The sequence below is a fragment of the Pseudomonas viciae genome (assembly GCF_004786035.1).
GTDB lineage: Bacteria > Pseudomonadota > Gammaproteobacteria > Pseudomonadales > Pseudomonadaceae > Aquipseudomonas > Aquipseudomonas viciae.
On record NZ_CP035088.1, the window covers coordinates 6,063,507 to 6,121,177 of the forward strand.

Annotated in this window: 46 protein-coding genes and 1 tRNA gene (2 of these 47 cut by a window edge); 32 read left to right on the plus strand and 15 right to left on the minus strand. The window is 60.4% G+C overall.

Annotated features, from left to right (window positions below):
• From EPZ47_RS27040 to EPZ47_RS27065, 6 genes are all read right to left on the minus strand, one after another.
• Positions 1–778, minus strand: partial view of an ABC transporter permease gene (locus tag EPZ47_RS27040; RefSeq protein WP_135847453.1) — the 5' portion only. 47 nt of this gene lie to the left of the window's left edge; the window shows 778 of its 825 coding nt (coding positions 1–778); its start codon is at positions 776–778; its stop codon lies off the left edge, out of view.
• Between the two features lie 12 nt (positions 779–790).
• Complete coding sequence (locus EPZ47_RS27045; RefSeq protein ID WP_135847454.1) at positions 791–2,038, minus strand: ABC transporter permease; 1,248 nt, start codon at positions 2,036–2,038, stop codon at positions 791–793.
• A 203-nt stretch (positions 2,039–2,241) separates the two neighbouring features.
• Complete coding sequence (locus EPZ47_RS27050; protein WP_014340502.1) at positions 2,242–3,285, minus strand: ABC transporter substrate-binding protein; 1,044 nt, start codon at positions 3,283–3,285, stop codon at positions 2,242–2,244.
• Between the two features lie 48 nt (positions 3,286–3,333).
• Positions 3,334–4,458 (minus strand): ABC transporter ATP-binding protein, encoded by a 1,125-nt coding sequence (locus EPZ47_RS27055; RefSeq protein WP_135847455.1) that lies wholly within the window; start codon positions 4,456–4,458, stop codon positions 3,334–3,336.
• A gap of 335 nt (positions 4,459–4,793) precedes the next feature.
• Positions 4,794–5,423 carry a response regulator gene (locus EPZ47_RS27060; RefSeq protein ID WP_003177702.1) on the minus strand — a complete coding sequence of 210 codons (630 nt, stop codon included), beginning with the start codon at positions 5,421–5,423 and terminating at the stop codon, positions 4,794–4,796.
• Positions 5,424–5,545: 122 nt separating this feature from the next.
• On the minus strand, positions 5,546–7,942 hold the full coding sequence (locus EPZ47_RS27065) for a PAS domain-containing sensor histidine kinase (RefSeq protein WP_135847456.1): 2,397 nt from the start codon (positions 7,940–7,942) through the stop codon (positions 5,546–5,548).
• A 74-nt stretch (positions 7,943–8,016) separates the two neighbouring features.
• On the opposite strand from EPZ47_RS27065, the gene EPZ47_RS27070 reads away from it, so the two are divergent.
• On the plus strand, positions 8,017–9,012 hold the full coding sequence (locus tag EPZ47_RS27070) for an alpha/beta hydrolase family protein (RefSeq protein WP_135847457.1): 996 nt from the start codon (positions 8,017–8,019) through the stop codon (positions 9,010–9,012).
• Positions 9,013–9,087: 75 nt separating this feature from the next.
• Here the strand turns inward: EPZ47_RS27070 and EPZ47_RS27075 are convergent, their stop codons facing one another.
• Genes EPZ47_RS27075 through EPZ47_RS27085 form a run of 3 tightly spaced genes read right to left on the minus strand, consistent with a single transcriptional unit; the run spans position 9,088 to position 11,550 of the window.
• Positions 9,088–9,855: a TerB family tellurite resistance protein gene (locus EPZ47_RS27075; RefSeq protein ID WP_135847458.1), complete on the minus strand. Its 768-nt coding sequence runs from the start codon at positions 9,853–9,855 to the stop codon at positions 9,088–9,090.
• Between the two features lies 1 nt (position 9,856).
• A complete protein-coding gene (gene murU / locus EPZ47_RS27080; RefSeq protein WP_135847459.1) occupies positions 9,857–10,528 on the minus strand; it encodes an N-acetylmuramate alpha-1-phosphate uridylyltransferase MurU in 672 nt (223 codons plus the stop codon).
• Entirely contained in the window at positions 10,525–11,550 is a 1,026-nt protein-coding gene (locus EPZ47_RS27085; protein WP_135847460.1) for an aminoglycoside phosphotransferase family protein, read from the minus strand. The genes murU and EPZ47_RS27085 overlap by 4 nt, the downstream gene beginning before the upstream one ends.
• Positions 11,551–11,680: 130 nt before the next feature.
• On the opposite strand from EPZ47_RS27085, the gene EPZ47_RS27090 reads away from it, so the two are divergent.
• From EPZ47_RS27090 to EPZ47_RS27140, 11 genes are all read left to right on the plus strand, one after another.
• Positions 11,681–14,482 carry an LPS-assembly protein LptD gene (locus EPZ47_RS27090; protein ID WP_135847461.1) on the plus strand — a complete coding sequence of 934 codons (2,802 nt, stop codon included), beginning with the start codon at positions 11,681–11,683 and terminating at the stop codon, positions 14,480–14,482.
• Positions 14,463–15,779 carry a peptidylprolyl isomerase SurA gene (gene surA, locus EPZ47_RS27095; RefSeq protein WP_135847462.1) on the plus strand — a complete coding sequence of 439 codons (1,317 nt, stop codon included), beginning with the start codon at positions 14,463–14,465 and terminating at the stop codon, positions 15,777–15,779. Before EPZ47_RS27090 ends, surA begins: the two co-directional genes overlap by 20 nt.
• Positions 15,776–16,765, plus strand: a complete 990-nt coding sequence (pdxA, locus tag EPZ47_RS27100) for a 4-hydroxythreonine-4-phosphate dehydrogenase PdxA (protein ID WP_135847463.1) — start codon at positions 15,776–15,778, stop codon at positions 16,763–16,765. Before surA ends, pdxA begins: the two co-directional genes overlap by 4 nt.
• Positions 16,762–17,580, plus strand: coding sequence for a 16S rRNA (adenine(1518)-N(6)/adenine(1519)-N(6))-dimethyltransferase RsmA (rsmA, locus tag EPZ47_RS27105; protein WP_135847464.1), 819 nt, complete (start codon positions 16,762–16,764; stop codon positions 17,578–17,580). Before pdxA ends, rsmA begins: the two co-directional genes overlap by 4 nt.
• Positions 17,581–17,694: 114 nt before the next feature.
• Positions 17,695–18,075 (plus strand): Co2+/Mg2+ efflux protein ApaG, encoded by a 381-nt coding sequence (apaG, locus tag EPZ47_RS27110; protein ID WP_135847465.1) that lies wholly within the window; start codon positions 17,695–17,697, stop codon positions 18,073–18,075.
• On the plus strand, positions 18,075–18,950 hold the full coding sequence (locus EPZ47_RS27115) for a symmetrical bis(5'-nucleosyl)-tetraphosphatase (protein WP_135847466.1): 876 nt from the start codon (positions 18,075–18,077) through the stop codon (positions 18,948–18,950). The genes apaG and EPZ47_RS27115 overlap by 1 nt, the downstream gene beginning before the upstream one ends.
• Positions 18,951–18,983: 33 nt before the next feature.
• Positions 18,984–19,313 carry a thiosulfate sulfurtransferase GlpE gene (glpE, locus tag EPZ47_RS27120; protein WP_135847467.1) on the plus strand — a complete coding sequence of 110 codons (330 nt, stop codon included), beginning with the start codon at positions 18,984–18,986 and terminating at the stop codon, positions 19,311–19,313.
• A 299-nt stretch (positions 19,314–19,612) separates the two neighbouring features.
• Positions 19,613–21,535, plus strand: coding sequence for a PrkA family serine protein kinase (locus tag EPZ47_RS27125; protein WP_135847468.1), 1,923 nt, complete (start codon positions 19,613–19,615; stop codon positions 21,533–21,535).
• A gap of 112 nt (positions 21,536–21,647) precedes the next feature.
• Positions 21,648–22,919: a YeaH/YhbH family protein gene (locus EPZ47_RS27130; RefSeq protein WP_025215799.1), complete on the plus strand. Its 1,272-nt coding sequence runs from the start codon at positions 21,648–21,650 to the stop codon at positions 22,917–22,919.
• Positions 22,916–24,481, plus strand: a complete 1,566-nt coding sequence (locus tag EPZ47_RS27135) for a SpoVR family protein (protein ID WP_135847469.1) — start codon at positions 22,916–22,918, stop codon at positions 24,479–24,481. Before EPZ47_RS27130 ends, EPZ47_RS27135 begins: the two co-directional genes overlap by 4 nt.
• Before the next feature lie 63 nt (positions 24,482–24,544).
• Positions 24,545–25,771: a multifunctional CCA addition/repair protein gene (locus tag EPZ47_RS27140; protein WP_135847470.1), complete on the plus strand. Its 1,227-nt coding sequence runs from the start codon at positions 24,545–24,547 to the stop codon at positions 25,769–25,771.
• 151 nt (positions 25,772–25,922) lie between these two features.
• On the opposite strand, the gene folK is transcribed toward EPZ47_RS27140, so the two are convergent.
• Both folK and folB read right to left on the minus strand, forming a co-directional pair.
• Entirely contained in the window at positions 25,923–26,438 is a 516-nt protein-coding gene (gene folK, locus EPZ47_RS27145; RefSeq protein WP_135847471.1) for a 2-amino-4-hydroxy-6-hydroxymethyldihydropteridine diphosphokinase, read from the minus strand.
• Positions 26,429–26,782, minus strand: a complete 354-nt coding sequence (gene folB / locus EPZ47_RS27150) for a dihydroneopterin aldolase (protein WP_039590767.1) — start codon at positions 26,780–26,782, stop codon at positions 26,429–26,431. Before folB ends, folK begins: the two co-directional genes overlap by 10 nt.
• 74 nt (positions 26,783–26,856) lie before the next feature.
• Between folB and plsY the strand changes: the two genes are divergently transcribed.
• The gene (plsY, locus tag EPZ47_RS27155) at positions 26,857–27,426 is read left to right on the plus strand and encodes a glycerol-3-phosphate 1-O-acyltransferase PlsY (RefSeq protein ID WP_135847472.1); all 570 of its coding nucleotides are present in this window, start codon (positions 26,857–26,859) and stop codon (positions 27,424–27,426) included.
• An 8-nt stretch (positions 27,427–27,434) separates the two neighbouring features.
• Here plsY and tsaD read toward each other — a convergent pair whose 3' ends face one another.
• Positions 27,435–28,460 (minus strand): tRNA (adenosine(37)-N6)-threonylcarbamoyltransferase complex transferase subunit TsaD, encoded by a 1,026-nt coding sequence (gene tsaD, locus EPZ47_RS27160; protein ID WP_135847473.1) that lies wholly within the window; start codon positions 28,458–28,460, stop codon positions 27,435–27,437.
• A 199-nt stretch (positions 28,461–28,659) separates the two neighbouring features.
• Between tsaD and rpsU the strand changes: the two genes are divergently transcribed.
• From rpsU to EPZ47_RS27255, 19 genes are all read left to right on the plus strand, one after another.
• Positions 28,660–28,875 carry a 30S ribosomal protein S21 gene (rpsU, locus tag EPZ47_RS27165; protein WP_002551877.1) on the plus strand — a complete coding sequence of 72 codons (216 nt, stop codon included), beginning with the start codon at positions 28,660–28,662 and terminating at the stop codon, positions 28,873–28,875.
• Positions 28,876–29,367: 492 nt separating this feature from the next.
• Positions 29,368–31,326, plus strand: coding sequence for a DNA primase (dnaG, locus tag EPZ47_RS27170; RefSeq protein WP_135847474.1), 1,959 nt, complete (start codon positions 29,368–29,370; stop codon positions 31,324–31,326).
• A gap of 67 nt (positions 31,327–31,393) precedes the next feature.
• Positions 31,394–33,241, plus strand: a complete 1,848-nt coding sequence (gene rpoD / locus EPZ47_RS27175) for an RNA polymerase sigma factor RpoD (RefSeq protein ID WP_135847475.1) — start codon at positions 31,394–31,396, stop codon at positions 33,239–33,241.
• Between the two features lie 123 nt (positions 33,242–33,364).
• Positions 33,365–37,108 (plus strand): bifunctional diguanylate cyclase/phosphodiesterase, encoded by a 3,744-nt coding sequence (locus EPZ47_RS27180; RefSeq protein ID WP_135847476.1) that lies wholly within the window; start codon positions 33,365–33,367, stop codon positions 37,106–37,108.
• Positions 37,109–37,123: 15 nt separating this feature from the next.
• A tRNA-Ile gene (locus EPZ47_RS27185) sits at positions 37,124–37,200 on the plus strand.
• Positions 37,201–37,380: 180 nt separating this feature from the next.
• Positions 37,381–38,310: a pca operon transcription factor PcaQ gene (pcaQ, locus tag EPZ47_RS27190; RefSeq protein WP_135847477.1), complete on the plus strand. Its 930-nt coding sequence runs from the start codon at positions 37,381–37,383 to the stop codon at positions 38,308–38,310.
• A 127-nt stretch (positions 38,311–38,437) separates the two neighbouring features.
• The gene (gene pcaH, locus EPZ47_RS27195; protein WP_135847478.1) at positions 38,438–39,157 is read left to right on the plus strand and encodes a protocatechuate 3,4-dioxygenase subunit beta; all 720 of its coding nucleotides are present in this window, start codon (positions 38,438–38,440) and stop codon (positions 39,155–39,157) included.
• Between the two features lie 12 nt (positions 39,158–39,169).
• On the plus strand, positions 39,170–39,772 hold the full coding sequence (pcaG, locus tag EPZ47_RS27200) for a protocatechuate 3,4-dioxygenase subunit alpha (RefSeq protein ID WP_135847479.1): 603 nt from the start codon (positions 39,170–39,172) through the stop codon (positions 39,770–39,772).
• A gap of 315 nt (positions 39,773–40,087) precedes the next feature.
• Positions 40,088–42,445, plus strand: coding sequence for a hypothetical protein (locus EPZ47_RS27205; RefSeq protein ID WP_272949213.1), 2,358 nt, complete (start codon positions 40,088–40,090; stop codon positions 42,443–42,445).
• 36 nt (positions 42,446–42,481) lie between these two features.
• Entirely contained in the window at positions 42,482–42,943 is a 462-nt protein-coding gene (locus tag EPZ47_RS27210) for an Lrp/AsnC family transcriptional regulator (RefSeq protein WP_018607342.1), read from the plus strand.
• Between the two features lie 191 nt (positions 42,944–43,134).
• Positions 43,135–44,817 carry a flavin monoamine oxidase family protein gene (locus EPZ47_RS27215; RefSeq protein ID WP_135847480.1) on the plus strand — a complete coding sequence of 561 codons (1,683 nt, stop codon included), beginning with the start codon at positions 43,135–43,137 and terminating at the stop codon, positions 44,815–44,817.
• A gap of 12 nt (positions 44,818–44,829) precedes the next feature.
• Positions 44,830–45,624, plus strand: coding sequence for a carbon-nitrogen hydrolase family protein (locus EPZ47_RS27220; RefSeq protein WP_135847481.1), 795 nt, complete (start codon positions 44,830–44,832; stop codon positions 45,622–45,624).
• Between the two features lie 48 nt (positions 45,625–45,672).
• Positions 45,673–48,105 (plus strand): pyrroloquinoline quinone biosynthesis protein PqqF, encoded by a 2,433-nt coding sequence (gene pqqF / locus EPZ47_RS27225; RefSeq protein ID WP_135847482.1) that lies wholly within the window; start codon positions 45,673–45,675, stop codon positions 48,103–48,105.
• A 157-nt stretch (positions 48,106–48,262) separates the two neighbouring features.
• The gene (pqqA, locus tag EPZ47_RS27230; RefSeq protein WP_003177660.1) at positions 48,263–48,337 is read left to right on the plus strand and encodes a pyrroloquinoline quinone precursor peptide PqqA; all 75 of its coding nucleotides are present in this window, start codon (positions 48,263–48,265) and stop codon (positions 48,335–48,337) included.
• Positions 48,338–48,418: 81 nt separating this feature from the next.
• Complete coding sequence (pqqB, locus tag EPZ47_RS27235; RefSeq protein ID WP_135847483.1) at positions 48,419–49,330, plus strand: pyrroloquinoline quinone biosynthesis protein PqqB; 912 nt, start codon at positions 48,419–48,421, stop codon at positions 49,328–49,330.
• A gap of 208 nt (positions 49,331–49,538) precedes the next feature.
• On the plus strand, positions 49,539–50,291 hold the full coding sequence (gene pqqC / locus EPZ47_RS27240; RefSeq protein WP_135847484.1) for a pyrroloquinoline-quinone synthase PqqC: 753 nt from the start codon (positions 49,539–49,541) through the stop codon (positions 50,289–50,291).
• Positions 50,288–50,563 (plus strand): pyrroloquinoline quinone biosynthesis peptide chaperone PqqD, encoded by a 276-nt coding sequence (gene pqqD, locus EPZ47_RS27245; RefSeq protein WP_135847485.1) that lies wholly within the window; start codon positions 50,288–50,290, stop codon positions 50,561–50,563. The genes pqqC and pqqD overlap by 4 nt, the downstream gene beginning before the upstream one ends.
• Complete coding sequence (pqqE, locus tag EPZ47_RS27250) at positions 50,535–51,704, plus strand: pyrroloquinoline quinone biosynthesis protein PqqE (protein ID WP_135847486.1); 1,170 nt, start codon at positions 50,535–50,537, stop codon at positions 51,702–51,704. The genes pqqD and pqqE overlap by 29 nt, the downstream gene beginning before the upstream one ends.
• Positions 51,670–53,499, plus strand: a complete 1,830-nt coding sequence (locus EPZ47_RS27255; RefSeq protein ID WP_135847487.1) for an alpha/beta hydrolase family protein — start codon at positions 51,670–51,672, stop codon at positions 53,497–53,499. Before pqqE ends, EPZ47_RS27255 begins: the two co-directional genes overlap by 35 nt.
• Positions 53,500–53,576: 77 nt before the next feature.
• Here EPZ47_RS27255 and EPZ47_RS27260 read toward each other — a convergent pair whose 3' ends face one another.
• The 3 genes from EPZ47_RS27260 to EPZ47_RS27270 all read right to left on the minus strand — a co-directional run.
• Entirely contained in the window at positions 53,577–53,735 is a 159-nt protein-coding gene (locus tag EPZ47_RS27260; RefSeq protein WP_038436734.1) for a YqaE/Pmp3 family membrane protein, read from the minus strand.
• Between the two features lie 345 nt (positions 53,736–54,080).
• Entirely contained in the window at positions 54,081–55,859 is a 1,779-nt protein-coding gene (locus EPZ47_RS27265) for an acyl-CoA dehydrogenase C-terminal domain-containing protein (RefSeq protein ID WP_135847488.1), read from the minus strand.
• 218 nt (positions 55,860–56,077) lie between these two features.
• Positions 56,078–57,671, minus strand: the 3' portion of a protein-coding gene (locus EPZ47_RS27270) for an acyl-CoA dehydrogenase C-terminal domain-containing protein (RefSeq protein ID WP_135847489.1). It continues 203 nt past the right edge of the window; the window shows 1,594 of its 1,797 coding nt (coding positions 204–1,797); the start codon falls outside the window, past its right edge; it ends in the stop codon at positions 56,078–56,080.

Consider the following 57,671-nt stretch of genomic DNA (forward strand, 5'->3'; position numbering starts at 1 on the left):
CCAGGGTCAGCAGCAGGATCACCGAGAAGGCAATCAACAGCGTCGCCGCGGCGGCGATGGTCGGGCTGAGGTTTTCGCGGATACCGCTGAACATCTGCCGTGGCAGGGTCGCCTGCTCGGGACCTGCCAGAAACAAAGTCACCACCACTTCATCGAACGATGTCGCGAAGGCGAACAACGCGCCGGAGATCACACCGGGGGCGATCAACGGCAGGGTCACCCGACGAAACGCGGTCAATGGCGAAGCCCCAAGACTGGCGGCGGCCCGAACCAGGTTGTGGTTGAACCCCTGCAAGGTCGCCGACACCGTGATGATCACGAACGGCACGCCCAGCACGGCGTGGACCACAATCAGCGAGAGGAAGCTGTTGCCCATCCCCAGCGGCGCGAAGAACAGGTAGCTGGCCACACCGATGATCACCACCGGCACCACCATGGGCGAAATCACCAGGGCCATCACCAGCGCCTTGCCCGGGAAGTCACCCCGGGTCAGGCCGATGGCCGCCAGCGTGCCGAAAATCATCGCCAGCAAGGTCGCTGCCGGGGCCACGATAATGCTGTTTTTCAGCGCCCGCATCCATTCGGCCGAGGCGAAGAAATCGTGGTACCACTGCAGAGAGAAACCTTGCAGCGGGTACACCAGGAAGCTGCCGGAGTTGAACGACAGCGGAATGATCACCAGTACCGGCAGGATCAGGAACAACAGGATCAGCCCGCAGAGTATGCGCAAGCTGTAGAACCACACCCGTTCAACGGGGGACATGTAAGGACTCAGCATTTCGATCTCCCCTTAGCTCAGGCGCAGGCGACTGGCGCCCACCAGCCAGCTGTAAATCAGATAAAGCACGATGGTCGCCAGCAACAGCAGCCCGCCGAGCGCCGTGGCCATGCCCCAGTTGATACTGGTGTTGGTGTAGAACGCGACGAAGTAGCTGACCATCTGATCGTTCGGGCTGCCCAGCAGCGCCGGGGTGATGTAGTAGCCGATGGCAAGGATGAACACCAACAGGCAGCCAGCGCCGACACCGGCATAGGTCTGCGGGAAATACACCCGCCAGAAACTGGCGAACGGATGGCAGCCCAGGGAAATCGCCGCACGCATGTAGGTTGGCGAGATGCCCTTCATCACGCTGTAGATCGGCAGGATCATGAACGGCAGCAGGATATGGACCATGGAGATGTAGACACCGGTGCGGTTGAACACCAGCTCCAGGGGTTTATCGATGATGCCCATGGCCATCAGGCCGCTGTTGATCAGGCCGCCCGACTGCAGCAGCACGATCCATGCGGCAACCCGCACCAGGATCGAAGTCCAGAATGGCAGCAGCACCAGGATCATCAGCAGGTTGCTCTGGCGCGATGGCAGGTTCGCCAGCAGGTAGGCCAACGGATAAGCGAGCACCAGGCAAATCGCGGTGATCACCAGGCCCATCCAGAACGTGCGAGTGAAAATGTCGAGGTAGATCGCCTGGTCGGGAGTGGCTGGGGCCAGTTCGCCGAGGTCGTCGATTCGATGATCGACGGCCGCCAGCAAGTAATACGGGGTGACGTCGCTGGTGTTGCGACGGATCACCTGCCAGTACGCGGGATCGCCCCAGCGCTCGTCGAGGTTTTCCAACGCTTCTTTATAGGAGGCCGGCTCGGTGGCAAACGGCAGCGCTCGAGCGGTCTTGGTCAGCAGGCTACGATAGCCGGCCAGTTCCATGTTCAGGCGCTTGGACAGATCGCCCAGGGTCTGATTCTTGCGGGCTTCGGCCAGGTCTTCACTGGCTGCCTTGTACACCGGCTCACCCGGCAACCCACGCCCGTCCCACGTAGCGACCGCCGCCACGGTGCGCGGCATGGCGCTGACGACTTCCGGGTTGCTGACGCTTTTGAACAGCAGCGCCACGATCGGCACCAGGAACACCAGCAACAGAAACAGTACCAGCGGCGCGATCAAGGCCTGGGCCTTCCAGCGGTTGACCCGCTCGGCGCGCTTGAGCCGCTGCTTCAGGGTGGGGCTGGTGCCCGCGTTCAGTGGAACGGCGATGGCCATGGCGAACTCCGCAAATCTTTTTGATCGTTACAGGGGCGGCGTGCCGCCTCTGTTCTTTTGAAACACCCGAGTTGATGCAGGAACCTGTGGGAGCGAGCTTGCTCGCGATGGCTGCGGCACATTCAATACTGAGGTGCCTGACAGACCGCTATCGCGAGCAAGCTCGCTCCCACATGGATCTCATCCGGTTTCAGACCGTCGGGTTACTTGGCCGCCCAGGAATTGAAGCGCTGCTCCAGTTGCTCACCGTTGTCAGCCCAGAAGCTGACGTCGATCTGCACCTGGTTGGCGATGTTTTCCGGGGTGGTCGGCATGTTGGTCAGGACATCCTTGGCCAGCAACGGGACTGCCTGGGTGTTGGCCGGGCCGTACGCGATGTTTTCCGAGTAGGTCTTCTGCTGCTGCGGTGCTACGGAGAAGGCGATGAATTTCTTCGCCGCTTCTGCGCGGGTCTTGTCCAGGCCGCGCGGAATGGCCCAAGCGTCGAAGTCGTAGATGCCGCCGTTCCACACCACTTTCAGGTTGCTTTCTTTCTGGACCGCAGCGATCCGGCCGTTGTAGGCCGAGCTCATGACCACGTCACCGGAGGCCAGGTACTGCGGCGGCTGGGCGCCGGCCTCCCACCACTGGATGTTCGGCTTGAGTTCGTCGAGTTTCTTGAAGGCACGATCCTGACCGTCTTTGCCGGCCAGCACTTTGTAGACGTCTTTCGGCGCCACGCCGTCGGCCATCAAGGCGAATTCCAGGGTGTACTTGGCGCCCTTGCGCAGACCGCGCTTGCCCGGAAATTGCTTGGTGTCCCAGAAGTCCGCCCAACTGGTCGGCGCGGTTTTCAGTTTGTCGGCGTTGTAGGCCAGCACGGTCGACCACACGAAGAAACCGACACCGCACGGCTGGATGGCGCCCTTGACGTAGTCTTCGGCCTTGCCGAACAGCGCTGGGTCCAGTTGCTCGAACATGTCTTCATCACAACCACGGGACAATTCCGGGGACTCGACTTCCACCAGGTCCCACGAAACGCTCTTGGTGTCGACCATGGCCTTGACCTTGGCCATTTCGCCGTTGTACTCGCCAGCCACGATCTTGCCGTTGCCGGCCGCTTCCCACGGTGCGTAGAAGGCTTTGACCTGCGCCGCCTTGTTCGCCCCGCCGAAAGACACCACGGTCAGGTCCGGGCCCGCCGCCATTGCGCTTGCCGCACCCATCATGCCCAGAGTCAGGGCGGTGAACTTAAGGGATCTCAACATTTATTGTTCTCTCCACGTGCAGGGTTGGTGTTGGTACAGCTGGGGCGATCAATTCGCCTCTAGAAGGGGATCGAGCGCACGCACATGCTCGACTTGCCAGCCAAGCGGAACCACGTCCCCAACGGCGAGCCCGGGATCGAGCTCGGCAATCGGTTGTTTCACGAAGAAGTCATTCTTGCCGCAGACTTCCAGGCGAACCCGGACGTGGTCGCCCAGATAGATAAATTCCGCCACCCTCCCTGAGAAGCGGTTGACACATTGTTCGCTTGCGCCGTTGAGGCTCACCCGCTCCGGGCGAATCGACAGCGTCACCGGCTCGCCGGGCTTGCCAACATTCACCGCCAGCGCCTCGACCTTCTCGCCGCGCCCCAGCTCCACCAGGCAACGGTCACCGGTGTGGCTGTGCAGACGGCCGTTGAGACGATTGTTCTCGCCGATGAAGTTGGCGACGAAGGTGTTTTTCGGCTCTTCATAGAGCGTGCGCGGCGGGGCGATCTGCTGGATCTCACCCTGGTGGAACACCGCCACGCGGTCGGACATGGTCAAGGCTTCGCCCTGGTCGTGGGTCACGTAGACCACGGTCACGCCCAGACGCTGGTGCAGGTGTTTGATTTCCATCTGCATGTGTTCACGCAATTGCTTGTCCAGCGCGCCGAGGGGTTCGTCCATCAGCACCAATTGCGGCTCGAACACCAGCGCACGCGCCAAAGCCACGCGCTGTTGTTGGCCGCCGGACAATTGCGCCGGGTAGCGTTGGGCGAAAGTGTCCAGCTGGACCATGCTCAAGACGCGCTTGACCCGGTCGCCCACGTCGCTCTTGTTCAGGCCGCGCACGGTCAGCGGGAACGCCAGGTTCTCGGCGACGGTCATGTGCGGGAACAAGGCATAGTTCTGGAACACCATGCCGATGTCGCGCTTGTGAGGTGGCACGTTGTTGATGGCGCGCCCGGCCAGTTGGATCTCACCGGCGGTAGGGGTTTCAAACCCGGCGAGCATCATCAGGCTGGTGGTCTTGCCGGAACCTGACGGCCCGAGCAGGGTCAGGAATTCGCCTTTGCGAATATCCAGGTTGAGGTCTTTGACGATCAGGTTCTCGCCGTCGTAGCTCTTTTGCACACCACGAAAGCTGACCAGCACATCACTGGCCCCCGCGCTTGAATCGACCTGGCTCATACCCGCACCTTTTTGTATTGATGACTGCTTGTGAATCAAGCCTAGTGGACCCTGGGGCCTGCGCAAATCGGGGCGCAGGAGAGAATCGCCTCAGCCGGATGGAAGAGTCGGGGTAGGGATTGCCCTACAGCGATGGCGGGATTGGATAAGGGCAGCGGCGAGTTTGAAGCGGCGAACTGCAAGTGTTGGGTAAAAGCGGTGTTGGGGCGTGTCGCAAATAGGTATGTCGACACTATCCCCTGTGGGAGCGAGCTTGCTCGCGATAGCGGTGTGTCAGCCAACATCGATGCTGAATGGTCCGACGCCATCGCGAGCAAGCTCGCTCCCACAAGGGCTTAGAGCAGCTTGTGCTCCATCGCGTACTTCACCAGTTCCGCCAATGAGGTGATGTTGAGCTTCTGCATCAGCCGCGCCTTGTGGGTGCTGATGGTCTTGCTGCTCAGGGCCAGTTGCTGGGCGATGTCGTTGACGTTGGCGCCTTGGGCCAGGCGCTCGAAGACCGAGAACTCGCGCTCGGACAGCAGCGAGTGCAGCGGACGGGTGTCGGTCAGGCCGACTTCGAAGACCATGCGGTCGGCCAGGTCAGGGTCGATGTAACGCCCGCCGGCCGCGACCTTGCGAATCGCCATGAGCAGCAAGGCCGGGTCGCTGTCCTTGGTCGCATAGCCAGCGGCGCCGACCTTCAGGGCACGGGCGGCCATTTGCGCCTCGTCGTGCATCGACAACACCAGAATGGCGGGTGGATTGTTCAATGCACGGATCCGCGGGATCGCCTCCAGGCCATTGACCCCCGGCATGGAAATATCCAGCAGCACCACTTCGCACGGCACATGCCGCAGGGTTTCGAGCAACTGTTCGCCGTTGCTCGCCTCCCCCACCACCAGCAAGTCCTTCGCCAGGCCGATCAACTGCTTGATGCCTTCGCGCACGATGGTGTGGTCTTCGGCTACCAGTACACGGATCACATTCTTCTCCAGATTCAGGATCTCATCGCGAGCAAACTTGCTCCCACAGGGTTTGTGCAGGCCTCAATCAATGTGGGAGCGAACCTGCTCGCGATAGCGCCAGCCCAGGCAACAGCAAGCCATCAAGCCTCATTCAACGGTACCCGCACCGACAGGGTCGTACCCTCCCCTGGCTCGCTTTCCAGGGACAATTGCCCGCCCATGATCAACACCCGCTCACGCATGCCGACCAGGCCAAAGGACGTTGGCCGCCCCGTACTGGCAATAAAGCCTACACCGTCATCGCTGACTGTCAGACACAATTCGTCGCCTTCCTGAACCAGCGTCAGTTCCACAGTATGCGCCTGGGCATGACGCATCACATTGGTCAGTGCTTCCTGGAGGATCCGGAACAGGCCGATGGCCTTGGCGTCACTCAAGGGCGGCAGATTGTCCGGCACCTGCACCAGGCACGGGATCTGTGTACGCGCTTCAAAGCGCCGGGCCTGCCATTCGATGGCCGAGGCGATACCGGCATCGAGGATCGGCGGACGCAGCGCCGTCGCCACGTCCCGCACCAACTGGAACAACTGGGCGATCAGGCGCTTCATGCTGTTGAGGCGTTCATGCAGGCCAGGATCCAGTTGCGCGTAGGCCAGTTCACACATGGACGTTTCCAGCTTCAACACCGTCAGCATTTGGCCCAGCTCGTCGTGCACTTCCCGGGCAATGCGCGCCTTTTCCTCTTCCCGCACGCTTTCCAGGTGCGCCGACAACTCGCGCAGCTGCTCCCGGGAACTGGCCAGTTCCAGTTCAATACGCTTGCTTTCGGTGATATCCCAGACGATACCGTCCCAGACATAAGCGCCATCTTCAAGACGACGGGTTATCGCCTTGATCTCGGCCCAACGCTCCCGGCCTTCGCGGGTCAGGATGCGGCCTTGCCACGACCAGTCACTGTCGCTGTCCAGCGCCTGGTCCTGGGTGCGGTGGTAACTGGCCTTGTCGTCCGGATGCACCAGGCTGCGCAAGCCAGTGTCGCTGCGCGCCAGCGTCGCCGGGGAATACCCCACCAGGCTTTCGCTGCCTTCGCTGATGTAGGCAAAGTCGATCTGGCCGGTCACCGGCGCCCGCTCCAGGCGAAAGACCAGGCCCGGCACGTTGGCGGCGATGCCTTGCAAGCGCGCTTCGCTCTCGCGCAACGCCGCCAGCGCACGACGGCGCTCGGTCACATCATTGAGGTAAACCACCAGGTATTCGGCGTCGCGAAAACGCAGGAAGCTCAGGGAGACGTCGGCCGGCAGGATGCTTCCATCGGCCCGCACGCATTCGGTTTCGAAACTCTGCGGTCCGTCTTCACTGGCCCTGGCGCGCTTCCACAGGTTCAGCCAACGATCCATGTGCAGACCCGGCTCGAAATCGATCAAGGGCCGTTCAATGATGGCCCCCGGCTCATACCCCAGCATGGTTTCGGCAGCGCGGTTGGCATAGCGCACGTGGCTGTCCCAGTTAACCCAGAGAATGCCAACGGTGCTCTGATCAATGGAAAACTGCGTCAGGCGCAAAGCCTCTTCACTGGCCGCGCGCTGGGCGATGTCTTCACGCGCGGAACGCAGGCGACGCTCCAGCGCCCGTTGCTGGCGGCGCTGCCAGAACACGATGGACACGCTGCTCAATAGCAAGGCCAACATCAACAGGGTCAGGTTTTGCCAGAAACCCGGGGTCTCGGTCAGGCGCGGATATTTGGGCTTGAGCCAGCGACTGTGCAGTTGCTCCAGCTCCTTGGCCGGGATCGCCTGTAAACCGGCGTCGACGATTTCAGCCAGCTGTGGCCAGTCCCGGCGCGTGGCGACCCGTAGCAGTTGCGGCAGACCAATGTCGCCCACCACCACCAACCCGGAAAACTCGGGCTCGACCATCAACCGTCCCAGCTGCGCCTCGTCGACCACGGCGTAACGAGCCTGCTGGCTCAGCAGCAATTGCAGGGCCTGGCGCTCCAGCGGCACGCCCTGCAGATTCAGCGTCGGGTAATTGCCACGCAGATAATCGGCCGTGGCACTGGGCATGCGCACCGCAACACGGGTCTGGGCATCGAGCTTTTCCAGCTCCACGCCCTCGGCGCCCTTCTGCTCGCCGACGATCAGTTGCGGCACGCGCATGTAAGGGTCGGAAAACTGCCAGAGCCTGAGCCCGCCCGGCGTCTGGTTCAGGCCCGGCGCGATATCCACCTCACCGTCGCGCAGTGCGGTTTCCAGTTGCCCCAAGTCCTGGAAGTTGCGCCAGGTCAGCTCGACATTCAACGCCTTGCCCAGCCATTGCATCAGCTCGACATTGGTGCCCGACAAACGCTGCAAGCGCCGGTCGTATTGCGCATAGGGCGCCTGCAATACCAGACCGACCCGCAATTGCGGATGTTGCGCAAGCCACTCGCGCTGCTCCGCATTCAATTGCACCCCATGCGCCGATGGCGCGGGCGCGGCCCACGCCATCAAGGGAAGCCATAAACAGCCGATAACCCACAGGCAGCAAAAACGCATCATCGAAGTCTCATGCACTGACAAATACTGACCAACCCATTAGGCTGCCGGAAATACTTCTGGTCATGGAATATCCGATGCCCTCTGTTTACCGCCTGGCATTGCCAGCATTGTGCCTGTCGCTGATCCTGCCGAGTGCCTTTTCTGCACACGCCAGCGAACCGGCACCCGCCGCGACGGAGCAACCTGCCGAGGAAAAACCGGCCGAACGCCAGCCCTTGCTTGAGCGTAGCCAGGAAGAAGCCACGGCACTCGAACGACAAGTCCCGGTTCAGGAACAACAACAGCTACAGACCGGCAGCGATACGTTCCTGGCGCTCTGGAAACCGGCCAACACCAGCGAACCCAAAGGCGCGGTCATCATAATTCCCGGCGCAGGCGAAACCGCTGACTGGCCTCAAGTGATCGGCCCGTTGCGTAAAAAATTGCCTGACGTCGAATGGAGCAGTCTGAGTATCACCCTGCCAGACCTGCAAAGCGACGTCATCGCACCGCGCGTGGTGCAAGCACCGCCCGAGACCAAGGCGGCCGACACGGCTGCCGCGGCGCCAGACGCCACTACTGCAGCGCCGATCGAACAGGTTGCAGGGGGCGAAGCCGACGCGGCAGACCCGGCCGTTGCCGAAACGAGCGAGGAACACGCCAAGGCCGATGCCGAGCGAATCTTCGCCCGCATCGATGCGGCGCTGGCGTATGCCGAACAGCAGAGTGCCCGCAGCATTGTCCTGTTGGGCCATGGCACGGGCGCCTATTGGGCGGCGCGCTACCTGAATGAAAAACAACCCTCGCAAATCGAACGCTTCGTGATGGTCGCCGCCCAGACCCCAGTCACCGCCAAACCCGGCTTGGCCGAACTGACGCCAACCCTGAAACTGGCAACCGCCGACATTTTCTACTCGGAAAAACCGCTGGACCGCAACGCGGCACTGGAACGCTTGCAAGCGAGCAAACGCTTGAAAGGCTCGACCTTCAGCCAGGTTTCCCTCAACGCCCTGCCGAACCCTTCGGCGGAGCAGGAACAGTTGTTCCGCCGGGTTCGGGGCTGGTTGAGCCCGCAGAAGCCGGGAGAATAAGGGTCACTACAGACATCAGGTCGGAGACATAATGTGGCGAGGGGATAAATCCCCTCGCCACAATTGTGCGGATGATTACCGGAAATCGCGCCGCTCGCGAATCAACCGATAGGCGTTATGCAACTCCCGGGTTTTATCGGTGGCTTCCCGCACCTGCACGGGTGTCGCCCCACTGCCGGCAATCTTGTCCGGGTGGTGACGGCTGAGCAGGCGGCGGTAGGCGCGCTTGATCTGCGAGGGTTCACTGGTTGCAGAAACCCCCAACAAACGCATCGCCTCCTGATACGTCACGCCACTGTTGGGCGGCGACAGTTTCTGTGGTTCGTAATCCGTCGCCAACGCCTGGACCTGCTGCCGTGTCCAGCCCAGCCACTTGCCCCACCGGGCAATCAATTCACGTTCGCCTACACCGGCCCGCCCGTCGGCCCAGACCATCCGCCAACAGGCCCGCAGGACACCTTCAGCCGCATGCGGCTGAGTGCTGAGGCGACGCAAATAACCGCGCAAGCGGTCGTTTCCAGACTTGCCTCGGTTGAACGCAGCGATGGCCCGGCGCTGGGCCGCTTCACTCAGGTCCAGGGCGCGCATTTCCTGGCGAGCCTGCTGGATGTGGCCATCAACCACGCGCCCATCGCTTTTCGCCAAACGCCCCAATAACACAAACAACAATTCATCGTTGCGCAGCGCTGGACGACCGCCCAGTCGCTCCCGTACCTGCGCCCAGCTCTGCAGGTTCAGGCGTCGATCCAACGCCTGCCCCAACAACGCACCCAGCATGGCCCCCGGAATGCTGGCTATTGCAAAGCCCGCTCCGGCTCCGATCAGAGTCCCTGGCCACCACATATCAACGGCTCGCTTTTATCAAGGTTTCGACCTGCGCCAAACGTTCATGGGTTCCGACATCCACCCAGTGTCCTTTCAGGTGCTCTCCACTGACGCGCCCCTCGGCCATGGCCTTGCGCAGCAGCGGTGCAAGCCTGAACGCACCGTCCGGGCAGCCGTCGAACAGCTGCGGGTGCAGGACGGCGATGCCGCTATAAGTCAGTTTGTCGGCAGCAGGCTCGCCATCGTGAACCTTTCCGTCGGCCAGGATGAAATCGCCGTCCGGGTGGTGCTCGGGATTATCCACCAGCACCAGATGCGCCAGCCCTTCGAGGGGTTGGCGCAAAGCGCTAAAATCGTAATCGGTCCAGATATCGCCATTGACCACCACGAACGCTTCGTCGCCCAGCAGCGGCAAGGCCCGGAAAATTCCGCCGCCGGTTTCCAGCGGCTCACCTTCTGGCGAGAAATGAATGCTCACGCCAAAGCGCGAACCGTCCCCCAGATGGTCTTCGATCTGCTGACCGAGCCAGGCATGATTGATCACGATCTCGGTAAAACCAGCCCTGGCCAGGGCCCGCAGGTGGTATTCAATCAAGGGCACGCCGCCGGCTCGAACCAGCGGCTTGGGCGTGGTGAGCGTCAGGGGGCGCATCCGCTCGCCCTTGCCCGCCGCCAGGATCATCGCCTTCATGCCGTCGCTCCGGCCGATTGACGCAAGCTGCAAAGCAGTTCATCCAGCGGCGCCAGTTCAGGGCGACGAGCGATGACCGCGTCTATATATGCAAAGAAGCGCGGTACATCGGTCAGATAACGCGGCTTGCCGTCGCGGTGGCAAATGCGCGCGAAAATCCCGATGACTTTGAGATGGCGCTGTACGCCCATCAAGTCGCTGGCCCGCAGGAAATCTTCGACATCCGGCTGAACCGCAATGCCGAGGGCGCCGGCCTGTTGCCAGTAATCCACCAGCCAACCGCGCACGCGCTCCTCGGGCCAACTGAGGAAGGCGTCCTTGAACAGGCAGGTCACGTCGTAGGTGACGGGGCCATAGACCGCGTCCTGAAAGTCCAGTACGCCAGGGTTCGGCTCGCTGAGCATCAGGTTGCGCGGCATGTAGTCGCGGTGCACCAGCACCTTTGGCTGGGCCAGGGCACTGTTGATCAAAAGATCCGAGGCCTGATCCCAGAGTTGCTGCTGGGTCGAATCGAATTCGATACCCAGCTCACGCTTGACGTACCACTCGGGGAACAGCTCCAGCTCCCGACGCAGCAAGGCAACATCGTAGCTGGGCAGCGGCGCCACCATCGGCAGTTGCTGGAAAGCCAGCAACGCTTGCAGGGCATCGCGGAATAAATCATCGGCATTGTCGCCGTTGATCACATCCAGATAGGTCTGGTTACCCAGGTCATTGAGCAAAAGAAACCCGCGTTCAAGGTCCTCGGCGTAAATTTTCGGCACGTTGATGCCGGATTTCGCCAGCAAAAACGCGATATCCACGAAAGGTTTGCAGTTTTCCTGGGGCGGTGGCGCATCCATCACGATGAAACTGCGGCCCTCGCCTTTCCAACGGAAATAACGACGGAAACTCGCGTCGCTGCTGGCCGCGGTCAACGTGGCCGGGGGTACGGCGCCCCAACCCTGTTGAGTAAAGAGGATCGGCAGCTGTTCATCGAGCCAAACTTTCAGGTGTTGCAGACGTACATCTTGGTCGGGCATTGCAAGGGTCTCCGACGGCGCTAGCCGTCAAGCGGGTCATGCTTTATTATCCAGCATCTTTTTCAGACCATCGAGAGGCGTGCGGCCCACACCGCGGGCAGATGGCACGCAGGAAGCCCGGACTAATAAGATGGCATTGAAATCCCCCGCGTTTCGTAAAAAATTTCCGTTGCTGGTTACCGGCAGTCTGCTGGCCCTGCAACCCCTGGCTTCTTCATTCGTCGTCGCGGCGCAGCAGTATGACTGCTCTGTGTCCGCTTCGGGTGCCTGGGACTGTGCGCCCAAGACACCTGCCGCTGCGTTGCCGCCGCGCCCGGTGCATGAAGGCAGCGCGGTTGCCGACAGCGGCGACGCTGCGGCCGACAGCAGCTCGGGCGAACAAGCCGGCGACAAGCCGATGCTGGTCACCGAAGCCAAGGGCCGTGGCCTGAAGTCGCGAAGTGCAGACTACAGTCACCTGGACTGGGTTCCGCGCGAGAACCTCACGCCGGCACAATTGGCTGAGACCGGCCCTTACTGCTCGGGTGCCTATATCGAGCCGACGCGTCCTGGCATGAATGACAAGACGGCCAAAAGTGACGCCCCTACTTTCCTCGGCGCCAAGGCTTCACGCTACGAGCAGGAAGAACAGGTGGCGACCCTCGCTGGCGACGTGGTCATGCGTCAGGGCAGCATGCAGGTCGAGGCCGACGAGGCCAGCCTGTACCAGGCCGAGAACCGCGGCGAGCTCAACGGCAACGTGCGGGTTCGCGACAACGGTGCACTGATCGTCGGCGACCACGCCGATGTACAACTGGACACCGGCGAAGCCAAGGTCGACAACGCCGAATACGTGATGCACAAATCGCGCATCCGCGGTAACGCGCTGTACGCCAAGCGCGCCGAGAACGCGATCATCCGTCTCAAGGACGGTACGTACACCACGTGCGAACCGAACAGCAACGCCTGGACGCTCAAGGGCAACAACATCACCCTGAACCCGGCCACCGGCTTCGGCACCGCCACCAACGTGACACTGCGGGTCAAGGACTTCCCGGTCCTGTACACGCCGTACATCTATTTCCCGATCGACGACCGTCGCCAGTCCGGCTTCCTGCCGCCGACCATCGGCAGCGGCAGCGACACCGGCTTCCTGCTGGTCACCCCGTACTACTTCAACCTGGCGCCCAACTACGATGCCACGTTGTATCCGCGCTACATGAGCAAGCGCGGCATGCTGATGGAAGGCGAGTTCCGCTACCTGACCAAGTCCAGCGAAGGTCAGTTCGGCGCTGCGTACCTCAACGATGAAGAAGACGAGCGCGCCAAGCAGTCCGACTACAGCAAGACCCGCTACATGTACAACTGGCAGCACAAGGGCGGACTGGATTCGCGCGTGCTGACGGAAGTCGACTACACCAAGATCAGCGACCCGTACTATTTCCAGGATTTGCAGACCGACCAGATCGGTGTCGAGTCCAAGGACTATGTGAACCAGCAAGGAGCCGTCAGCTATCGGGGCGACACCTACATTGCCCGCGTGAATGCCCAGGCTTATCAGATGGCGACGATTTCAAAGATCACGCCGTATAACCGCCTGCCTCAGATCACCTTCAATGGCGCCCTTCCACAGCACCCCTATGGTCTGGATTTCGCTTACAAGACGGAGCTGGTGCGCTTTGATCGAGATTTGCGAACGGGTAATTACACCGACGAAAACGGTAACTCTGACGAGGCGTGGCTGGACGAAAACGTCAGTGGCCTGGCACGGGCGAACGGCAATCGCTTGAACTTGGCGCCGGTCATGAGCCTGCCTATGGAAGCGAGCTATGGTTACATCAAGCCATCGCTCAAATATCAATACACTCAATATGATCTGGATCTGGATAGTCAAGGCAAGCTCGACATCTCGAACCAAAACGCCGAGGCTGATCGCCTGCGGGGCACTTACAGTGGCAGCCAGAGCCGCGGCGTTCCAATCGCCAGCATCGACAGCGGCCTCTACTTTGACCGGGACACCCAGTGGTTCGGCACCAACTACCGTCAAACCCTGGAACCACGCCTGTTCTACCTCTATGTACCTGAGAAAGACCAGAGCGATATCCCGGTTTTCGACACCGGCGAGTCCACCTTCAGCTACGCCTCGCTGTTCCGCGACAACCGTTTCTCTGGCTCCGACCGTGTCGGCGATGAGAACAAACTGTCCTTGGGCGTAACCAGCCGCTGGATCCAGGAGAACGGTTTCGAGCGCCAACGCGTCAGTGTCGGCCAGGCCTTTTACTTCAAGGATCGCGAAGTCCAACTGCCAGGTATCGACTTCAAAACTCGTGAAGACGCCAAGTCGGACGTATCCCCATACGCATTGGAATACGAATTCCGCTGGAACCGCGATTGGCGTACCACAGCCACCTACAACTGGGACCCGGATACCCGCAGCCCTCGCTCGGGCAGCGCGATGTTCCATTACCAGCCTGAAGACAATCCGAACAAAGTCATCAATGCCGGCTACCGTTATCGCAACGACCAGGTCCGCTACGACCAGACCACTGGCCAATGGTCCGTGGGCGGCGGCGACTACGGCACCCCGGGTACTCCTGGCTACGTGAAGGACTACTACAAGATCCAACAGCACGACTTCTCGGTCATCTGGCCAGTCGTGCCGCAGTGGAACGTGATCAGCCGCTGGCAGTATGACTACAACCGCAACCGCACCCTGGAAGCCTTCGGTGGTTTCGAATACGACAACTGCTGCTGGAAACTGCGCCTGATCAACCGCTACTGGGTCGACTATGAAGAATTCAGTCAAGCCGCCCCGGAAAACGAGAAAGGCGACCACGGCATCTTCCTCCAAATTGTTCTGAAGGGACTCGGCGGCCTCACTGGCGCCAAGGTAGAGAGCTTCCTCGACAAAGGCATCCAAGGTTATCGTGAACGTGAAGACCAAGCTTTCTGATTGTCTGCGCCCGCTGATGCTGGGCGCGCTGTTCCTGGGTACCGCGGCCAACGCCGCAGTACAGTCCATCGATAAAGTGGTGGCCATCGTCGACAATGACGTGGTCATGCAGAGCCAGCTGGACCAGCGCGTCCATGAAGTGCAGCAAACCATCGCCAAGCGCGGCGGTGGCCTGCCGCCTCCGGGCGTGCTGGACCAGCAAGTGCTCGAGCGCCTGATCGTCGAAAACCTGCAACTGCAGATTGGCGAGCGTTCCGGCATTCGCATCACCGATGAAGAGCTGAACCAGGCCGTCGGCACCATTGCCCAGCGCAACAACATGAGCATCGACCAGTTCCGCGCCGCCCTGGCTCGCGACGGTCTCTCCTACGATGACGCCCGCGATCAGATCCGCCGCGAGATGGTCATCAGCCGCGTGCGCCAGCGCCGTGTCGCCGAACGTATCCAGGTGTCCGAGCAAGAAGTGAAGAACTTCCTCGCCTCCGACCTGGGCAAGATGCAGCTTTCCGAAGAACTGCACTTGGCGAACATCCTGATCCCGACCCCGGAAAGCGCCAACTCCGAAGCGATCCAGAGCGCTTATCGCCAGGCGATGGATGTCTACCAGCAGCTCAAGCAAGGTGCTGATTTCGGCCAGATGGCCATTGCCAAGTCAGGCAGCGACAACGCCCTGGAAGGCGGCGATATGGGCTGGCGTAAACCGGCTCAACTGCCGCCTCCGTTCGACCGCGAACTGAGTGCCATGGCGGTAGGTGACATCACCCAGCCAGCGCGTACGCCCGGTGGTTTCATCATCCTGAAAGTGCTGGAAAAGCGCGGCGGTGGAAGCCAGGTGCGTGACGAAGTGCATGTTCGCCACATCCTGATCAAGCCCAGCGAAATCCGCAGCGAAGCCGAGACCAAGCGCCTGGCGGAGAAGCTCTACGAGCGCATCGAAGCAGGCGAAGACTTCGCCGAACTGGCCAAGAGCTTCTCGGAAGATCCGGGCTCGGCGCTCAACGGTGGCGACCTGAACTGGATTGACCCGAACGCGCTGGTCCCCGAGTTCCGCCAAGTGATGGCCGATACACCGCAAGGCCAGCTGTCCAAGCCGTTCAAAAGCCCTTATGGCTGGCACGTATTGGAAGTCCTTGGCCGCCGCGCCACCGACAGCACCACCCAGGCTCGTGAACAGCAGGCAATGACGGTACTGCGCAACCGCAAATACGACGAAGAGCTGCAAACCTGGCTGCGTCAGATTCGCGACGAAGCCTATGTCGAAATCAAACTCCCTGGTGCAGACCAGGCAGCGCAGTGAAACCCAAGCGTTTCGCGCTGACACCCGGCGAGCCCGCTGGCATCGGTCCTGACCTGTGCCTGCTGCTCGCCTCGCAACCCCAGCCACATCCTCTGATTGCCATCACCAGCCGCGACCTGCTCCTTGAGCGGGCCGCGCAACTGGGGGTGGTCGTCAACCTGCTGCCGGTATCGCCGAACGCCTGGCCGGATGCGCCGGCGCCCGCCAACAGCCTGTATGTCTGGGATACGCCATTGGGCGCCCCGGTGGTCACCGGTCAACTGGACAAAGCCAACGCCGCGTTCGTCCTCGAAACCCTGACCCGCGCAGGCGAAGGCTGCCTGGACGGGACTTTCGCGGGCATGATCACCGCTCCGGTGCACAAGGGCGTGATCAACGAATCCGGGATTGCCTTCTCCGGGCACACTGAATTCCTGGCGGATCTGACCCACACCGCACAAGTGGTGATGATGCTCGCCACCCATGGCCTGCGCGTGGCCCTGGTGACCACTCACCTGCCCCTGCGGGACATCGCCGACGCCATCACCCCGGAACGCCTGGAGCGGGTCACGCGGATCCTGCACGCCGATCTGCAGGAAAAATTCGGTATCGCCCGGCCACGCATCCTGGTGTGTGGGCTCAATCCCCATGCCGGTGAAGGCGGACATCTGGGCCGCGAAGAAATCGACATCATAGAACCCACATTGGAGCGCTTGCGCAGCGAGGGCATGGACCTGCGTGGCCCGCTGCCTGCCGACACTCTGTTTACCCCCAAATATCTGGAGCACTGCGACGCGGTGCTGGCGATGTACCACGACCAGGGCCTGCCCGTGCTGAAGTACAAAGGCTTCGGCGCGGCCGTCAACGTGACGTTGGGCCTGCCGATCATCCGCACGTCGGTGGACCATGGCACCGCCCTGGACCTCGCTGGCAGCGGCAAGATCGATACCGGCAGCCTGCGAGTCGCACTGGAAACCGCCTACCAGATGGCCGAGACCCATTTATGACCGAGCAATACCAACACCGCGCGCGCAAGCGTTTCGGCCAGAACTTCCTGCATGACGCTGGCGTAATCGATCGCATCCTGCGCTCCATCAATGCCAAGCCCGACGATCGCCTGCTGGAAATCGGCCCGGGCCAGGGCGCCCTGACCGAGGGCCTGCTGGACAGCGGCGCACAACTGGACGTGGTGGAACTGGACAAGGATCTGGTCCCGATCCTCAACCAACAGTTCGCCGGCAAGAGCAACTTCAACCTGCACCAGGGCGACGCGCTGAAGTTTGACTTCAATAGCCTGAACGCCGCGCCGAATAGCCTGCGGGTGGTCGGAAACCTGCCCTACAACATTTCCACGCCGCTGATCTTCCACCTGCTGAGCAACGCGGGCCTGATCCGCGACATGCATTTCATGCTGCAAAAAGAGGTGGTCGAACGCCTCGCTGCCGGCCCTGGCGGCGGTGATTGGGGCCGCCTGTCGATCATGGTTCAGTATCACTGCCGGGTCGAACACCTGTTCAACGTAGGCCCGGGGGCATTCAACCCGCCGCCGAAAGTCGATTCGGCCATTGTCCGCCTGGTGCCCCACGCGGTCCTGCCGCACCCGGCCAAGGATCATCGGTTGCTGGAGCGGGTGGTACGTGAAGCGTTCAACCAACGCCGCAAAACCCTGCGCAACACCCTGAAACTACTGCTCAGCAGTGCCGAAATCGAAGCCGCCGGCGTCGATGGCAGCCTGCGCCCCGAGCAGTTGGACCTGGCGGCTTTCGTGCGCCTGGCCGACAAGCTCAGCGAACAGGTCGTACCAAAAGCCGATGCCAACTGACAGGCGATGAACGCTATCGGGCGGGACGCCACTCTGGTCTACTACCCGATACTTGGCCTAGACTGATCTCATCAGCCACGCCCGCGTCCCGCTTCGTTTTTAAGGCCTTTTTGCATGCCCGATCCTCGCTACCAGGTCGACGTCAGCGTCACCACCCGTTTTCTGGCAGAACAGTCGCAACCCGAGCACAACCGTTTCGCCTTCGCCTACAGCATTACCGTGCGCAATAACGGCTCTTTGCCAGCCAGGCTGCTGTCGCGGCACTGGGTCATCACCGACGGCGATGGGCATGTCGAAGAAGTGCGCGGTGAAGGTGTGGTGGGTCAGCAACCGTTGATCGAGGCCGGCAAAAGCCACAGCTATAGCAGCGGGACGGTGATGACGACCAAGGTCGGCACCATGCAGGGCACCTACCAGATGCTGTCCGAGGACGGCAAACGCTTCGACGCCATCATCAAGCCCTTTCGCCTGGCGGTGCCCGGAGCCTTGCACTGATGGCCACGTATGCGGTCGGCGACCTGCAAGGTTGCCTCGACCCGCTCAAATGCCTGCTGGAGCGCGTCGCCTTTGACCCGCAGAAAGACACGCTGTGGCTGGTGGGTGACCTGGTCAACCGTGGCCCGCAATCCCTTGAGACCTTGCGCTTCCTCTATAGCATCCGCCAATCGCTGGTCTGCGTGCTCGGCAACCACGACCTGCACTTGCTGGCCGTCTGGCAGAACATCGAGCGCCTGAAGAAATCCGACACCTTGAGCGAAATCCTCGACGCCCCCGATTGCGTTGAACTGCTGGAATGGTTGCGCCAGCAAAAACTCATGCACTACGACGAACAGCGCCACGTGGCGCTGGTTCATGCAGGCATCCCGCCCCAATGGTCCCTGCGCAAGGCACTCAAATGCGCCGGCGAGGTCGAACAGGCGTTGCGCGACGACAACCTGTTCACCCCGTATCTGGATGGCATGTACGGCAACGAACCGGTCAAGTGGAGCAACGACCTCACCGGCGTGGCCCGTCTTCGCGTCATCACCAATTATTTCACCCGGATGCGCTTCTGCACCCGCGAGGGCAAGCTTGATCTCAAGAGCAAGGAAGGTATCGAGACTGCCCTGCCCGGCTACGCCCCTTGGTTCAAGCACAAAGAGCGCAAGACCCGTAACCTGAAAGTCATTTTCGGTCACTGGGCGGCGCTGGAAGGCCAATCCGACGAGCCCGGAGTGATCGCCCTCGATACCGGCTGCGTATGGGGCAGCGCAATGACGCTGATGAACGTCGACACCGGTGAGCAACTGCGTTGCGATTGCGACGAGCAGGGCCATGCAACTCCCCATCACCCGACCACCGCACCACTGCCGGCGAGCACCACCGTTTAGTTGGCGCCGCGCTGCAGGCTACAGGAGCTTTATATGAGCGAATTCAAGCGTATCCCCCCGGAACAGGCCCAGGCTCTGCGTGAACAAGGCGCCGTCGTCGTCGATGTACGCGATCCCCAGACCTATGCGGCTAACCATATCCCGGGCTCGACACACCTGGATAATCTTTCCATCGCCGACTTCATCCGTGCCGCCGATCTCGATGCGCCTACCGTCGTGGTCTGCTATCACGGCAACTCCAGCCAGAGCGCCGCCGGCTATCTGATCAGCCAAGGCTTCAGCGACGTCTACAGCATGGACGGCGGTTTTGAGTTGTGGCGCACGCTTTATCCTGCAGAAATAGCCCAAGGCAATCAGGAATAATTTTTTATGTCGCCCAAGCCCGCGTGAACCGTGGGCTTGGGCGCTGGCAGACGAACGGTCTGCCACAACTAATTACGCATTCCACCTTTACCTCTCCGATTCCGAACTATCCTTAGCCTCAGGCCATCCAAAACAGGGGAGAGCCGGTACACCGGCGCACGGGTCATCGGGAGTAAGCTTTCAGGAGCCTGCATTCTTGAAAGCATTCTGGGGGGTAAACGGCAGTTGGGTTCCCAGCGGCTGTCCAGCATCGACTGATTGATCCGCCACCGGCTCCACGTATCGAGCGAGGTGACGTCATGAGTATTTTTAGCCACTTCCAGCAACGTTTCGAGTCCACGCGGCAGGAGGAGTACTCGCTGCAGGAATACCTCGAACTCTGCAAGCAGGACCGCAGTGCCTACGCATCGGCTGCAGAGCGTCTGTTGCTGGCAATCGGAGAACCGGAACTGCTGGATACCTCAGCCAACTCGAGGCTTTCGCGGATTTTCTCCAACAAGGTGATTCGCCGCTATCCGGCCTTTGAGGACTTCCACGGGATGGAGGAATGCATCGACCAGATCGTGTCCTATTTCCGCCACGCCGCCCAAGGCCTGGAAGAGAAGAAGCAAATCCTCTATCTGCTCGGCCCCGTAGGTGGCGGTAAATCGTCCCTGGCCGAAAAGCTCAAGCAACTGATCGAAAAAGTGCCCTTCTATGCAATCAAGGGCTCTCCGGTATTCGAATCGCCCTTGGGGCTGTTCAATGCCACCGAGGACGGGGCGATCCTCGAGGAAGACTTCGGCATCCCACGCCGCTACCTCAGTACCATCATGTCGCCATGGGCCACCAAGCGCCTGGCCGAGTTCGGCGGTGACATCAGTCAGTTCCGGGTGGTCAAGCTCTACCCGTCGATTCTTAACCAGATCGCGGTGGCCAAGACCGAACCGGGGGATGAAAACAACCAGGATATTTCGGCCCTGGTGGGCAAGGTCGATATCCGCAAGCTGGAAGAGTTCCCGCAGAACGACGCCGACGCCTACAGCTATTCGGGCGCACTGTGCCGGGCCAACCAAGGCTTGATGGAATTCGTCGAGATGTTCAAGGCGCCCATCAAAGTCCTGCACCCCTTGCTGACCGCCACCCAGGAAGGCAACTACAACAGCACCGAGGGCCTGGGGGCCATCCCGTTCACCGGTATCCTGCTGGCGCACTCCAACGAGTCGGAATGGCATACCTTCCGCAACAACAAGAACAACGAAGCCTTCATCGACCGGATCTACATCGTCAAGGTGCCGTACTGCCTGCGCGTTACCGACGAGGTGAAGATCTACGACAAGCTGCTGTTCAACAGCTCGCTGTCCAAGGCTCACTGCGCGCCTGACACGCTGAAGATGCTCGCCCAGTTCACCGTGTTGTCGCGCCTCAAGGAGCCGGAAAACTCCAACATCTATTCGAAGATGCGGGTGTATGACGGCGAAAACCTCAAGGACACCGATCCGAAGGCCAAATCGATCCAGGAATACCGCGACAACGCGGGGGTCGACGAAGGAATGAACGGCCTGTCTACACGTTTTGCGTTCAAGATCCTTTCCAAGGTCTTCAACTTCGACCCCCACGAGATCGCCGCCAACCCGGTTCATCTGCTGTATGTGCTGGAGCAGCAGATCGAGCAGGAACAGTTCCAGGCGGAAACCCGCGAGCGCTATCTGCGATTCCTCAAGGAATACCTGGCCCCGCGCTACATCGAATTCATCGGCAAGGAAATCCAGACTGCCTACCTGGAGTCCTACAGCGAGTACGGCCAGAACATCTTCGACCGCTACGTGCTGTACGCGGACTTCTGGATCCAGGACCAGGAATACCGCGACCCGGAAACCGGCGAAATCCTCAACCGCGTGGCGTTGAACGAGGAGCTGGAAAAAATCGAGAAACCGGCCGGGATCAGCAATCCGAAGGATTTCCGTAACGAAATCGTCAATTTCGTGTTGCGCGCCCGGGCTAACAACAACGGCAAGAACCCAACCTGGCTCAGCTATGAAAAGCTGCGGGTGGTGATCGAGAAGAAAATGTTCTCCAACACCGAAGACCTGCTGCCCGTCATCAGCTTCAACGCCAAGGCCAGCAAGGAGGACCAGCAAAAACACAACGACTTCGTCACACGCATGGTCGAACGTGGCTACACCGACAAACAGGTACGGCTGCTCTCCGAGTGGTATCTGCGGGTCCGCAAATCGCAATAAGCAGCGGCAGGTTTCTAGCGACAGGCTGCAGGGGACAGCCGTTGAGCCAAGGCTCGACAGCGCATCCCTTGTGGCTTGGAGCTGACGACTTGAAGCTTCCCCGGAGGGGCCTATGAGCTATGTGATCGACCGACGCCTTAATGGCAAGAACAAGAGCACGGTAAACCGCCAGCGGTTTCTGCGGCGTTACCGTGATCACATCAAGAAGGCCGTCGAAGAGGCGGTCAGCCGGCGTTCCATTACCGACATGGAACATGGCGAACAGATCAGTATTCCTGGCCGCGACATCGACGAGCCGGTGCTTCACCATGGCCGCGGCGGCAAACAGACCGTGGTGCATCCGGGCAACAAGGAATTCACCAGCGGCGAGCACATTCCCCGCCCGCAAGGCGGCGGTGGTGGCAAGGGGCCCGGCAAGGCCGGCAACTCCGGCGAAGGCATGGACGAGTTCGTCTTCCAGATCACCCAGGAGGAGTTCCTCGAGTTCATGTTCGAGGACCTGGAGCTGCCGAACCTGGTCAAGCGCAACCTGACCGGCACCGACACCTTCAAGACCGTGCGCGCCGGTATCAGCAATGAAGGCAATCCTTCGCGCATCAATATCATCCGTACGCTTCGTTCGGCCCACGCCCGGCGTATTGCGCTATCGGGCAGCAGTCGGGCCAAACTGCGCGAGGTCAAGGAAGAGCTGGCACGCCTCAAGCGCGAAGAACCCGACAATTTCGGCGACATTCAAGACCTCGAAGCGGAAATCGAGAAACTCAGCGCGCGCATTCATCGCGTGCCGTTCCTCGATACCTTTGACCTCAAGTACAACCTGCTGGTGAAACAGCCCAACCCCAGTTCCAAGGCCGTGATGTTCTGCCTGATGGACGTGTCCGGCTCCATGACCCAGGCCACCAAGGACATCGCCAAGCGGTTCTTCATCCTGCTGTACCTGTTCCTCAAGCGGAACTACGACAAGATTGATGTGGTGTTCATCCGCCATCACACCAGCGCAAGGGAAGTGGACGAAGAAGAGTTCTTCTACTCCAGGGAAACCGGCGGCACTATCGTTTCCAGCGCCCTGAAACTGATGCAGGAAATCATGGCTGAACGCTATCCAGCCAACGAATGGAACATCTACGCGGCCCAGGCGTCCGACGGTGACAACTGGAACGACGATTCGCCAATCTGCCGTGACATCCTGATCAACCAGATCATGCCGTTCGTCCAGTACTACACCTACGTGGAAATTACTCCACGCGAACATCAGGCGTTGTGGTACGAATACGAACGCATTGCCGAAGCTTTTTCCGACACATTTGCCCAACAGCAACTGGTCTCGGCCGGGGATATCTACCCGGTCTTCCGTGAACTCTTCCAGCGCAGGTTAGTGACATGACCGCCAAAAAAGAGCAGAAGCGCCAGCCCATCTCCACCGGCTCCGAATGGACGTTCGAGCTGATCCAGGCCTACGACCGCGAAATCAGCCGTATCGCGGACCGTTATGCCCTCGACACCTACCCGAACCAGATCGAGGTGATTACCGCCGAGCAAATGATGGACGCCTACGCGTCGGTCGGCATGCCGCTGGGGTATCACCACTGGTCCTACGGCAAGCACTTCCTCAGCACCGAAAAATCCTACAGCCGCGGCCAGATGGGGCTGGCCTACGAGATCGTGATCAACTCCGACCCGTGCATCGCCTACCTGATGGAAGAAAACACCATCTGCATGCAGGCCCTGGTGGTGGCGCATGCCTGCTACGGCCACAACAGTTTCTTCAAAGGCAACTACCTGTTCCGCACCTGGACCGATGCCAGTTCGATCATCGATTACCTGGTGTTCGCCAAGCAGTACATCATGCAATGCGAAGAACGCCACGGCATCGACGCGGTGGAGGATCTGCTGGATTCCTGTCACGCCCTGATGAACTACGGCGTGGACCGTTACAAACGGCCTTATCCAATTTCTGCCGAAGAAGAACGCCGGCGCCAAAAGGACCGTGAAGAGCACCTGCAAAAGCAGATCAACGATTTGTGGCGCACCATTCCAAAAGGCGCCGACAAGTACAGCGAAAAAGACAACGCGCGCTTCCCTGCCGAACCGCAGGAAAACATCCTCTACTTCATCGAGAAACATGCGCCGCTGCTGGAGCCATGGCAACGGGAAATCGTGCGCATCGTGCGCAAGATTGCCCAGTATTTCTATCCGCAACGCCAGACCCAGGTCATGAACGAGGGCTGGGCCACGTTCTGGCATTACACGCTGATGAACGACCTGTACGACGAGGGCCTGGTGACCGACGGCTTCATGATGGAGTTTCTCACCTCCCACACCAGCGTGGTGTTCCAGCCCGGCTTCGACAGCCCGTACTACAGCGGCATCAACCCTTACGCATTGGGTTTTGCCATGTACCGCGACATCCGGCGCATGTGTGAACACCCCACCGAAGAGGATCGCCGCTGGTTCCCGGACATCGCCGGTTCGGATTGGTTATCGGCCATCAAATTCGCCATGAGCAGCTTCAAGGACGAGAGCTTCATCCTGCAGTACCTCTCGCCCAAGGTGATCCGCGACCTGAAACTGTTCAGCATTCTCGATGACGACCAGAAAGATGACCTGCTGGTGCCTGCCATCCATGACGAAAGCGGTTATCGCGTCATCCGCGAAACCCTGGCTGCGCAATACAACCTGGGCAATCGCGAACCCAACGTGCAGATCTACAGCATCGACCGTCGGGGAGATCGCTCGCTGACCCTGCGCCATCAGGCCCACGACCGAAAACCGCTGGGTGACTCCACCGATGAAGTGCTCAAGCACCTACATCGTCTCTGGGGCTTCGACATCCACCTGGAGACCTTGCAGGGTGACCAAGTGATGAAGACTCATCATGTGCCGCCCCGAACCGAACAAGCCGAAGGAGACTATGGCCGCCTGGACTTGGCCGTCATTCACCTTTGATCCCGTTTTCACCTCCGAACGTCCGGCGCAAAGGTTATCCTGTCGGACCAACGGAGGTTTTTTATGCAGATTTATAAAGTCGGCGGTGCCGTTCGCGATCGCCTGCTGGGCATCCCTGTCACCGATATAGATCGGGTTGTGGTGGGTGCCACCGCCGAGGAAATGCTCGCCAACGGGTTTCGCCCCGTGGGGGCTGATTTCCCGGTGTTCCTCGACCCGAAGACCGGTGAGGAGTACGCCCTGGCTCGTACCGAACGCAAAAGCGGTCGTGGCTACGGCGGCTTCGTGTTTCATGCCAGCCCTGAAGTGACCCTCGAAGAAGACCTGATCCGCAGGGACTTGACGATCAACGCCATGGCCGAAGACGACCACGGCAATCTGACCGATCCCTATCATGGCCAGCGCGACCTCGAAGCCCGCATACTCCGCCACGTTTCTCCCGCTTTCGCCGAAGATCCACTCCGAGTCTTGCGAGTTGCCCGTTTTGCCGCGCGCTATGCTCCGCTGGGTTTCAAAGTCGCGGACGAAACCCTTGAACTGATGGGCCAACTCAGCGATTCCGGCGAATTGGAAGCATTGACGGCCGAACGCAGCTGGAAAGAAATCTCCCGCGCACTCATGGAAAACCAGCCGCAAGTGTTTATTCAGGTCTTGCGCGACTGCTCGGCCCTGAAGGTCTTGATGCCCGAGGTCGATGCGCTGTTCGGCGTACCGCAGCCTGAAGCCCATCACCCGGAAATCGACACGGGCTTGCACACCCTGAGCGTGCTGGAACAGGCAGCGTTGCACCAACAGCCCCTGACGGTCCGCTGGGCTTGCCTGCTGCATGATGTGGGGAAAGGCCTGACACCCGAACACGAATGGCCGCGCCACATCGCTCACGAGCACAAGGGATTGAAACCGATCAAGGCGGTCAATGAGCGCTTCAAGGTGCCGCGTGACTGCCAGGAGTTGGCGTTATTGGTCGGCCAGTACCACACCCATGGTCATCGTGCGCTTGAGCTAAAGGCTTCTACCTTGCTTGAGCTGCTGCAGAGCTTTGATGTGTACCGTCGACCTCAGCGCTTCGAGGAGTTCATCGCGGCCTGCGAGATGGACGCACGGGGACGCAAGGGGCTTGAAGAGAGAAGTTATCCACAGGCTGATTATCTGCGCGGTGCGGCAGCAGCGGCTCGGGGGGTGGCGGTGCAGCCCTTGCTGGAGAAAGGCTTCAAGGGGCCGGAACTGGGCGAGGCGATCAAGCGTGAGCGCCTCAGGGCATTGAAAGCGTACAAGGACGCGGCAAACTGACGGAAGTCATGGGGCGGCTTGCATCTTCGCTGGATGTGCCACCGCCATCGCGAGCAAGCTCGCTCCCACAGAGGGCTTCAGTCGAACACAAGGCATGTGTCCGCTGATAATCAATGCGGGAGCGAGCAAGCTCGCGATGGCGGCCGACGCCTCACAGATTCGACGGCGTAAGCTGCTGGCCTCGCCACTCAAAAGCCACCGGCGCCAGCACCTGATCAATCTGCGACTCATCCCACAAAGCGGCAAAACTTTTGCCTACGCCAGGATGAATCCGATCCGGCGCGATCAACGACAGCGGCCACAGCACAAAGGCGTTCTTGAGGATTTCGGCGCGAGGCAGAATCAGTCCGTCGAAGTTGCCCACCTGCTCGCCATACAACAACACGTCGATATCCAACGGCAAACCTTTGCGGTCCGGCGCATAACGACCGTTGTCCGCCTCGATGAACTTGAGGCGACGGTCCAGCTCCATCAGCGGCAGATCCGTGAAGGCCGATACGACAAAATTGAAGAATGGACCGCTCTTGATCCCCACCGGCTGGCTCTCGAACACGGCCGAACAGCGTATGTCCACGAGGAAACCAGCAAGGGCTTCAAGACCTGCACGCAAATGGGTCTCGCGCTCGATATTACTGCCGAGCCCGAGAAAAACCTGAGTCAGCGACATCCGCGCTCAATCTCCACGCCAACACCGCTGGCCGCCGGCACGGCACCGGGCTTGGTCACTTTCAGACGCAGCCAGGTGATCTTGAATTCATCCATCAGCTCTTGGGCCAGTCGTTCGGCAAAGGTCTCGACCAATTGGAACTGCGCCTGCTCGGCAAAGGCCTGGATACGCGACGATACGCTGGCATAGTCGAGCGCCAGGGTCAGGTCATCGCCTGCGGCGGCCGGGCGGTTATCCCAAGCGAAACTCAGATCAAGCCGCAGACACTGTCGGATGCCTCGTTCCCAGTCGTAGGCACCAATTACCGTGTCGACTTCCAGGCCCTCGATAAACACTCTGTCCAAGCACTCTTCTCCGCAGCACGACAAGGGCGCAATGCGCCGTTAGAATCAGGGCGTCCTCGCCCGGAATAGTTAGCATGTTTTGGTTACTGGCGATTCTCGCCTACCTGCTCGGCTCGCTGTCCTTTGCCATTTTGCTCAGCCGCCTGACCGGTCGCCCGGATCCGCGAATGAGTGGCTCAGGCAATGCCGGCGCCACCAACATGCTGCGCCTGGCCGGCCGCAAACTCGCCGTCCTGACCCTGCTTGGCGACCTCTGCAAAGGTCTTTTCCCGGTATTGATCGCCAGCCTTGCAGGGCTCTCGTTGCAGCAACAGGCCTGGATCGGCGTGTGCGCCGTTATCGGCCACCTGTTTCCGCTGTACTTTCGCTTTCGCGGCGGCAAGGGTGTCGCCACCGCTGCCGGCATGCTGCTGGGCCTGTATCCGCCCGCCGCCCTGCTGGCTGTCTGTGCCTGGCTGCTGACGTTCTACCTGACCCGCACCAGCTCGCTGGCCGCACTGATTGCCACACCGCTGACCCTACCGCTACTGGCCTGGCAGGAACCGGCGGCGTTGCTACCGATGTCAGCACTGGTTGCACTGATCGTCTGGCGCCACCGGGGCAATCTACGCGACCTGTTCGCCGGGCGCGAACGGCATTTTTAAAAGACGCTTCACAGCGGCGACAACTGCTCCATGGGCCAGCGCGCCTGCACGCTGATCGCCAGGCTTTCATGCTGGCCAGCCTGCAGGCGCTGACAGCCGGCAAAAGCAATCATCGCGCCGTTATCGGTACAGAACTCCGGCCGGGCGTAGTAAACGTCGCCCTTCATGTCGCCGAGCACTTTCTCCAGCGATACCCGCAAGGCCTTGTTCGCACTCACGCCACCCGCGATCACCAGGCGCTTGAGACCGGCCTGCTTCAGGGCGCGCTTGCACTTGATGGTCAAAGTCTCCACCACGGCCTGTTGGAACGCCAGCGAGATGTCGCAACGGGCTTGCTCACTGTCGTCCCCGGCGCTTACACATCGCTGCCAAGTGTTCAGGGCAAAGGTTTTCAGGCCGCTGAAACTGAAATCAAGACCCGGCCGGTCGCACATCGGACGCGGAAACACGAAACGTCCTTCAACACCTTGAGCTGCAAGCCGCGCGATTTCCGGTCCGCCAGGATAATTGAGGCCCATCATTTTCGCGGTTTTGTCGAAAGCTTCACCGGCGGCATCATCAAGGGTTTCGCCCAGGAGCTCGTATTGACCGATTCCATCGACCCGAACCAACTGCGTATGGCCGCCAGACACCAACAAAGCGACGAACGGAAATTGCGGTGGTTGTGGCTCCAGCATGGGCGCCAGCAAGTGGCCTTCCATGTGATGCACGCCAAGGGCCGGGATGTCCCAGGCAAAGGCCAGCGCCTGGGCGCAGGAAGCGCCTACCAGCAGCGCACCCACCAGCCCCGGACCCGCAGTGTAGGCGATGGCATCGATCTCTGTCGGCACACTGCCGGCCTCGGCCAGGACCTGGCGGATCAAGGGCAGCATACGCTTGACGTGATCGCGGGAGGCAAGCTCGGGCACCACGCCACCGTAGGCGCGATGCAGATCGATCTGGCTAAACAGCGCATCGGCCAGAAGACCGCGCTCACTGTCGTAAAGTGCAACGCCGGTTTCGTCGCAGGAGGTTTCTAATCCCAGTACTAGCATGGGTTTGCGCCTTGTAGAGGCTGAATTCGAAGGCGCGCATAATAGTCGCCGCGTTGTGCCCCGACCAGCGGTTTTCGATCAGAGGCTTTGCATTCCGAGCGATGAGGGGTTAACATCCGCAACCCTTAAAAACCGACGTCTTCAAGTGCTCTTTTGCCGCGAGGATGTTGACCCCGGTAATGAATGAAGGTAGCTCTGGATGCCAGCCGTCAAAGTAAAAGAGAACGAACCCTTCGACGTAGCTCTGCGTCGTTTCAAGCGCTCCTGCGAAAAAGCCGGTGTTCTGGCTGAAGTTCGTAGCCGCGAATTCTACGAGAAGCCGACTTCCGAGCGTAAGCGTAAAGCAGCAGCCGCTGTTAAGCGTCACGCCAAGAAAGTTCAGCGCGAACAGCGCCGCGCCGTACGTCTGTACTAATACACAGACGTCCGTAGCAAGCTTCTGCCAAGCCCGGCCCTCAAGCCGGGCTTATGGCATTTGCGGAATAACGCTTGATGCTTCACCGTCAAAGCCGCAGACGCGACCGAGACAACCTGCTTCACCACGTCAGACCTGGCTCTTTTGCCAGCGGTGCACGTCTCTTCTGACGAGCCTTCCAAGGCTACTGACGAGCACACCCCTGATTCCTCTAACGACGATCAGCCCAAGGCACCTGCTTGCGTGCCCGCTTTATGAGCTATCCGAGGCCTGACCGGCCGTTACCGGACTCAGCGCAACACATTCAAACAGTCGAATACTGGTCGAATACTGATAGTTACTAACGTCAGTGGATTATCGGCAGATACACTTCCCGACAGCGATGATGCAGACGACCCGGTCGAGCCACCGTTTTACCGTGCCTCAAGACCTAGAGTCGGTTACGCCTGCTGATTTCGGGTCCATATTTCGCGCAGTGATGATGAGAACGCCATGGCCGGGCTGATTCCCCAGAGCTTTATTGACGACCTCCTGAACCGCACCGACATCGTCGACGTGGTCAGCTCTCGCCTGCAAATGAAGAAAGCGGGCAAGAACTACACCGCCTGCTGCCCGTTTCACAAAGAGAAAACCCCCTCCTTCAGCGTCAGCCCCGACAAACAGTTCTACTACTGTTTCGGCTGTGGCGCTGGCGGCAACGCCCTCGGCTTCATCATGGACCACGACAACCTGGACTTTCCCCAGGCCGTCGAAGAACTGGCCAAAGCCGCCGGCATGGAAATTCCCCGAGAGGAAAGCGGTCGACAGCACAAACCGCGTCAACCAACCGACTCGCCGCTCTATCCGCTATTGACCGCGGCGGCCGACTTTTATCGCCAGGCCCTCAAAAGCCATCCGGCACGCAAAGCGGCGGTGGACTACCTCAAGGGCCGTGGCCTGACCGGCGAAATCGCCCGGGACTTCGGTCTCGGCTTCGCCCCGCCCGGCTGGGACAATCTTTATAAGCATCTAAGCAGCGACACGCTGCAGCAACGCGCCATGATCGACGCTGGCCTGCTGGTCGAGAATGCCGAAACCGGCAAACGCTACGACCGCTTCCGCGACCGGGTGATGTTCCCGATCCGCGACACCCGCGGGCGAATCATTGCCTTTGGTGGCCGGGTACTGGGCGACGACAAGCCCAAGTACCTGAACTCCCCGGAGACCCCGGTATTTCATAAAGGCCAGGAACTCTACGGCCTGTACGAGGCGCGCAAAAACAACCGCAACCTCGACGAAATCATTGTCGTCGAAGGCTACATGGACGTTATCGCCCTGGCCCAGCAAGGGCTGCGCAACGCCGTCGCGACCCTGGGCACGGCCACCAGCGAAGAACACATGAAGCGCCTGTTCCGCGTGGTGCCCAACGTATTGTTTTGCTTTGACGGCGACCAGGCCGGCCGCAATGCCGCCTGGCGCGCACTGGAAGCCACCTTGCCGTGCCTGCAGGATGGGCGCAGGGCACGTTTTCTGTTCCTGCCCGAGGGCGAAGACCCGGACACCCTGGTGCGTTCCGAGGGCACCGATGCGTTCCGTGCGCGGATCAACCAGCATGCGCAACCGTTGGCCGACTATTTTTTCCAGCAGTTGACCGAAGAAGCCGATCCGCGCTCCCTCGAGGGCAAGGCCCACATGGCCACCCTCGCGGCACCGCTGATCGACAAGGTACCCGGTGCCAACCTGCGCACATTGATGCGCCAGCGCCTGAGCGAAATCACCGGCCTGAACAGCGAAGCGGTCAATCAATTGGTCCACAGCGCCCCCCAAGAGGCGCCGCCGGCTTACGACCCGGGCATCGACTACGACGCGATGCCAGATTTCGCCGACTATCATCAACCCCAGCAGGACTATGCGCCGCAGCAGGAATGGACGCCGAAAAAACCCGGCAGCGGCGGCAAGAAATGGGACAAAAAACCCTGGGACAAGAACGGCAAGCGCGGCGATCGTGACCAGCCACGTGCCCCGCGCGTGCCGGCCGCCGTCGAACCACCAACACTGGCCGCCCTGCGCACTTTACTGCATCACCCGCAACTGGCTGGAAAAGTCGAGGACGCCGGGCACTTCGCCGCCGAGGACCACAGCAATACGCAATTGCTGGTCGCACTCCTTGAAGCCGTGCAGAAGAACCCCAAGCTAAACTCCTTCCAGTTGATCGCGCGCTGGCACGGCACCGAGCAGGGACGCCTGTTGAAGGCCCTGGCCGAGAAGGAATGGCTGATTGAAGGAGACAACCTTGAACAACAGTTTTTCGACACCATTACTAGCTTGTCCGCCCGCCAACGCGAGCGAAATCTGGAACAACTTCTGCGAAAAGCTCGCCAGAGCGAGTTGACCAGCGAAGAGAAAAACCAATTGCGCGACTTACTCAGCCGCAATGTTTGCGCATCAAACCCGACCTCAACTGGCGCGTGAGGTCACAGCTCAGGTATAATCCTCGGCTTGTTTTTTGCCCGCCAAGACCTTCAGTGGATAGGGTGTTATGTCCGGAAAAGCGCAACAGCAGTCTCGTATCAAAGAGTTGATCCTATTGGGTCGTGAGCAGGGCTACCTGACTTACGCGGAGGTCAACGACCACCTGCCGGAGGATATTTCAGATCCGGAACAGGTGGAAGACATCATCCGCATGATCAACGACATGGGGATCAACGTATTCGAGGTTGCTCCAGATAAGGATGCCCTTATGCTGGCCGACGCCGATACCGACGAGGCGGCCGCTGAAGAAGCGGCCGCAGCGTTGGCAGCGGTCGAGACCGACATTGGTCGCACCACCGACCCCGTGCGCATGTACATGCGTGAAATGGGTACGGTAGAGCTCCTCACACGCGAAGGCGAAATCGAAATCGCCAAGCGTATTGAAGAAGGCATCCGTGAAGTGATGGGCGCAATCGCGCACTTCCCTGGCACGGTTGACCATATTCTCTCCGAGTACACCCGCGTCACCACCGAAGGTGGCCGCCTGTCCGACGTCCTGAGCGGTTACATCGACCCGGACGACGGCATTGCGCCGCCTGCCGCCGAAGTGCCGCCGCCGATCGATGCGAAAGCCGTCAAGGCCGACGACGACACCGATGACGACGACGCCGAAGCCAGCGACGACGAGGAAGAAGCCGAAAGCGGTCCGGACCCGGTCATCGCTGCACAGCGTTTCGGTGCTGTGGCCGACCAGATGGAAATCACCCGCAAGGCGCTGAAAAAGCACGGTCGCAACAACAAGCAGGCGATTGCCGAGCTGTTGGCACTGGCCGAGCTGTTCATGCCAATCAAGCTGGTGCCCAAGCAGTTCGAAGGCTTGGTGGAGCGTGTTCGTAGCGCCCTGGATCGCCTGCGTCAGCAAGAGCGCGCGATCATGCAACTGTGCGTGCGTGATGCCCGCATGCCGCGTGCCGATTTCCTGCGTCAGTTCCCTGGCCACGAAGTCGACGAGAGCTGGACCGATGCACTGGCCAAAGGCAAAAGCAAATACGCTGAAGCCATTGGTCGCCTGCAACCGGACATCATTCGTTGCCAGCAGAAACTGAGCGCACTGGAAACCGAAACCGGCCTGAGCATCGCCGAGATCAAGGACATCAACCGTCGCATGTCGATCGGCGAGGCCAAGGCCCGCCGCGCGAAGAAAGAGATGGTTGAAGCGAACTTGCGTCTGGTGATCTCTATCGCCAAGAAGTACACCAACCGCGGCCTGCAATTCCTCGATCTGATCCAGGAAGGCAACATCGGCCTGATGAAGGCGGTGGATAAGTTCGAATACCGTCGCGGCTACAAGTTCTCGACTTATGCCACCTGGTGGATCCGTCAGGCGATCACTCGCTCGATCGCCGACCAGGCCCGCACCATCCGTATTCCGGTGCACATGATCGAGACGATCAACAAGCTCAACCGTATTTCCCGGCAGATGTTGCAGGAAATGGGTCGTGAACCGACTCCGGAAGAGCTGGGCGAACGCATGGAAATGCCTGAGGACAAGATCCGCAAGGTACTGAAGATCGCCAAAGAGCCGATCTCCATGGAAACCCCGATCGGTGATGACGAAGACTCCCATCTGGGTGACTTCATCGAAGACTCCACCATGCAGTCTCCGATCGATGTCGCCACCGTTGAGAGCCTCAAGGAAGCGACTCGCGAAGTACTCTCCGGCCTCACCGCTCGTGAAGCCAAGGTACTGCGCATGCGCTTTGGCATCGACATGAATACCGACCACACCCTTGAGGAAGTTGGTAAACAGTTCGATGTCACCCGTGAGCGAATTCGTCAGATCGAAGCCAAGGCGTTGCGCAAATTGCGCCACCCGACGCGAAGCGAGCATCTGCGCTCCTTCCTCGACGAGTGACCCTCAAACCCCCGGCCCTGCCGGGGGTTTTGTTATCTACAGATAAAATCCCCCCGTGCTGTCCCCCCGCCCTATTGCCCGTCTACACTCGAAACATCCTCCCCAAGCCATGATGAGACACTGATGCCCAGACTGACGGCCGCGCTTTTGCTGTCATTAATAACCTGGACCGCAACAGCTGGCGCGTTGACGCTCACTGAAGAGGAGCTCCGCTGGCTCAAGGACCACCCCGACTTGCGCCTGGGTGTCGATGCCTCATGGCCACCGTTTGAATTTCGTGACGATCAGGGCCGCTATCAGGGCCTGGCCGCCGATTACGTCGATATCATCCGTGAGCGGCTGGCCATCAAGCTCACCCCCATCGAGCCGGTCAGTTGGACTGTAGTGCTGGAGCAGGCCGCACAGGGCAAGATCGACCTTTTGCCGGGCATCATGTCCACCCCCGAACGGCAGAATTACCTGGCGTTTACCCGCCCGTATCTCGATTTCCCAATCGTCATCCTGGCCCATCATGGCGGCGCACAGCCTCACAACCTCAAAGATCTCTACGGGCTGAAAATCGCCGTGGTGGAGAACTACGCACCCCACGAACTGCTGCGCAACCACCATCCCGACCTGAACCTGGTGGCGCTACCCAATGTCAGTTCAGCCCTGCAAGCGCTGGCAACCGATGAAGTGGACGCCGTGGTGGGCGATCTGGCCTCCAGTGTCTGGAGCCTGCGCCAGCTCAAGCTCGACGGCCTTTATGTCAGCGGGGAAACACCTTATCGCTATCAACTGGCAATGGGCGTCCCTCGGGACAACAAGATCCTGGTGGGCATCCTGGACAAGGTCCTGGCAGACATGAGCCCGGCCGAGATCACCGAAATCCAGGAGAAGTGGGTCGGCAATGTCCACGATTACCGCCAACTCTGGTCAGACTTGCTGCTTTACGGCCTGCCCGCGCTGCTCCTCTTGATCGGCGTGCTCGCAGTAGTGATTCGCATCAACCGTCGGCTCAGCTCGGAAATCGCCAGGCGAGTCGAGCTTGAACAGGAACTGCGCAGCAGCGAATACCACTACCGTGGGCTGGTGGAAAGTCTGTCGGCGATTGCCTGGGAAGCAAGGGTTAGCGATTTCACCTACAGCTACGTCTCCCCCCACGCCGAAGCGTTGCTCGGCTATCCCCTTGCCCATTGGCTGATTCCGGGGTTCTGGCGCAACATCATTCATCCAGCCGACCTGATCCGCGCCCAGACCTATTGCGACCATGAAGTGGCGGCGGGCCGAGACCACTGCATCGACTACCGCGTCATCACCGCCGACGGCCGCTGCCTATGGGTGCGTGACATTGTCAGCCTGATCGAGCACGGCCACGAACCCGTGATGCGCGGACTGATGATCGACATCAGTGAAGCCAAGCGCACCGAGGAAGCACTGCGCCTCTCGGAGCAGAAATTCGCCTCGGTGTTCCGCCAGTGCCCGGACATCCTGGTGATAGCGCGCCTGATGGACGGCTGCCTGCTGGAGGTCAACAAAGCCTTCGAAGAACAGATTGGCCTGGGTGCCGCAGAGGTGGTGGGCCAGACCGCGACCGAACTGAATATCTGGGGCATCCAGGGCGTTGGTCCAAGCCTGTTGCAGCGTTTGCAGGCCGGGAGCATTCGCAATCTGGAAATGCCCTTTCGTCGCAGCAACGGCCAGGAATTCACCGGACTGATCTCCGCCGAACCCTTCGACCTCGACACGACGCCCGCCTTGGTCGTGGTGGTGCGTGACATCAGCCAGCTCAAGGAAACCCAGCAGCAATTGCAGACGTCCGAGGAGAAGTTCGCCAAGGCCTTCCACGCCTCCCCCGACGGCTTGCTGCTGTCACGGCAAAGCGACGGCCTGCTGATTGAAGTCAACGAAGGCTTCAGCCGTATCACCGGCTTCAACAGCGCCCTGTCGGTGGATCGCTCCACCCTGGACCTGGGCATCTGGGTCAATCTCAACGAACGCAAACAGATGCTCGATCTGCTCAACCGCGACGGTTTCGTGAGGGATTTCAGCTGCCATATCCGCCGCAATGACGGGCAGATACGGCTCTGCGAAGTGTCCAGCCGTCCGCTGCCCATCGGTAATGACGACTGCATGCTGACCATCGCCCGGGACATCACCGAACGTCATCTGATGCAGGAAAAACTGCAACAGGCCGCCACGGTGTTCGAAAGCACCGCCGAGGGCGTCCTGATCACCGATACGCAGCAACACATCAGCGCCGTGAATCGCGCCTTCACTGAAATCACCGGCTACAGCGAAACCGAAGCCTTGGGGCATACGCCACGGCTATTGGCTTCCGGCCTGCATGACAGCGCCTTCTACGCCGCGATGTGGCACCAGTTGACGGCTGAGGGGCATTGGCAGGGGGAGATTTCCAATCGGCGCAAAAACGGCGAGCTGTACCCCAGTTGGCTGACCATCAGCGCGGTGCGTAATCGGGACCAACAAATCACCCATTTCGTCGCAGTCTTCGCCGACATCTCCAGCCTCAAGCACGCCCAGGCCCGGCTCGACTACCAGGCTCACCACGACCCGCTCACCGGCCTGCCGAATCGCACGCTGTTCGAAAGCCGCTTGCTGACGGCCCTGAACAGCCAGCAGGAAAATGGCGGCCAGGGGGCGGTGCTGTTCCTGGACCTGGACCGCTTCAAGCACATCAACGACAGCCTCGGGCACCCGGTCGGCGACCTGCTGCTCAAAGGCATTGCCGTGCGCCTGCGCGAACAGTTGCGCGACATTGACACCGTGGCGCGTCTGGGCGGCGATGAGTTCATCATCCTACTGCCAGGCCTGCAGCAGCCCAGCGATGCCGAGCATATTGCGCAGAAACTGTTGAGCTGTTTCGCCGCACCGTTCCAGGCCGGCGAACACGAATTTTTCATCAGCGCCAGCATCGGCACCAGCCTCTACCCCCAGGATGGCTGCGACGTCGCCACGCTGGTCAAGAATGCCGACGCGGCGATGTACCGCTCCAAGGCCAAGGGCCGCAACCGGGTGGAAAGCTACACCCGCGACCTCACCGCCCAGGCCAGCGAGCGCGTGGCGCTGGAACACGAGCTGCGGCGAGCGATTGAACGCAACGAGTTGTCACTGTCTTTCCAACCGAAAATCAGCCTTGCCGACAACCGACTGGTAGGGGCCGAAGCGCTGATTCGCTGGACTCATCCCACGTTTGGCGACGTGCCGCCTGAGCATTTCATCCCCCTGGCGGAAGAAAACGGCATGATTCTGCAAATCGGCGATTGGGTACTGGAGCGCGCCTGCCGGCAACTGTGCGAATGGAACGACGCTTACGACAGCCTTGGCCCCCTTTCGGTCAACCTGGCCGGAGCCCAGCTGCGCCAACCCAACCTACTGGGGCGTATCGAACAACTGCTGCGCGAGCACCAACTTGAACCTGGCCTATTGCAACTGGAAATTACCGAAAACTTCATCATGAGCCAGGCCGAAGAAGCCCTGACGGTACTGCACCAACTGAAAAAACTCGGCGTGCAACTGGCCATTGACGACTTCGGTACAGGCTATTCATCCCTGAGCTACCTCAAGCGCCTGCCACTGGACATCCTCAAGATCGATCAGTCCTTCGTCCGCGGCCTGCCCGACGACCCCCACGACGCGGCCATCGTGCGGGCAATCATCGCCCTGGGCCGCAGCATGCAATTCACCATCATCGCCGAAGGCGTCGAAACCTTGGCCCAGCAACAATTCCTGACCGAGGAAGGTTGCGAACAGATCCAGGGCTACATCGTCAGCCTGCCTCTGTGTGCCGAAGAGTTTGCCGCAACGTTTCTTCGTATGACCGTATCGGATTTTTCGGATAGCACAGCCGAGAAACCGTCGCTATAATCCGCGACCTACTGAGGGCCTATAGCTCAGTTGGTTAGAGCAGAGGACTCATAATCCTTTGGTCCACGGTTCGAGTCCGTGTGGGCCCACCATCTTGAAAGCCGCGCATTGCGCGGCTTTTGTGTTTTCGAGACGGCGGACTTTGCACGCCCGGACGTCATGCACAGAGCAGACAGACAACCAAGGCTGATACTGTTGGAAAAGTAGCCCACGCGCGGCAACCGGCAGCACAAACACTGCGCATCCCAAGTACTTTGAAGGCAGCGACCCGAGTGAACATCGACACACGCATCAAATTCCGTCATCTGGTGTGTTTTCTCGAAGTGGCGCGTCAGGGAAGCCTGGCCCGTGCGGCAGACAAATTGGCAATCAGCCAACCGGCGCTTTCCAAGACGCTCAAGGAGCTGGAAACGTTGCTGGCTGCCGTGTTGTTCGAGCGAAGCAAGAAAGGGGCGACGCTGACGGAAGCCGGTGTAGCTTTTCTGCGATATGCGGGGCCGAGCGTGCAAGCGCTGCGCGAGGGGGTCAATAGCTTGCGCGCAGGTGTCCACGAACCTGTTGTCCTTAGCGTTGGCGTGCTCTCCACGGTTGAAAGCCTGTTGATTCCGGAGGTTGTCTGTCGATTGCATGCTCGACATCCGGCCCTGGTGGTCAGTGTGGTGACCGGCCCCAGTGCGTACTTGCTATCGCAACTGCGCGTCGGGGAGCTGGACCTGGTGGTAGGCAGAATGACCGATAGTCCATTGATTCATGGGCTGGCGTTCGAACACCTCTACAGCGAATCCATGACCCTGGTGGTGTGTAACAACCATCCCGTGCTCGCAAATCCACAGGGGCAAAAGAGCCTCGAAGACTATCCATGGGTACTTCCATTGGCGGGGACGACGATCCGTAAATTCGCCGACGCCCTGTTTGTGCAGCACGGTATCACCCCATCACGCCAGCGCCTGGAAACCCTGTCGGTCGCGTTGAGTCGACGCTACGTACAATGCAGCCAGGCCATCTGGGTAGCGCCTTTCGACGCTGTCCGGCAGGACTTGAGACAAGGCGCATTGGTGGAGCTGGAATTAGGGACGCGCGAACCAGGCGGTTCCGTGGGGCTATGCACAAATCCCGCGTTGCCGGTCACACCCCAGGCGCAGTGGTGCATGGAGGCCCTTCGCGAAGTCGGGAAGGAATACCTCGAAGGAAAATATCCATAACCATCCGGTTATGGATCAAGTCGGTTTTTTCAATTTTGGATTAGGTCGCGCAAGAGGAAACTGGGCTACCAGTCGCTGCCAACGCAGCACTTGCCTCTGACGATCCATAACAATAGGAAAAATCGACATGTCTGATGCGCATGACAGCCGCTTCGTCATTCGTGACCGTAATTGGCACCCCAAAGCCCTGACACCTGACTACAAGACTTCGATCCTGCGCTCACCACGCCAGGCCCTGGTGAGCATTCCCCAGTCTTTGTCGGAAACCAGCGGCCCGGATTTTTCCCACCTGAAAATGGGCCCGCACGATAACGATCTGCTGCTCAATTTCAATCACGGAGGCCTGCCCATCGGCGAACGCATCATCGTCGCGGGCCGGGTCTGTGACCAGTTCGGTAAGCCAATTCCCCATACGTTGGTGGAAATGTGGCAAGCCAATGCGGGTGGCCGTTACCGGCATAAGAAAGACAGTTATCTGGCACCGCTTGATCCCAATTTCGGCGGGGTCGGCCGCGCGCTGACTGACCGTGACGGCCACTACAGCTTCCGCACGGTCAAACCGGGTCCCTACCCATGGCGCAACGGCCCCAATGACTGGCGACCGGCCCACATCCACGTATCCATCAGCGGCCCATCCATTTCCACACGTTTGATTACTCAGCTGTATTTCGAAGGTGATCCGCTCATTCCCATGTGCCCGATCGTCAAGACGATCGCGAATCAGGAGGCGGTGCAAAGTTTGATCGCCAAGCTTGATATGAGCATGGCCAATCCGATGGATTGCCTGGCTTATCGCTTTGATATTGTTCTGCGCGGACAGCGCAAGACCCACTTCGAAAACCGCTGAGGAGGCATGCGAATGTCCGTTCAACTTCTGCCTGAAACCCCTTCGCAAACGGCCGGCCCTTATGTGCATATCGGTTTGGCACTGCAGGCGGCAGGCAATCCGCCGCGAGAACAGGAAGTCTGGAATGAAATGGCCAAGCGTGGCGCACCAGGTGAACACATCGTACTGATGGGCCACGTTTATGACGGTAACGGCCATTTGATTCGTGATGCGTTTCTGGAGTTCTGGCAGGCGAATCCAGAAGGCGTCTACGACACCGAATACAATCTGGAAAAGTCCTTCAACTGTTTTGGCCGGACGGCCACCGCCGATGATGGAGAGTGGATAATCAAGACCGTAAAACCCGGCACAGTGAAAAACGCCGCAGGTTTGCCCATGGCCCCGCATATCAACGTTGCCCTGTTTGCTCGCGGGATCAACATTCACTTGCAGACCCGCCTGTATTTCGACGACGAAGCCGAGGCGAACGCCGTGGACCCCATCCTGGGTCTGATCGAGCAGCCGCCACGTCGCGAATCCCTGATTGCCAGGCGCTCCACGCTGGATGGCACGTTGGTTTATCGGTTCGACATTCATGTGCAGGGTGAATCAGAAACGGTGTTCTTCGATTTTTAATCGCTACTTGCACCGTGCTGGAACGTGAGCACTCGATATTGAGGAAGTTGTCTAGACGCCGGCGGCCCCTACAACCAGACCCATCCGGGTCTGGTTTTTTTGTCGAATTGAGCTTTAACTTTGATGCCCATAACAACTCTGGTAACCAGCCGCTGCCCCGCCCTTGTCCCTCTACTCACCTGCAGTAATACTCTGTGAAGTTCACAATCCTCACACCCAAGACCGCTCCGCTTCCTCACCGAGACGCCCATCATCGCCAGCCCCAGCCTCTCTAGACTGTTTCTTGACCTGTTCTGGCAACTCAGCATCCTGCTGGTGCCGGCCTTTTTCGTCACGCTGCTGCCACCTGTGCTGGCTTTATTGGTGGTGCTGTTCTTCGGCCTGCTGATGGGACTTGCCGCGCGTTTCGGCTTTTTATCGACGGCGCGAGGCGTTGCCCGGCTGATGATCGGCGCCGTGTTCGGCCTGGGCTTCAGCCTGGGCAGGGCCCTGCCCGAGTGGTGGGGGATTCTGGTGGCCATCGTCGGCATCATCGGCGGGCTCGCGTGCGTCAGTGCCTGGGAGCGGCGTCTGGGCTTGGTCGTGGTTTGCGCCAAAGGACCGAGTGCCTGGGGAGGCAACGAGCCGCTGCTGACCCCGGAAGGCGAGCCGATCCGGGTGTTCAACCACAGTGAAATCGCAATGGGCGGCCCCACCTATTGCGATTATCTGTTCCCCGACGGTGTGCTCCTGCAAGGCATTGGCTCCTCGGCAGTGTTCTCCAGCGATGGACGTTATTTTGCTGCGCCAATACCGTCCCGGCAGAGCTGGGGCCTGGTGGTCCTTGATCGTCAGCAGCGCCAGCTGTACCGCTGTGCCGATAGCGAGCTCTGGGAGCTGGACACGTTTGATCTCGACGTATTGCGCGGTCGCCACAGTCCATTGGTGGACGACAGCGTTCGCGAAACCCGCCTCGATGAGCTGCTGCAAACGGCCAGCGTCACCCCTCTGGTGCCTGTCGCCGACCTATGGCTGGAATCCGATTGGCATCCTGAGCAGACCTTTGAACGGCGCTCCGCTGATGGCCAGCAATGCCTGCAGGGCGATATCTCATTACCCTCGACCTTTCGTGACTTGGCCCAGCCACTGGATCCCCTGCTTTCGCCGCGCTATACCGTCAGCGTCAACGGGCAACCGTCCGACCTGCTGATGGCGGCAGACGCACCGCTGATATGGAGCACCGATCAACGCGCCCTGGTGTGCCTGGCCCAGGAGCAAGGCAGTCAAACGGAGGGCGACCAGTATTGGTTGTGGCAGCTCGACACCGGCTGGCGCGTCCTGCCCTCGCCTTGGGTGAAGAGCGCCGCGGAACCGTCCTTCTACTGGCATGAACTGCTGGGCCTCGACGCCGACCATGTGCGTATCGGCGCGTACCTCGACTATCCGCGCCCAGGATCCGGCCGTTATGGCTATCGCCTGGACAGTATCCATGGCGATACCGAAACCCAGACCGGTCATGACGCCCAGGGGCGCGTGCAGGTCGGTGAGTTCAAGCTGACCCGCATGGCGATTGTGATGCCGCTGGACAGCAAGGGCCGGCGAGGCGATTCCTGTATCGAGACGCAACAACCGTTGCAGGGCGACGTGCGCGCTGTCCTGACCTGGCTCGGTGACAATCGCGAAGGCTTGGGTGGCTATCGCTGCAGGATCGGCGACTGGTCCTTGCCTGGAACCTGGTTGCTGGATCATCGAGTCTCCGAATGTGGGCGCTACCTGGCGCTGCTGCCCTTCGACGGTTCAACCACTGTTACTACCCACGCGGTGGTAGCAGACTTGCAGGAGCAATGCTTGCTGGAAGGACCTGCAATGTGGATAGAGCGAATACTCGACTTTCGCGATGGCCGGCTGAGCCTGGCGGTCGTTCAAGGTCGGCTGGATAACAATAGGGAAAGCAACCCATTGCAGCGATTCAACGTCGCCGCGCCGGAGGTTGGCAGTGACTCGCCCTTTTTTCGTCCAAACGAACAATCCCGACTGTTCTACAACACGGTGCAGTTGCAACCGACAGCGTCACAGCTCAGCACCGTCGAGCCTTGGCGCCTGGTGGACCGCCCACAAGCGGCCACCGCCGAGGGTGATTTCATCCAGCCTGCGCCGAATGATCAGGATGCCGCCTGGCTGTTCGGCAGCGAGACGGAATACGCCGACAGCTGGGTACGTGCCGGTACACCCCGTCTCGGCGGACACCTGCTAACGGCCTCGGGTTGCGCATTGGTTGATCTGGCACCCTCGATGACCTGGTCACCAAACGGCCGCTATCTGGCGCTGACCTGTATGGCAACCGATGTGGCAGAACAGTGTGGAAGCTACCGGGGCTGGCAATTGCTGTTCCTCGATGTCCAAGCGCATACGCTGCGGATACATCCGCAATGGTTGGGCAATCGGCCTCAGTTCGAAAGCTTCGACGAAGAACAAGTGCAGATACGGTGTTTCGAGCACGATTGGGAAACCGAAAGCAGCGAGGATCAAGGCTCGGTGCAGTCGTTCTTGCTGGACGCTCTGTTGCAATTGCCCGCTGAACAACTGATTTACCAGGAAGGTATCTGGCTCAGGTCGTCCCAGGCGGACCTCGCCTTTGCGTGGCACGCACTGGCGTTACCCGCCATTGGCTATTTCGAGCGCGTGAGCCTGTAACATGCTCGCCATCGATGCCTGCGCCGGAGCCCCCCTTTGACTGACACCCGCCCCCCCGTCCTCGACGAAATCGACCGGCAACTGATCGCGGCGCTGCAAATCAACGCCCGAGAGAGCGTCGCCATGCTTGCCCGGCAACTGGGTATCGCCCGCACGACCGTGACCTCGCGGCTGGCGCGCCTGGAAAAGACCAAGGTGATTACCGGATATGGCGTGCGCCTGGGCCAACGGGTGATTGACGGTGGCTTGCAGGCTTATGTCGGCATCAAGGTCCAGCCGCGCTCGGGCAAGGACGTGCTGCGACGCTTGAGCGCCATGGCCCAAGTGCAACAGCTGTGCGCGGTCAGCGGTGAGTTCGACTATGTCGCCTGGTTGCGCACGGACTCGCCGGAGCAACTGGACCAGTTGCTGGACCAGATCGGCAGCGTGGACGGCGTGGAAAAGACCACTACTTCGATCATCCTCAGCAGCAAGATTGATCGGGGCCAGCCCGTCTAGGCCCTACATAACTTAACCTGCGGGGGACGGGTTTCGTCATTACGCTTGATGAACAGATCAAAATGACTGGATTGCACTCAAAACGACGACATATTGTGTCTTATTAACGTGTCCCACCCTCCCTAGAATGGCTGGCATCTTTCCTATACTCAGACGCGAACACCGCGTCGAGTCGCCCATCAAGGTCAGTCATGAACAAGCACAATCGCCACCCAGCAGACGGTAAGAAGCCCATCACCATTTTTGGGCCGGACTTTCCCTTCGCCTTTGACGACTGGATCGAGCATCCGGCGGGCCTGGGCAGTATCCCGGCCCATAACCACGGTGCGGAAGTGGCGATTGTCGGTGCCGGGATTGCCGGCCTGGTGGCGGCGTACGAGTTGATGAAGCTGGGCCTAAAGCCCGTGGTCTACGAGGCCTCGAAAATGGGTGGGCGCCTGCGCTCACAGGCGTTCAATGGCGCCGAAGGGGTGATTGCCGAGTTGGGCGGCATGCGTTTTCCGGTGTCCTCCACCGCGTTCTATCACTATGTCGACAAGCTGGGCCTGGAGACAAAACCGTTCCCCAACCCCCTGACTCCCGCCTCGGGCAGTACCGTCATCGATCTGGAAGGCCAGACCTACTACGCACAGAAATTGGCCGACCTTCCAGCCCTGTTCCAGGAAGTCGCCGACGCCTGGGCCGACGCGCTGGAGGACGGCTCGCGCTTCGGTGACATCCAGCAGGCGATCCGCGACCGCGACGTGCCACGTCTCAAGGCACTGTGGAACACCCTGGTGCCACTGTGGGACGACCGCACGTTCTACGACTTCGTCGCCACCTCCAAGGCGTTCGCCAAACTCTCGTTCCAGCACCGCGAAGTGTTCGGCCAGGTCGGTTTCGGCACTGGCGGCTGGGACTCGGACTTCCCCAATTCGATGCTGGAAATCTTCCGCGTCGTGATGACCAACTGTGACGACCACCAGCACCTGGTGGTCGGCGGTGTCGAACAGGTGCCCCACGGCATCTGGAGCCACGTGCCGGAGCGCTGCGTGCACTGGCCGGAAGGTACCAGCCTGAGTTCGTTGCACCTGGGCGCCCCGCGCAGCGGGGTGAAGCGCATCGCCCGCGCCGCCGAGGGCCGGTTCAGCGTGACGGACGTCTGGGATAACACCCGCGAGTACGCCGCAGTGCTGGTCACCTGCCAGAGCTGGCTGCTGACCACCCAGATCGAATGTGAAGAGGCGCTGTTCTCGCAAAAAATGTGGATGGCCCTGGACCGCACCCGCTACATGCAATCGTCGAAGACCTTCGTGATGGTCGACCGGCCATTCTGGAAGGACAAGGACCCGGAGACCGGCCGCGACCTGATGAGCATGACCCTCACCGACCGTCTTACCCGCGGCACGTACCTGTTCGACAATGGCGATGACAAGCCGGGGGTGATTTGCCTGTCGTACTCCTGGATGAGCGATGCCCTGAAAATGCTGCCGCATCCAGTGGAAAAACGCGTGAAGCTGGCCCTCGATGCCCTGAAAAAGATCTACCCCAAGGTGGATATCGCCGCCCGGATCATCGGCGACCCAATCACCGTGTCGTGGGAAGCCGACCCGCACTTCCTCGGTGCATTCAAAGGCGCCCTGCCCGGCCACTATCGCTACAACCAGCGCATGTACGCGCATTTCATGCAGGACGACATGCCGGCCGAACAGCGCGGGATCTTTATAGCTGGCGATGACGTCTCATGGACACCGGCCTGGGTCGAAGGCGCGGTACAGACCTCGCTCAATGCCGTGTGGGGAATCATGAAGCACTTCGGCGGTGAAACTCACGCCGAGAACCCGGGTCCAGGTGATGTGTTCCACGAGATCGGTCCGATCGCCCTGCCCGAATAAAAGGAGTTTTTGATGCGTGTAGCCCTTTACCAATGCCCACCGCTGCCACTGGATCCAGCCGGCAACCTGCAACGCCTGCACCGAGTGGCGCTGGAGGCCAGGGGCGCCGATGTGCTGGTGCTGCCGGAGATGTTCATGACCGGCTATAACATCGGCGTCGACGCGGTGAATGTATTGGCCGAGGTCTACAACGGCGAATGGGCGCAGCAGATCGCCCGCATTGCCAAGGCGGCAAACCTGGCGATTGTCTATGGCTACCCCGAGCGCAGTGAAGACGGGCAGATCTACAACTCGGTGCAACTGATCGACGCCCAGGGTGAACGCCTCGCCAACTACCGCAAGAGCCACCTGTTCGGCGACCTTGATCACGCCATGTTCAGCGCCGGCGACGCCGCATTGCCCATCGTCGAACTCAACGGCTGGAAACTCGGCTTCCTGATCTGCTACGACCTGGAATTCCCGGAAAACGCCCGACGCCTGGCCCTGGCCGGTGCCGAACTGATCCTGGTGCCGACCGCCAACATGCAGCCCTACGAGTTCATCGCCGACGTCACCGTGCGCGCCCGAGCCATCGAAAACCAGTGTTTCGTGGCTTACGCCAACTACTGCGGTCACGAAGGTGAGTTGCAGTATTGCGGGCAAAGCAGCATCGCCGCGCCGGATGGCAGCCGTCCCGCATTGGCCGGACTGGACGAGGCGTTAATCGTCGGTGAGCTGGATCGCCAATTGATCGAAGATTCCCGTGCGGCCTACAACTACCTGCACGACCGCCGCCCTGCTCTTTACAGTGACTTGCACAAGCACTGACCCGAGCTAATCCGCTAGCATGAGCGCATCTCTATTCTGGAAGCGCTCATGCCGGCCCCCGATTCCCTCCGCCCTCATACTGAAACCCTGGCCAACGGCTTGCGGGTGACAGTGCGTCATGTCCCTGGCCTCAAGCGCAGCGCAGCAGTGCTGCGGGTGGCGGCCGGCAGCCATGATGTGCCTCTGGCCTGGCCGGGATTGGCGCACTTTCTCGAGCATCTGTTCTTCCTCGGTAGCGAACGCTTTCCCACAGGCGAGAATCTGATGGCCTACGTACAGCGGCACGGCGGCCAGATCAATGCGCGCACCAGCGAACGCACCACGGATTTCTTTTTCGAATTGCCACCCGAGGCTTTCGTCGGCGGGTTGGAGCGGCTCTGGGACATGCTCACTCATCCACGCCTGGATGAAGCTGACCAGTTGCGGGAACGGGAAGTGCTGCACGCAGAGTACGTCGCCTGGTCCCAAGACGTGGCAGCCCAACGCCAAGTTGCCTTGCATGACGGACTGTCAGCGACACATCCGCTACGGGGCTTTCATGCCGGCAATCGCGACAGCCTCGCGGTCACGCAGCCTGAGTTCCAAGCGGCACTGCAGGGTTTCTATCGAAGATTTTATCAGAGCGGTCAAATGACCCTGAGCCTCGCCGGCCCGCAGAGCGTCGACGCGTTGAAAGCACTGGCCGAGCAGTTCGGCGATCACGTGCCAGTGGGCAACGCGGCTGTCAGGCATTTACCTGTGAAGCTGATGGAATCGTCCCAGAGCAGTTATCAACAGGCCAATGAAAGCGGTCTCGATTTGCTGTTCACCTTTGAAGACTTACCCGCCGCCTCGCCCCAAGCCTTGGACTTTCTCTGTGCGTGGCTGAACTCCAGCAAGCCGGGGGGCCTGCTCGCCACGTTGTGCCAGCGCGGCCTGGCGGACAGCCTCAAGGCCACGCCACTGTACGAGTTTGCCGGACAAGCGCTGCTGCACATCGAATTCAAGCTCGACAACGCTAAAGCGTCGGACGAGATCCAGTCATTGCTGCGCGATTGGTTGGGGTTCTTTGCAGCCCAGGATGACTGGGCGCCATTACGCGGAGAATTCTGCGCGCTGCTGCACCGTCGACATGAAATAGGAACAGCGCTGCAACTGGCTCGTTGGGACAGTGAGAAACGCGACGGTCCCTTGTCGGAAAACGATCTGGCAAGACTCAGGGAAATCCTCAAGCAATTGCACCCTGTGGATAACGTCACCGGGAAATGGCAACTGCCCGCGCCCAACCCGTTCCTGCAAACGCCAAGCGAACCACCCCGCGCCGGGTTGATACGCGGCCAGACCAGCGCCCACCGCGGTTTACGAACCTTCGCCCAAGACCGCTCCCGAGGCCGGCGGGAGCGCTCGCCGATGCAATTTAGCCAGGCGCTGGCAGACACCACCCCGCAAGGCGCGGTATACCTGCGCTGGCGGTTGGCGGCGCCAGCACCGCTCGACCTTCAACCCAGGCTCGACCGGCATCTGCAGGATCTGCGTGAAGAGGCGCGTCAGGCCGGCGTAGACGTCACTTTCGAGCCCTCCGGCAATCATCAATGGCTGCTGAGGCTGGTCGGCTTGCAGGCACCGATGCCGCTGGTGCTCGAGCACATCCTGACGAAGCTGGGCCAACCGCTGCCAACGGTCCAGGCCAGGAACGAAGCCCCATTGACGCCGATTCGATACCTGTTGAAGGAATTGCCGAATTATCGTCAGCAACACTTGCAGCCTTCGGCGTTGCCACTGCCCGACAGCCTGTGGACGACAGCTCGGTGGGACGGCCTGGCGACCGGCCTCTCGCCGGCCACCCAGGCCGCTATGGGCCCGGCACTGGCCCGGGTACCCGGCATCGCCAGCCAGGAAACCGAGCCGACGCCGCCTTCCGGGCAGCGCCTCTGGCGCACGCTTCAGACCCACGGCGATGAACAGGCCGTGCTGTTGTTTTGCCCCACACCCACCCAGTCCTTGCCCGACGAAGCCGCCTGGCGGCTGCTGGCGCAACTCTGCCAGGCACCGTTTTATCAGCGTCTGCGGGTCGAGCTGCAGTTGGGCTATGCGGTATTCAGCGGATCGAGGCAGATCGATGGGCTGACCGGTGTGTTGTTTGGCGCCCAATCACCCAGCACCTCGGCGGCGGGGCTGATCACCCACATTGAACAGTTCCTGAGCGGCCTGCCTCAGCGAATCCAGCAAATTGATGATTCGTCCTTGATCGCTCAGCAGCAGACCCTTGCTGCCCAACTCCAAAGCAGCGCCCTGCCCTGCGCCCAAGCAGCCGAACTGCTCTGGCACGGTAAGCTGGCTGGCCGCCCGTCGGATTATCTTGAGCAACTATCCGAGGCCATCGTGCTTGTGGAGCGCGAGCAACTGTTGGATGCCGCACGGCGTTTGATCGATGCTGAAGGTGGCCAGTATTGCCTGGCCAACGAGGCCTGCCCGGGATCGCCCTGGCAAGCGGCAGGGTGATCATTGCAGCCGCTGCAATGAGCTTTCTTTGAGAATCGCGGCGAACGAACAGGTCAGATTTAGTAACATAGCCGCCTAAGCATCTGAACATCTCCGAACGGAGGTGGACTATATGTATAGATCTCAACCGTTCCACCCCAACCAAAGGAGTATTTCCATGTCCTGGTCCAAACCCGCATATATCGACCTGCGTATCGGTTTCGAAGTCACCATGTACTTCGCCAGCCGTTGATTGCTGCAGGCACTTAAACATGCAGCACAACGCCTCGGTCAACCGGGGCGTTTTTTATTACGGTTTGCAGAGGGAGCGGCCATGTTTGTCCAGATTCTAGGTTCCGCCGCCGGCGGCGGTTTCCCACAGTGGAACTGCAACTGCGCCAATTGCGCAGGTTTTCGCAACGGCAGCCTGCGGGCCGAGGCGCGCACCCAATCGTCCATCGCCATTTCCGATGACGGCGTGAACTGGGTCTTGTGCAACGCTTCTCCGGACATTCGTGCCCAACTCCAGGGCTTCGCCCCGATGCAGCCTGGCCGAGCCCTGCGCGACACCGGCATTGGCGCCATCATCCTGATGGACAGCCAGATCGACCACACCACCGGCCTGCTCAGCTTGCGTGAGGGTTGCCCCCACCAAGTCTGGTGCACCGACATGGTCCATGAAGACCTGAGCACCGGTTTCCCGCTGTTCAACATGCTGACCCATTGGAACGGCGGGCTGAGCTGGAACCGCATCGAGCTCGACCAGAGTTTCACCATCCCGGCCTGCCCGAACCTGCGTTTCACCCCGTTGCCATTGCGCAGCGCCGCCCCACCCTATTCACCGCACCGCTTCGATCCGCATCCGGGCGACAACATCGGCCTGATCGTCGAAGACCTGCGCACCGGCGGTAAACTGTTCTACGCCCCTGGCCTGGGCCAGGTTGATGGGGCGTTGCTGGAGATCATGGCCGACAGCGATTGCCTGTTGGTGGACGGCACGATGTGGGACGACGATGAAATGCAGCGCCGTGGCGTCGGCACGCGCACCGGTCGGGAAATGGGCCACCTGGCACAGAACGGTCCCGGCGGGATGATCGAAGTGCTGGAGCAGTTGCCCTTGCCGCGCAAGATCCTTATTCATATCAACAACACCAACCCGATTCTCGACGAAGACTCGCCCGAACGGGCTGAACTGGTACGCCGAAAGATTGAAGTGTCTTACGACGGAATGAGTATTGAGTTGTAGCAAGGGCGGAACGATTGTGGGGGTGAACTTGCGGTGTGTCAGCCAGGACTGATCTGGCTGTCCTGGCCTCATCGCGAGCAAGCTCGCTCCCGCAATAGTTCGAGTCTGGATATCTGACTCACAGTAAAAACAGTGTGGGAGCGAGCTTGCTCGCGATGGGGCCTGCCCTGACACCACAGACCCCACGGGCATTTCCCGGAGAACCTAAATGACTGACACCCCCCTGTCCCCCACCGAGTTCGAAGCCGCCCTGCGCGCCAAGGGCGCGTATTACCACATCCATCACCCCTATCACGTGGCGATGTATGAAGGCCGCGCCACTCGCGAACAGATTCAGGGTTGGGTCGCGAACCGCTTTTACTATCAGGTGAACATCCCGCTCAAGGATGCCGCGATCCTGGCCAACTGCCCGGATCGGGCGATCCGCCGTGAGTGGATCCAGCGCCTGCTCGACCATGACGGTGCTCCCGGCGAGGACGGCGGTATCGAAGCCTGGCTGCGGCTGGGCCAGGCGGTGGGCCTGGATCCCGATCAACTGCGCTCCCAGGAATTGGTGCTGCCAGGGGTTCGTTTTGCGGTGGATGCCTACGTCAACTTTGCCCGCCGGGCCAGTTGGCAGGAAGCCGCCAGCAGCTCGCTGACCGAGCTGTTCGCCCCGCAGATCCACCAGTCGCGCCTGGACAGCTGGCCACAGCATTACCCTTGGATCGACCCGACCGGCTACGAGTATTTCCGTACGCGTCTTGGTCAAGCACGGCGCGACGTGGAACACGGCTTGGCCATCACCTTGCAGCACTACACGACACGGCAAGGCCAGGAGCGCATGCTGGAAATTCTCCAGTTCAAACTGGACATCCTCTGGAGCATGCTCGACGCCATGAGCATGGCCTACGAATTGAACCGTCCGCCCTATCACAGCGTGACCGGGCAACGGGTGTGGCACAAAGGGATCACCTTATGAGTTTCGACCGCAGCAAGACCCCGCGCTGGCGCCCCGGCTATCGCTTCCAGTACGAACCGGCACAGAAGGGCCATGTGCTGCTCTATCCTGAAGGCATGATCAAGCTCAACGACAGCGCGTCGCTGATCGGCGGCCTGATCGACGGCGAACGGGATGTCGCGGCCATCGTCGACGAGTTGGCGAAGCAGTTTCCCGACGTGCCGGAACTCGGTGACGACATCGAGCAATTCATGGAGGTCGCCCGTGCACAGCACTGGATCGAACTTGTCTGAGCCCACCGGGCTGCCGCCCAAGCCTGAAGTCGGCTTGCCGCTGTGGCTGCTGGCGGAGCTGACCTATCGGTGCCCGCTGCAATGCCCGTATTGCTCCAACCCGTTGGATTTTGCCGAGCAAGGCAAGGAGCTGAGCACCGAGCAGTGGATCAAGGTGTTTCGCGAAGCCCGGGAAATGGGCGCCGCGCAATTGGGCTTTTCCGGCGGTGAGCCGCTGGTGCGCCAGGACCTGGCCGAACTGATTGGCGAGGCGCGCAAGTTGGGTTTCTATACCAACCTGATCACCTCCGGCATCGGCTTGACCGAACAGAAAATCAGCGACTTCAAAAAGGCTGGCCTGGATCATATCCAGATCAGCTTCCAGGCCAGCGACGAGCAGGTGAACAACCTCTTGGCCGGCTCGAAGAAAGCCTTCGCGCAAAAGCTGGAAATGGCCCGGGCGGTCAAAGCCCACGGCTATCCGATGGTGCTGAACTTCGTCACCCATCGGCACAACATCGACAAGATCGACCGCATCATCGAGTTGTGCATCGCCCTTGAGGCGGATTTCGTCGAACTTGCCACCTGCCAGTTTTACGGCTGGGCGCAACTCAATCGAGTGGGTCTGCTGCCGACCAAGGAACAACTGGTCCGCGCCGAGCGTGTCACCAACGAATACCGCGCCAAGCTGGAAGCCGCCGGCAATCCGTGCAAGCTGATCTTTGTCACGCCGGACTACTATGAAGAACGCCCCAAGGGCTGCATGAACGGTTGGGGGAGCATTTTCCTCACCGTCACGCCGGACGGCACCGCGCTGCCCTGTCACGGCGCCCGTCAGTTGCCGGTGCAATTTCCCAATGTGCGCGACCACAGCATGCAGCACATCTGGTACGACTCGTTTGGCTTCAACCGCTTTCGCGGCTATGACTGGATGCCCGAGCCATGCCGCTCCTGCGATGAAAAAGAAAAGGACTTCGGCGGCTGTCGCTGCCAGGCGTTCATGCTCACGGGAGACGCCAGCAATGCCGACCCGGTGTGCAGCAAGTCCGAACATCACGGTGTGATTCTCAAGGCGCGTGAAGACGCCGAGCACGCGACGCAAACCATTGAGCAACTGGCCTTTCGCAATGAACGAAACTCACGCCTCATCGCCAAAAGCTGAGCCTTTCAGCGCCACCCAGGCCGTTGCAGCCGGTACCGACTTCGCCGAACTGCAGGTCGGGCCCCTCGGCTTGTTCTGGAATGAATACCGTCCCGAAGACGGCGCCTGCCGGATCTGGCATTGGCAGGATGCGAAGGCCCGTTGTCTGACCCCGGATGGGTTCAGCGCCCGCAGCCGGGTCTACGAGTACGGCGGCGGATCGTTCTGCCTGAGCGCTGACGGTGTGCTGTTCGTCAATGAGAGCGACCAGCAGGTGTATCACCAGTCGTTGGCCGATGAGCGGCCCGTGGCGCTGACTTCGGGTGATTGTCGCTATGGTGATCTCAATTTCGCCTCCGGCCAGGTGTTGGCGGTGGAGGAACAGGCCAATCAGCATCGCCTGGTGTCGATCGGACTGGCAGACCATCAACGGCATCTGCTGGCTGAAGGCGCAGACTTTTATGCTTCGCCGACCGTGAGCCCCAATGGCCAGCGGCTCGCCTGGATTGAGTGGAGCCGGCCGCACCAACCATGGACCGCAACACGGCTGATGCTGGCCGAGCGCCAAGCGTCGGGGTGGGGTGAGCCGCGCTGTGTGGCGGGCAACGCTGAAGAGGAGTCCATCCAACAGCCGCGCTTCGATGACGCCGATCGCCTTTATTGCCTGACTGATCGCGGTGGTTATTGGCAGCCTTGGGTTGAGTCGGTCCGGGGCCTGGAACCACTGCCCGCCGCCGCAGCCGATCACGCCCCGGCGCCATGGCAACTGGGGGGCTGCACCTGGCTGCCGTTGGACGAGCGCACGTACCTGGCGAGCTGGACTGAAACGGGTTTCGGGCGCCTGGGCCTGTGCCGCCGTGACGATGCTGATGAGGATTTCACCGGTACCTACAGCCGTTTTCGTAGCCTGGCACTGGATGAGCAGTTCATTTACGCAATCGCCGCCTCGCCGACCAGGCCGTCGGCGGTGATTGCGATTGAACGGCAAAGTCGTGAAGTGATGGTGCTGGCCGGTGGTGTTGCGCCGCTGCCCGTCGAACAGATCAGCCGTCCCCGAACCCTGCGCTACCCCTCTGTTTCAGGTCAAGCCCATGGCTTTTTCTATCCAGCCATGAATGCTGGGCAGAAACCGCCGCTAGTGGTGTTCATTCACGGCGGCCCCACCTCGGCCTGCTATCCCTTGTTTGATCCGCGTATCCAGTACTGGACCCAGCGCGGCTTTGCCGTCGCCGACCTCAACTACCGTGGCAGCAGCGGCTATGGCCGGGCCTATCGGCAAGCACTGCATTTGAACTGGGGTGTGGTGGATGTCGAAGACGCCTGCGCGGTGGTTGCGTACCTGGATGAACAAGGCCTGATCGATGGCCGCAGTGCCTTCATTCGTGGCGGCAGTGCCGGTGGCTATACCACCCTGTGCGTCCTGGCGTTCCAGAACGTGTTCCGCGCCGGCGCCAGCCTCTACGGCGTCAGCGACCCTGTCGCCCTGAGCCGCTCGACGCACAAATTCGAAGCGGATTATCTGGACTGGCTGATCGGCGACCCGCAACACGATGCCGAACGCTACCGTGCCCGTACGCCGCTGCTGCATGCCGATCAAATCCGCGCACCGGTGATCTTTTTCCAGGGCGAACTGGATGCCGTGGTCGTCCCGCAGCAGACTCGCGATATGGTCGCCGCTTTAGAGGACAACGGGGTGGCGGTCCAAGCGCACTATTACCCGGATGAGCGCCACGGCTTTCGCAAGGCTGCGAACCAGGCGCATGCGCTGGAGCATGAGTGGTTGTTTTATCGCAGGGTGATGGATAGCGATCTGTAGAAGCCGCAAAAACGGTGGGAGCGAGCTTGCTCGCTCCCACCGGGTTTTGATCATTCAACTGATCTTGCACCAGGCCCTCAGCGCTTGGCGATGATGTACACCGCATGCACGATGCCCGGGATGTACCCCAGCAGGGTCAGCAGGATATTCAGCCAGAAAGCCCCGCCAAAACCGACTTGCAGGAACACACCCAACGGCGGCAGCAGAATGGCGATGATGATTCGAATGATATCCATGGATGACTCCTGATTGGCGATGGCTACATTGCCATATAGCTCATTGACCCACGACCGCTCATCAGGGTTCAGTGAAAAACAATCAGGATAGGCGGCCGAACGGCCAAATCCACTCACGACAAAAAACGCAGGCAAAAGAAAACCCCGCCGAAGCGGGGCTTTGCAGACTGTTTCCCTGACATCCATTTCACTCCGCCTTCCTGGCAGAATCCTACGTGTCCGTGTTGTTGCTTTGCGCATCCTGCGCGACGTCCATGTGAAGTAGATTAGCCCTGGATCCAATCTGCCGATAGAGGGAAAACGCCAGCACATTGTGTAAGCGTTTGCTTACACAGTGTCAGCTTTTTAGAACTGTCCGGGCTCCAACAGGAACAGCGACTCACTGCCCGCCTTCACCGAAGCACTCAGGGAGTGAATGCGCGGCAGCAGGCGGGCAAAGTAGAACCGTGCCGTGCCCAGTTTGCTCGCGTAGAAATCATCCTGCTTTTCTTTACCCAAGGCCGCCTTGGCCATCAGCGCCCACATGTAGGCGTAAGCGGTGTAACCAAACGCCTGGAGGTACTCCACCGACGCCGCACCAATTTCGTTCGGGTTGTTCTTCGCCCGATCCAGCAGCCACTCAGTGAGCTCATCCAACGTACCGACCGCATCGTTCAGCGGCTTGGTGAACTCCGTCAGGTCGCTGCTTGCGGTCGCGGTGAAATGGCGGATTTCATCGGCGAACAGTTTGTAGAACGCACCGCCGCTGCCAACGATCTTGCGCCCCACCAGGTCCAGCGCCTGGATGCCATTGGTGCCTTCGTAGATCTGGGTGATGCGCACATCACGCACCAGTTGCTCCTGGCCCCATTCGCGAATGTATCCGTGGCCGCCGAAAATCTGCTGGCCATGAACGGTGGTTTCCAGGCCCAGGTCGGTCAGGAAGGCCTTCGCCACCGGGGTCAGCAGTGCCACCAGATCTTCGGCGCGCTTGCGGGTGGTCGGGTCTTCGCTGAACTTGGCGGTGTCCAGTTGCATCGCCACGTAGGTGGAAAAGGCCCGGCCGCCCTCGTTCGAGGCTTTCATGGTCAGCAACATCCGGCGTACGTCCGGGTGGACGATGATTGGGTCGGCAACCTTGTCCTTGTTCTGCGCGCCGGTTGGCGAACGGCTTTGCAGGCGGTCACGGGCGTATTCGATGGCGTTCTGGTAGGAACGCTCACCGGTGGCCAGGCCTTGGATACCGACGCCCAGACGCTCGTAGTTCATCATGGTGAACATTGCCGCCAGGCCTTTGTTCGGCTCGCCGACCAGGTAACCCACGGCTTCGTCGAAGTTCATCACGCAGGTAGCGGACGCCTGGATACCCATCTTGTGCTCAATCGAGCCGCAATTGGCCGGGTTGCGCGCGCCCAGGCTGCCGTCGGCATTGACCATGAACTTGGGCACCAGAAACAACGAAATGCCTTTCGGACCAGCCGGTGCATCCGGCAGTTTCGCCAATACGAGGTGAATGATGTTCTCGGTAAGGTCGTGTTCGCCACCGGTGATGAAGATCTTGGTGCCACTGACCTTGTAGGAACCGTCGGCCTGGGGCTCGGCCTTGGTGCGAATGATCCCCAGGTCCGTACCGGCATGCGGCTCGGTCAGGCACATGGAGCCGGCCCAGACGCCGGCGTACATGTTCGGCAGGTACGCCGCTTTCAGTTCTTCGCTGGCGTGAGCGTTGATCGACAGGCAAGCGCCGGCGGTCAACATCGGGTACAGACCGAAGGACAGGCTGGCGGAGTTGACCATTTCCTCGACCTGGGCCGAAACGGCCTTGGGCATGCCCATGCCGCCGTACGTCGGATCACCACCGACACCGACCCAACCGCCTTCAGCGTAAGTCTTGTAGGCCTGTGGAAAACCTGCCGGCGTGGTGACGGCGCCGTCGGCCCAGTGGCAACCTTCTTCATCAGCGGCACGGCTGAGGGGGGCGATGCTTTTGCTGGTGACTTTGCCGGCTTCCTCAAGAATCGCTTCGACGGTTTCAGCGTCGACGGTCTCGGCCAGGGCCGGCAGCTCGGCCCAGAGTTTCGTGACCTCGAACACTTCATTGAGGACGAAGCGCATATCGCGCAGGGGCGCTTTGTAGTCAGCCATGGCAAACCTCGCAGGATCTAAACAGTTGGTTCGTAAGAAAACGGTTTTTGCAGTGGTCGGAGTGTACCTCAACAACTTTTGCGACACATAGGGTCAAGCAATGACTGTTTTGTTATTTTTAGTCACACACAAAAGATCGCAGGCTTCGCCAGCTCCTACAGGAATATGCGCGCTTCTGTAGGAGCTGGCGAAGCCTGCGATCTTTGTCCTCCTCCATATCAGAGCGCAAACAACTCCGCCGGCAGCTTCATCAGACAATCGCTCCCCGCCTCGACAGCGGCCCGATGAGCGGCGGTGCGCGGTAGCAGACGCTTGAAGTAGAACTCACAGGTTGCCAGTTTGCCCCGGCAGAAATCCCCGTCACCGTTACCGCTGTCGAGTTGCGCCTGAGCCACCAACGCCATGCGCAACCACAGGTAGGCCAGGATGATGTAACCGCTGTACATCAGGTAATCCACCGAGGCGGCACCCACTTCATCCGGATTCTTCATGGCAGCCATGCCGACCCGGGTGGTCAGTTCGCCCCATTGCTGGTTGAGCCCGTTAAGTTGCGCGACATAATCCTTGAGCTGCGGATGTTCCGCGTTGGCAGCACAGAATTTATGGACGATTTTGGTGAACCCGCGCAACAGCTTGCCTTGGCTGCCCAACACCTTGCGCCCCAGCAGGTCCAGGGCCTGAATACCGTTGGTACCTTCGTAGATCGGCGCGATGCGGCAGTCTCGTACCAGCTGTTCCATGCCCCATTCGCGAATGAAACCATGGCCGCCGAACACCTGCATGCCGTGGTTGGTCACTTCCAGGCCGGTGTCGGTCATGAAGGCTTTGCAGATCGGGGTGAGAAACGCCAGCAAGTCTTCGGCGTCCTGGCGGGCGCTCTCGTCTTGGCTCAGGTGCGCGGTATCCAGCAACTGCGCGGTGAAATACGTCAGTGCCCGATTGCCTTCGTTGAAGGCTTTCATGGTCAACAGCATCCTGCGCACATCCGGATGGACGATGATCGGATCGGCGGCTTTTTCCGGCGCCTTGGGGCCAGTCAGCGCGCGCATCTGCAAACGGTCGTTAGCGTATTTGATTGCACCCTGGAAGCTTGCTTCCCCCAGGCATAGCCCCTGCATGCCGGTGCCGAGCCGGGCATGGTTCATCATGGTGAACATGCAGTTCAGGCCCTTGTTCGGCTCACCGATCAGGAACCCCTTGGCCCCGTCGAAATTCAGCACGCAGGTGGCCGAGGCCTTGATGCCCATCTTGTGCTCGATCGAGCCACAGGACACGCCATTGCGCGCGCCTGCTTCACCTGTGCCGTCGGGTAGGAATTTAGGCACGATGAACAGCGAAATACCTTTGGTCCCGGCAGGAGCGTCCGGCAGCTTGGCCAGCACCAGGTGGATGATGTTATCGCTCATGTCGTGCTCACCGGCCGAGATGAAAATCTTGCTGCCGGAGATCGCGTAGCTGCCGTCGGCCTGGGGCACGGCGCGGGTCTTGATGATGCCCAGGTCCGTGCCGCAGTGGGCTTCGGTGAGGCACATGGTGCCGGTCCACTGGCCGGCGGTGAGTTTGCTCAGATAGGTCTGTTTCTGCTCTTCGGTGCCGTGGGCATGAATGGCCGACATCGCGCCGTGAGTCAGGCCGGGGTACATGCCCCAGGAGGTGTTGCTGGAGCCAACCATTTCACTGATGACCAGCCCCAGGGAACTGGGCAGGCCCTGGCCACCGTAGGCCGGATCCGCCGCCAAACCGTGCCAGCCGCCCTCCACGTATTGTGCGAAAGCCTGCTTGAAGCCTGTAGGCGTGGTGACTACACCGTTG

Excerpts from the sequence above, each read along its gene's own strand:
- EPZ47_RS27045 (WP_135847454.1), bottom strand. The coding sequence starts at position 2,038 with ATGGCCATCGCCGTTCCACTGAACGCGGGCACCAGCCCCACCCTGAAG.
- EPZ47_RS27050 (WP_014340502.1), bottom strand. The coding sequence starts at position 3,285 with ATGTTGAGATCCCTTAAGTTCACCGCCCTGACTCTGGGCATGATGGGT.
- EPZ47_RS27055 (WP_135847455.1), bottom strand. The coding sequence starts at position 4,458 with ATGAGCCAGGTCGATTCAAGCGCGGGGGCCAGTGATGTGCTGGTCAGC.
- EPZ47_RS27065 (WP_135847456.1), bottom strand. The coding sequence starts at position 7,942 with ATGATGCGTTTTTGCTGCCTGTGGGTTATCGGCTGTTTATGGCTTCCC.
- EPZ47_RS27070 (WP_135847457.1), top strand. The coding sequence starts at position 8,017 with ATGCCCTCTGTTTACCGCCTGGCATTGCCAGCATTGTGCCTGTCGCTG.
- EPZ47_RS27075 (WP_135847458.1), bottom strand. The coding sequence starts at position 9,855 with ATGTGGTGGCCAGGGACTCTGATCGGAGCCGGAGCGGGCTTTGCAATA.
- murU (WP_135847459.1), bottom strand. The coding sequence starts at position 10,528 with ATGAAGGCGATGATCCTGGCGGCGGGCAAGGGCGAGCGGATGCGCCCC.
- EPZ47_RS27085 (WP_135847460.1), bottom strand. The coding sequence starts at position 11,550 with ATGCCCGACCAAGATGTACGTCTGCAACACCTGAAAGTTTGGCTCGAT.
- EPZ47_RS27090 (WP_135847461.1), top strand. The coding sequence starts at position 11,681 with ATGGCATTGAAATCCCCCGCGTTTCGTAAAAAATTTCCGTTGCTGGTT.
- rsmA (WP_135847464.1), top strand. The coding sequence starts at position 16,762 with ATGACCGAGCAATACCAACACCGCGCGCGCAAGCGTTTCGGCCAGAAC.
- apaG (WP_135847465.1), top strand. The coding sequence starts at position 17,695 with ATGCCCGATCCTCGCTACCAGGTCGACGTCAGCGTCACCACCCGTTTT.
- EPZ47_RS27115 (WP_135847466.1), top strand. The coding sequence starts at position 18,075 with ATGGCCACGTATGCGGTCGGCGACCTGCAAGGTTGCCTCGACCCGCTC.
- glpE (WP_135847467.1), top strand. The coding sequence starts at position 18,984 with ATGAGCGAATTCAAGCGTATCCCCCCGGAACAGGCCCAGGCTCTGCGT.
- EPZ47_RS27125 (WP_135847468.1), top strand. The coding sequence starts at position 19,613 with ATGAGTATTTTTAGCCACTTCCAGCAACGTTTCGAGTCCACGCGGCAG.
- EPZ47_RS27130 (WP_025215799.1), top strand. The coding sequence starts at position 21,648 with ATGAGCTATGTGATCGACCGACGCCTTAATGGCAAGAACAAGAGCACG.
- EPZ47_RS27135 (WP_135847469.1), top strand. The coding sequence starts at position 22,916 with ATGACCGCCAAAAAAGAGCAGAAGCGCCAGCCCATCTCCACCGGCTCC.
- EPZ47_RS27140 (WP_135847470.1), top strand. The coding sequence starts at position 24,545 with ATGCAGATTTATAAAGTCGGCGGTGCCGTTCGCGATCGCCTGCTGGGC.
- folK (WP_135847471.1), bottom strand. The coding sequence starts at position 26,438 with ATGTCGCTGACTCAGGTTTTTCTCGGGCTCGGCAGTAATATCGAGCGC.
- plsY (WP_135847472.1), top strand. The coding sequence starts at position 26,857 with ATGTTTTGGTTACTGGCGATTCTCGCCTACCTGCTCGGCTCGCTGTCC.
- tsaD (WP_135847473.1), bottom strand. The coding sequence starts at position 28,460 with ATGCTAGTACTGGGATTAGAAACCTCCTGCGACGAAACCGGCGTTGCA.
- rpsU (WP_002551877.1), top strand. The coding sequence starts at position 28,660 with ATGCCAGCCGTCAAAGTAAAAGAGAACGAACCCTTCGACGTAGCTCTG.
- dnaG (WP_135847474.1), top strand. The coding sequence starts at position 29,368 with ATGGCCGGGCTGATTCCCCAGAGCTTTATTGACGACCTCCTGAACCGC.
- rpoD (WP_135847475.1), top strand. The coding sequence starts at position 31,394 with ATGTCCGGAAAAGCGCAACAGCAGTCTCGTATCAAAGAGTTGATCCTA.
- EPZ47_RS27180 (WP_135847476.1), top strand. The coding sequence starts at position 33,365 with ATGCCCAGACTGACGGCCGCGCTTTTGCTGTCATTAATAACCTGGACC.
- pcaH (WP_135847478.1), top strand. The coding sequence starts at position 38,438 with ATGTCTGATGCGCATGACAGCCGCTTCGTCATTCGTGACCGTAATTGG.
- pcaG (WP_135847479.1), top strand. The coding sequence starts at position 39,170 with ATGTCCGTTCAACTTCTGCCTGAAACCCCTTCGCAAACGGCCGGCCCT.
- EPZ47_RS27215 (WP_135847480.1), top strand. The coding sequence starts at position 43,135 with ATGAACAAGCACAATCGCCACCCAGCAGACGGTAAGAAGCCCATCACC.
- EPZ47_RS27220 (WP_135847481.1), top strand. The coding sequence starts at position 44,830 with ATGCGTGTAGCCCTTTACCAATGCCCACCGCTGCCACTGGATCCAGCC.
- pqqF (WP_135847482.1), top strand. The coding sequence starts at position 45,673 with ATGCCGGCCCCCGATTCCCTCCGCCCTCATACTGAAACCCTGGCCAAC.
- pqqB (WP_135847483.1), top strand. The coding sequence starts at position 48,419 with ATGTTTGTCCAGATTCTAGGTTCCGCCGCCGGCGGCGGTTTCCCACAG.
- pqqC (WP_135847484.1), top strand. The coding sequence starts at position 49,539 with ATGACTGACACCCCCCTGTCCCCCACCGAGTTCGAAGCCGCCCTGCGC.
- pqqD (WP_135847485.1), top strand. The coding sequence starts at position 50,288 with ATGAGTTTCGACCGCAGCAAGACCCCGCGCTGGCGCCCCGGCTATCGC.
- EPZ47_RS27255 (WP_135847487.1), top strand. The coding sequence starts at position 51,670 with ATGAACGAAACTCACGCCTCATCGCCAAAAGCTGAGCCTTTCAGCGCC.
- EPZ47_RS27260 (WP_038436734.1), bottom strand. The coding sequence starts at position 53,735 with ATGGATATCATTCGAATCATCATCGCCATTCTGCTGCCGCCGTTGGGT.
- EPZ47_RS27265 (WP_135847488.1), bottom strand. The coding sequence starts at position 55,859 with ATGGCTGACTACAAAGCGCCCCTGCGCGATATGCGCTTCGTCCTCAAT.